This is a genomic window from Kitasatospora sp. NPDC085895, assembly GCF_040702125.1.
Classification (GTDB): domain Bacteria; phylum Actinomycetota; class Actinomycetes; order Streptomycetales; family Streptomycetaceae; genus Kitasatospora; species Kitasatospora arboriphila.
The window spans coordinates 1-57,671 of record NZ_JBFBJY010000013.1; the positions used below are offsets into that span (position 1 = coordinate 1).

Genomic DNA, 57,671 nt, shown 5'->3' on the forward strand with positions numbered 1-57,671 from the left:
GACGTCGGCCGGACGGTGAAGAAGGGCTGGGAGGAGGGCAAGTCCTCCGCGGAGAACTGGAAGCAGACGTTCGGGGAGTCGCTGCGCGACGGGCTGGGTTCGCGGGCCGGTGGCGCCGCCCGACACCACCTGGACAACGCGGCCGGGCACGGCAGCAGCCACGGTGAGGGCGGCAGCAGCCACGAGAGCGGCGGCAGCGAGAGCGGGAACGGCGGGGACTCCGGGTCGTCGAACTCCTCCAACTCCTCGGGTTCATCAGGCAGTTCTGGGTCGTCCCACTCACCTGAATCCGGCGGCTCCTCCGGTTCCTCGGGCGACAGCGGATCGTCCGGCGGCTCGAACTCCTCCGGCTCGTCCGGGTCTTCGAGCCCGACCGGCAGCGGCTCGTCCAGTGGTGGGTCGTCGGGGAGCGGTTCGTCCGGGAGTGGGCGGCCGAGCGGCGTGGACGCGAGCACCGGCACCGACCACACCTCCTCGGGCGCTCCGTCCGGGACGAGCGACGACTCCGGGTCCCACAACAGCAGCAGTGACGGCGGGTCCTCGACCCAGCACGGCAACGACGGCCGTGACAACCGGAGTTCGACACCGCTCGACCCGTTCGGCACCCGGCTGAGCTCCGACCCGGCGCCCGCTCCGGCAGCCCATCACACCCCGTCCGGCAGTGACGGCACCCCGCCGTCCGGCTCGCACACCCCCTCCTCCGGCCCCGACACCGGCTCTCCCACGCACACGGGTACGGACGGGCGGTCGACGCCGGCCTCGGACGGGCCTGTTCCCGCGCGGCACGACGGTGCGGACACGCCTCCGGCGCACACGGGTACGGACGGGCGGTCGACGCCGGCCTCGGACGGGCCTGCGCCGAGTCATCACGAGTCCTCGGACGGGCTGGCGCGTGCCGGTGACGGCCATGCGGACCGGTCCGGTGCGGACACCTCCCGGCCCGGGCCCGTTCCGGGGCATCCCACCCCCGACGCCGCCCCCGCTCCGGCACCGTCCCACGGCGGACCGCAGCACACCGGGGAAGGGCAGTCGTCGCACGGCACGCCGGACTCCCGTCCGGGGCCGGCCTCGGCCCACCCGACCCCCGACTCCGCTCCGGCTCCCGCGCACTCCGGTGACTCCCGTCCCGCGTACGGGCCGGTGCGCGGTGACGACGGCGCGTCCACGCCCTCGCGCGGCGGGGGCGACCACGGCACGCCCTCGTACGGCCCGGTGCGCGGCGGGGACGCCACTCCGGCGCCCGCGCACGCCTCTGACGGCGGCCCGTCCCGGCCGGGCGGCGACATCCCGTCCCAGCAGGACCGCTCCGGCCCGGCGCCGGACTCCGCGCCCGACCATCGCACGCCCGGTAACACGCCGGCCCCCGATCCGACGTCCGGTTCGCACGGCACGGGCGAGGGCAGGGGAGTGCCCTCGGCCGGCGGTGTGCCGCACGTGCCGTCGGCGGGCATCCCGTCGGGTGGCGTGCCGTCCGCGGGTCCGGACCACTCGCGCCCGACCCCCTCCTCCTCGGACGGGCCGCACCGCGCCACGGTGGAGACCGCCTCCACGGCGGTCGCCGACGCCCCGCCGACCCACACCCCGACCGCCGGTCCGGACGCGACCTCCGGTCAGCCCGGCCCGTCCGGCCAGAACGCGGGCACTCCCACGGCCACCGGTCCGATCGCGACCGGGCCCGTGCCGGGGGCCGGCGTGCCCGGCTCGGGCTCGCCGTCCGGCGGCACCCCGCCGCGCCAGGGCGGTCCCGTGCCCCACCCGGGTCATGGTGGTGACGGGCCGTCGACCAACCGTCCGACCACCGTGCCCGGCCAGTCCACCGGCCGCCCGGATCACGGTGACCGTCCGACCGGCCTCGGCCGCCGGCCCGGAACGGAGCGCCCCGGTACGGACCGGCCGGCCGCCATTCCGCGCCCCGACGCCGACCGGCCCTCGCGTCCGGACCCCCGGACGGCCGACCCGCGCAGCGCGGACCCGCGTACCGCCGACCAGCGGCCCTCCACCGACCGTCCGACCGGTGCCGCGCCGCGCCCGGCCGCCGATCGTCCGGCCGCCGATCGTCCGGGCGACGACGGCCCGGCACGAACGCCGGACACCGCCCGCCCCGACCACGGCTCGGACACCCGCCCGGAGGACCACGGCAAGTCGGAAGACCACGGCAAGGCCGACGAGCGGCAGGACCACGACCGGCCCGAGGGCGGGGACTCCCACACCGACCAGGACGGTCGCCCCGACGCCGACACGCCCCCGCACGAGCGCCCGCTCTCCGACAGCCGCCCGTACGACACGCCCGGTGGCCTGGCCCGGGTGGAGGAGCACCACCAGCAGGAGCTGGAGCGGCGCATCCCGCGCAACCCGGACGGCACCCCGCAGCGCCACCCGGACCCGTACGGGGACTGGCCGGGGGCGGTCAACGGGGACGGGCACCGCGAGCCCGGCCGCGACAACAACTGCCTGGACGTGGCGCTGTCCAGCGCCGACACCTACAGCGGCAACCCGAGCGCCGCCGCGGCCCGCACGGACGACGGCAGCCCGGACGGCGAGCGGGGCGGCCGGGACCGCGCCGAGCGCCAACTCGGTGCGCCGTTCCGGGACCTGGGCAACGGCGACCAGGCGTTCCACCGGCTGGAGGACACCCTCCGCCAGTCGGGCCACGGTTCGCAGGCGGTCATCGTCACCCAGGACGCGCACGGCCGTGCCCACGCCTGGAACGTGGTCAACCACAACGGCAAGATCGTCTACCTCGACAACCAGACCGGCGCGCGCAGCGACAAGCCGATCCACAACGGCGACCACGGCGTCTTCGCGATCCCGCTCGACGCCGACCGCCGCCCGATCACGTCCGATCACCGTCCCTCCGACGACGGCTCCCACGCCGGCCCCGACTCCCACGCCGGCTCCACCGGTCCGGGCCGGGACGGCAACTCCACGACCCGTTCCGACCACTCGGACCGCCCGGACCGCGCCGACAGGGCCGGTGACCCCGATCGGGACGGCGACTCCGCGGACCGCCGCCCTGCGGACCCGGCCGGCAAGACCAAGCACGACGCCGACGGGACGGAGTCGGACGCCGAGGCCGGGCCGCCCAAGAAGAAGCAGAAGCCGAGCCCCGACAACATGGAGGTGGACTCCGGGCACGGCCACACGCCGGGGGCCGGTACCTCGCACGACGGCACCACGCCGCACGACGAGACGATGGCGGACGCCGGCACCCCGGACGCCGGCACGCCGGACGACCGCCAGGGCTCGACGCCGTACCACGACGCCCAGCCCAAGGACCACACGCACTACAACATGCTCGGCGACGACGAGCAGCAGACGTTCCGCGGGCGCGAGAACGCCAAGGTGCGGCAGTCGGACCTGGACATCGCCCACGACTTCCTGCGGGACCGGTTCAACGACAAGTCGCTCGGCGACCTCCTGCAGGACACCGCCGACCAGGCGCGGCACAACAAGGACACCAAGGACGACCCGAACGCGGACTTCCAGCTCGCCTTTGACAAGGATGAGTTGGAGCGCAGGCTGCCCGGCTTCAAGGACCTGCACCAGAGCGAGCAGGGCGCCGTGGTGGCGGGCCTCGGCCGGCTGAGCCTGTCGTACCACCAGCAGTACGCGGTCGGTTCGAGCCCTGAGCACGCCTCCGACCCGTACCACTACCGCGACGACCACGACCGGTCGGACATGTCGGAGACAGAGGCCGAGAAGCAGCAGAACGACAAGCACCACGAGGACGACCAGTCCCGCGGTGTGGCCACCCACCAGAACCACGACTTCTGGCAGGGACCCCGGGGCAACGAGCACCGCCCGCTGAAGGAGGGGGAGACGCCCCAGGGGCCGAGCCCGGCCCGGTTGGTCCGCGAGCACATGGTCGAGCGGTACCGGGAGCTGCACCCGGACAAGGCGCACCTGACCGACCGCCAGGTGGAGCTCGCGATCCGCCGGGAGACCATCGCGCACGTCAAGGGCGACCACCGGCCCGACTTCACCGGAAAGAACTACGCCGCGATCGAGGTGGTCGACGGCGACGGCAAGGTCCGGTACGTCGTGGACAGCTCGCTGCCGCCGGGCAAGGCCGGCATGCAGCCGGAGCACTCCGAGCCGCACCTGGGCCGCTGGATCGAACGGCTCAACCAGCGTGCGGAGGCGGGCGACTACACGGTGGCCAGCCTCTGGACGGAGCGTGAGCCCTGCGGCCAGGGCGCGGGCCACGGGCACTGCTCGCGCTACCTGACCGAGTCGCTGCCCGACACGGAGGTCGGCTACGGCGTCGGCTACCGCAAGGGCGACATGGCGGACGGCCACGACACCGACGCCGAACGGGAGACGGCGGCCGCCAAGATGGAGCAGGACATGCAGGACCACCTCAACCGCCTCGGCGACCTGTGGTACGACATGGCCGTCAGCGGCGAGCTGAACCGGGACCGGACCCCGAACCAGCACGTCCCGCAGCAGCAGTGACAATCGACCGCAGTGACATCGACGCAGTGACCACCGCCGACCAGTCCCACCCGTGGAGGCGCCATGACCCCCGGCCCTGACCAGACCCCCGGCCCCGCCGGTGGCTTCGACGTGCGCGAGCTGCCCGTGCTGATCGAGCAGCCGCAGTTCCTGGCACGGGTCGGCCGGGCGGAGCTGCTGGCGGCGATCGCCGAGTGCTGGCCCGACGGGGTGCCCGCCGGGACCCTTGCGGAGGACATCCACCACCTCGACCGGCTGGGCGTGCGGCCGGGCGCCGACCAGGGCGCGGAGTGGCTCGCCTGGCTGCACCTGCTGCTCGTCAGCCACGGCAGGTCCGAGGACGCCGCTGCCCTGGTGGCGGCCGCGCCGCGGCTGCCCTGGCGCACGGTCTGGTCGCGCTGGGTCCCGCCGGGCGCCCGTGCCGCCTGTTCGGCCCCCGGCGGCCGGGTGACCGGACTGCAGCTGGTGGAGCGCGACGGGCAGCAGCTGGTCCTCGCCCACGAGGCGTTCGTACTGGCGCGGATGGAGCGGATGGAGCCCGACGACGAGGAGGGCTTCTACGAGTACGCGGTGGACCTGCGCACCGGCGAGCCGGTCGCCGGGCCGAAGCTCTACCGGCCGTACGCGCACGACGAGTTCCCCGAGGACTACGTCCCGCTGCTGCCCGCGGACCTGCCGCGGCGGGGCGAGGGGGCGACCAACGGGCCGGACGGCTGGGAGGGCGCGGCGAAGGCGCTCCCGGTCTGCCACGAGCAGGTCGCCCACGCCGTCCGGACGGGCGCGCTCGCGGTGCTCGGCGGCGGCTGGGGGTACTACGCCGTCGAGATCGACGAGGCCGCGGCCGTGCTCGACGACGCGGCGACCCCGGTCTGGCCGATGCCCGCCGAGGACGACGTGACGACCCGGGTCGCCCCGGCGGAGCTGCCCGGCGCAGCCCGGACGGTGACCCGCGGCTGGCTGGCCGACCGGTTCGGAGCCGACCGCCTGTGGTCCGCCGACCCGGCCGAACTCCCCGAGGGCCTGGAGCACGGCCCGACCCGCCGCTTCCTGACCGAGGTCGGCCTGCCCGCCGGCCGGATCCCGCTGCTGGACCTCAGCGGCGAGGTGCTCGCGCAGGAGGGCCTCGGCGAACTTCGCACCGAGGACTTCCGGGACACCGACGAGGACGGCGACGACCGCGGCGAGTTCTGCTACCTGATCGCCAAGGACCTGGAGCGGCTGATCGTCGTGGACGGTGCCACCGGCCGGGTCGGCCTGTACGACCCCGACCGGTACGAGGGCGACTACGACAGCGGCCCGGTCGCCTCCTCCGTCGAACAGTTCGCCGCCCTGTTGCGGCTGTACGCGTCGTTCTACTACGGCGCCACCGCGGCCGAACTGGCCGACGCCGAGCGGGCGCTGCGGGTGTGGGCCGAGGAGCTCGACCCGGTGACGGCCTCCTCCACGTTCTGGCAGGAGGTCTTCCAGGACCGCGAGGACTTCGAGTGACCCCGCCCCGGTACGGCACGAGCCCGGAGACGACCAGGTGAACGATCCGACGACCCACCAGCCGCACCCCCACGTGGGCGGACGCGGCGAGGCGCTGCGCGCACTCGCGGCCTGGCACGCCGCCGGGCCGTCGGCCCCGCGGGTGGTGCTGCTGACCGGCCGTCCGGGCTCCGGCCGGTCCCGGCTGCTCACCGGCTTCCTGATGCTGTGCGACCCCGTGTCCCGCGAGCGGATCGACCTCGGCGCGCTCGACCCGGCCACCGTGCCCGCAGCCGAACTGCCGCCGCCGGCGGTCTGCGACCCGGACGGACTCACCGCGGCCCAGCTGCTGTGGACGGCCGCCGACGTCCTCGGCCTCGACGTCGACCGCACCGAGGACCTGCTCCACCGGCTCGCCGAGGAGCGCACCACCGCCACGGCTCTCGTCGTCCCGGACGTCGACCGGGCCGGGCCGCTGCGCGCCCTGCGCGAACCCGGGCGGGTCGCCGCCGAGGTCCTGCTGCCGCTGGCGCTCTCGCCGTGGGTGCGGATGCTCGCCGACGTGCCGAAGGAACAGGCCGCCTGGCTCGCCGAGCGGATCCCCGCCGGGCAGCTGCAGGTGATCGACCTGGACGAGGCACCCTGGGCGGACCCGCAGGCACTGGTCCGGCAGGCCGAGTACATGCTGGACCGGCCCGCCCTCGCCGCTGACCTGGCCGCCCGGGCCGCCGGCCCGCTGGTGGTGCGGCTCGCCGCCTGGTCGCTGCGCGCCGCCCCGGACGACGGCCCGGTGGAGCTCCCGGCCGGCATCGGTGACGTCCTCGACCAGCACGCCGGGCGCTGCGGCGCCGACGAGCTGACGCTGCGCCGGCTGCTCGCCCCGCTCGCCCTGGCCGGGGACGGCGCGGCCGTGCCGTTCCTGCTCTGGGCGCCGCTCGCCTCCGCGGTCGCCGGCCGCGACCTGTCCAAGGCCTTCGCCGACAGTCAGGCCCTGCTGCTGCCGTTCTTCGAACTGGTCGGGGAGCGCGACGACCCCGCGGTGCGCCTGGTGCATCCGGAGATCGGCGCCGAGCTCCGCGAACGCTTCGGCTCGACCGTCCGCGAGGCGCAGCGCCGGATCGCCGCCGTCCTGGCCAACGGCCTGCCGGCCGGCCCCGGCAGGTGGGAGCACGCCGCGCCGTACGTGCGCGAGCACCTCACCGGGCACGCCCTGGAGGCCGGGACGCTGCCCGAACTGCTCGCCGACCCGGGCTTCCTGGTGCACGCCGGGCAGGTCCGGCTGCGGGCCGCCGTCGAGCACTTGGCGGCCGCCGGTACCGAGCTGCCGCCACTCGCCCGCACCTGGCTGCGGCTGGCACCGCTGTTCACCCGCACCGAGGCCGGTCCGCTGCTGCGCGCCGCGCTGCTGGAGCACGCCTGCCGCCAGGACGGCCTGCCCGCCCCCGACCTCGGGCCCGGCCTGCCCTGGCGGACGCTGTGGGCCCGCCCGCTGCCGGGCGTCACCGCGCTGACCGCGGCGACCGCACCCGACGGCACGACCGTCGTGGCGGCCCGCGTCGCCGGCGCGGAGCCCGGACTCGCCGTCCACGCGGTGCCGACCGGCGAGCCGGTCGGTGTCCCCGCCGAGCAGCTGACGCCGCTGACCGAGGAGCAGCGGGCTGCCTGTCCGGTGCGGCTCGGCATCGGCGGCGACTACGTGCGGCTGTGGCCGCGGGAGGAGGGCGACCCGGTCGGGGTCTTCCTCTCCGCGGGCCCGCTCGGCGGTGCCGACGTCACCCCGGACGGTGTGCTGCTGCTCGCCGACGCCGCCGGGCTGAGCGCCCTGCGGCTCACCCCGTCCGCCCCGGTGTGAGCCGGGCCGCGGCAGCAGTGCGTACCCCCAACCACCGGGCCCCCGGGCCCAGGTCCTGAAGGAGAACGACCGCGTGACGACCCGCGCGCAGGCCGTCGAGGCGGCCCACCAGTGGATCAACGGCGACCGGCCCGAGGAGCAGTGGCGCACCGTCGGCGTCCACGAGTTCGACCTGGGCTGGGTGGTCTGGGCGGAGGCCGAGGAGGCCTGGGCCGGTGCGTCCGAGGGCGAGCGGCGGGCGCCCGCCGACATCGGCTCCGCCAGTGCCGTGGTCGACCGGGAGACCGGCAGGCTCACCACCTGGCCGTCGGTGCCGGTCGAGGAGGTCGTCCAGCTCTACCGCGACAGCCTCGGCGCCGGCAGCTACGACCCCGACCGGCCGCTCGCGACCGGTCCCGGGGCCACCGCCGTGCTCACCTACCGGGACGCGGACGGCAAGGAGCAGACGCTGTTCCGGATGTCCTCCCCGGGCGGCGCGCACCCCGAACTGGAGGCCTGGCGCACCCTGCAGCAGCAGGGCGTGCGGCCCGAGGACGTCCTCGCCGTCCACTCCGACCTGCGGCCCTGCGAGCTGCCGGGCGGCTACTGCGCCGCCGCCCTGCTCGCCGAACTGCCGGTCGCGGCCTTCTCCTACGGCCACGACTACGGTCCGCGGTTCAACCGCCGCGCCGCCGCGGTCCGTGCCCTGACGGGCGCCACCGAGCAGCTCTTCCGCGAGGCCGGGCGGCCGCTGCCGCCGCACCCCAACCGGGCGCCGTTCCCGCGGGGGGCCGAGGCCGCCGGGCCGGAGCGGGACGCCGCCCTCGGCCGCCGCCTCGCCGAGCAGTTCGGTGCCGAAGGCGTGCACCGCTTCGACGCGGACGACACCGCTGCCACCGCGCTCCCGGAGGCCGCCCGCGCCAGCCTGGTCTGGGCCGGCCTGCCGGCCCGGGTCGAGGGCTTCTTCACGCTGCTGCCGGGCCTGCCCGACGTCGCCGCCCACCTCGACGCGTCCGGCCGCGGCAGCCGCGTCCCGGACGCCGCCCGTGCGGTGCTCGCCGAGTACGTGCTGATCGGCACCGACGGGCACGCCCTCGTCGCCGTGCAGTGCGGCGACGGCGGGACCGGCACCGGCGAGGGCGTGGGCCGCATCTGGGCGGTCGACCCCGACAACGGGACGGGCCGCTACGTCAACCGCGACCTCTCGGCGTACGTGCGCTGCCTCGCCCTCCTCGCGGCCCACCGCCCGGCCCGTCGCGGCCTCGACCCGCACGCCGCCGCCGATGCCACCGACGGTTTCCAGCAGCAGCTGGCGGCGCTCGACCCCACCGTCTTCCAGGACCCGGAGAACTGGTGGGCCGTCGTCGTCGAGCAGATGTGGGACGGCCTGCTCTGAGCGGACGCGCCGGACGAACCCGGCAGCTCGCCGGGACGACCCCGGAGTCCTTCCCCACCGCGGGCGCCCTCCCGGCCCGCCGTCCGGACGCCCGCCGCACCGGCGGCCCCGACCGCCGCGGACTCCCGGACGGACTCCGGCCGCGGCACGCTCTGGACCGCAGGGCTCCCGGCGGAGGGCCTGGAGGAGTGGGACGCGGAGACCGCCGGGGACGGCCGCCCGCGGCACCCGTACCGGATCGGCGGGTGGCTCGGCGGCGACCTGCTGCTGGACGGCTCCGGCGGCGAGGTCCTGCTGGAGGACCCCGACGGCGACACCGCGCACGCCGCCGACCCGCTGCCGGTCTCCTTCGCCGTGCTGCGCCCGCTCTGCGACCCCGGCCGTACCGTCCGCCGGGTCAACCGCCGCTACGCGGCCGCACAGACGGACCGCCGGCTGCACGCCCTGGACCCGGAGGCGGCGGAGGGCTGCTGGTACCCGCTCCTGCACGAGCAGCACGAACCGGACCCCGCACTGCGGGGGACGAACGCTGAACCCGCACAAGGAACTGCACCGACCCGAACCCCCGCGGCAGACTGGCCCGATGGACGACACACTCACCCGACTGCCGCCCGCCGTCGCCGCGTTGCGGGCCGCCGGGGCCGCCCACGGCTTCACGCTCTCCTGCGAGGAGCGGACGGGCGCCCTGCTCGCCGTCCTCGCCGCCGCCCGGCCCGGCGGACGGATCCTGGAACTCGGCACCGGCGTCGGCGAGGGCACGGCCTGGCTGCTCAGCGGCATGGACGCCGACGCCCGGCTGGTCAGCGTCGAGCTGGACGGCGCCGTGCAGGACCTCGCCCGCGCCGAGCTCGGCGGGGACGGGCGCTGCGCGTTCGTCGCCGCGGACGGCGGGGCCTGGCTGGAGGCGTACCGCGGCGAGCCCTTCGACCTGGTCTTCGCCGACACCTGGCCGGGCAAGTTCACCCACCTGGAACGGGCCCTGGACCTGGTCGCCCCCGGCGGCACCTACCTGATCGACGACCTGCTGCCGCTGCCCGCTTGGCCCGCCGAGCACACCGCCGCCGTCCACCGGCTCGTCGGCCACCTGACCGGCCGCCCGGACTTCCGCACCGTCCGGCTCGCCTGGTCGACCGGCCTGCTCATGGCGGTGAGGACCGCCTGACTCCCGACCGCACCGCACCCGAACGACCGGCGCGGATGACGTGATCGCGCCCTTTACGGGCTCCCTACCCCGAACGGGGTTAGGGTCGGTGGCCATGGGGTTCGGGTGGGCCCGGCGCCTCCGCCGGCTGGGACGGCGTGCGCTGGTGGCATGGGTGGTTGCGGCGGTGCTGGTCGTCGTGGGGGCGATCGGCACCGCCGCCGGCGGTTCCGGGCCCGAGGTGCGCCAGGAGGACCGCTTCCTCGCCATGCCCGAGACACCGGGCAGCAGCGCGACCGTCCGCATCGACACCTCGTTCTTCACCACCGGCACCTCGCCGCGCCCGGCGATCCTGCTCGCGCACGGCTTCGGCGGCTCCAAGGAGGGCGAACGCGACCGGGCCCGGCAGCTCGCCCGTGCCGGGTACGCCGTCCTCACCTGGTCCGCCCGCGGCTTCGGCCACTCCGGCGGCCGGATCGGCCTGGACGCGCCGGACCGCGAGATCCAGGACGTCACCCGGCTCGTCGACTGGCTCGCGAAGCGGCCCGAGGTGCAGCTCGACAAGGCCGGCGACCCGCGGGTCGGCATCACCGGCGCCTCCTACGGCGGCGGGGCCGCCCTGCTCGGCGCCGCCTACGACCCGCGGATCGACGCGGTCGCCGCCGGCATCACCTGGTGGAACCTCGCCGACGCGCTCTTCCCGCAGGCCGCCCAGGGCTCGACCGCCGCCGACGGCGTCTTCAAGAAGCTCTGGGCCGGCCTGTTCTTCACCACCGGCTCGGCCGGCGCCGCCACCGGCGGGCTCGCCGGCGCGCCCCGCGACGGACAGCAGGACGGGCAGCCCGGCGGACCGCAGGGCGCGGTCGGCTGCGGCCGCTTCCTCGACGAGCTGTGCACCATGTACGACCGGGTCGCCGCGGCCGGCCGCCCCGACGCCGAGGCGGTCGCGGTGCTGGAGAGGTCCAGCCCGTCCTCGGTCGCCGACCGGATCAAGGTGCCCACCCTCGTCGTCCAGGGCCAGCAGGACTCGCTCTTCCCGCTCGACCAGGGCGACCGGATCGCCAAGGCCGTCGCCGCCAACGGCGCGCCCGTCGCCGTCGACTGGTTCGCCGGCGGGCACGACGGCGGCACCGAGGGCAGCGAACGCACCGACGCCCGGGTCACCGCCTGGTTCGACCACCACCTGGCCGGCAAGTCCACCGGCACCGGCCCCGCCTTCCGGGTCACCCGCACCGGCGGCGTCGACTCCACCGGCTTCCAGGCCGTGCTGCGCGGTGCCGACGCCGACGCGTACCCGGGCCTCGGCGGCACCGCCACCCGCAGCGTCGAACTCGCCGGCCGCGAGCAGACCGTCGCCAACCCGCCCGGCGGCGCCCCGCCGAACATCTCCACCGTCCCCGGCATCGGCGCGCTCTCCCAGGCCGCCGCCCTCGGCAGCGGCCTCGCCCTCGACTTCCCCGGCCAGTACGCCGCGTTCGACTCCGACCCGCTGACGACCGCGCTCGACCTCACCGGCCAGGCCCGCGCCTCGATCACCGTGCACGCAGACCGGCCCGACGCGGTGCTCTTCGCCAAGCTCTACGACCTCGGCCCGGACGGCAAGCAGACCCTGCCGCAGCAACTCGTCGCCCCGCTGCGGGTCACCGGCGCCGACGCCCCCGGCGGCCGCACCGTGCAGATCGCGCTGCCCGCCGTCGACCACTCCTTCCCGGCCGGGCACCGGCTGCGGCTCGTCCTCGCCTCCACCGACCTGGCCTACGCCTCCCCGGCACAGCCCGCCACCTACACCGTCTCCGCCGCCGGGCCGCTCGCCCTCCCGACCGTGGCCGGCCTGCACACCGAGGCCGCCCCGCTGCCCGCCCGGGTCTGGGTGCTGCCGCTGCTCGCCGTCGCCGCCGCGGCCGGGCTGCTCCTGCTGCGCCGCCGGCGCCGCCCGCAGCTGCCCGCCGACCCGGCGCTCGCCGGTGTCCCGCTGCAGATCACCGGCCTCAGCAAGCGCTACAAGGGCGCCGCCGACCGGTACGCGGTGCGCGAGCTGTCCTTCCGCGCCGAACAGGGCCAAGTGCTCGGCCTGCTCGGCCCGAACGGCGCCGGGAAGACCACCACCCTGCGCATGCTGATGGGGCTGATCCGCCCCGACGAGGGCGAGATCCGGATCTTCGGGCACGCGGTGCGGGCCGGTGCGCCCGTGCTGTCGCGGGTCGGCGCCTTCGTCGAGGGCGCCGGCTTCCTGCCGCACCTCACCGGCCGCGCCAACCTGGAGCTGTACTGGCAGGCCACCGGCCGCCCCGCCGAGGACGCCCACCTGGAGGAGGCGCTCGCCATCGCCGACCTCGGCGAGGCCCTCGACCGCGCCGTCCGCACCTACTCCCAGGGCATGCGACAGCGCCTCGCCATCGCCCAGGCCATGCTCGGCATGCCCGACCTGCTGATCCTCGACGAGCCGACCAACGGCCTCGACCCGCCGCAGATCCGCGAGATGCGCGAGGTGATGATCCGGTACGCCGCCGGCGGCCGCACCGTCATCGTCTCCAGCCACCTGCTGTCCGAGGTCGAGCAGAGCTGCACCCACCTCGTCGTCATGGACCGCGGCCGCCTGGTCACCGCCGGGGCCGTCGGCGAGATCGTCGGCGGCGGCGAGCAACTGCTCGTCTCCACCGCGCCCGGGTACGGCTCCGAGGAGCTCGCCGCGGCCGCCGACAAGCTCGCCGCGCTCGACGGCGTCGTCTCGGCGGAGCCGGCCGACGGCGGCCTGCTCGTCCGCCTCGACGACGGCGGCAGCGCCGCACGGCTGGTCGTCGAACTCGTCCGCCTGGAGGTGCCCGTGACGGGCGTCGGCCCGCAGCGCCGCCTGGAGGACGCCTTCCTGTCCCTGATCGGAGGCCCGGCATGAGCAGCACCGCACCCGCTCCTGCCGCGGAGCAGGCGGCGGCCGGCTACTCGGCCCGCCGCACCCTGCCGCTGCGCGTCGAGGCGGTGCGCCAACTCCGGCGCCGCCGCACCCTGGTGATCGGCGGGCTGCTCGCCGCGCTGCCGTTCGTCATCCTCGCGGCCTTCCAGATCGGCGGCACCCCCGACCGGCCGGACCGCACCACCTTCATCGAACTCGCCACCTCCTCCGGGCCGAACTTCGCCGCCACCCTGCTCTTCATGGGCACCGGCTTCCTGCTGGTCATCCCGGTCGCGCTGTTCTGCGGCGACACGGTGGCCTCGGAGGCCGGCTGGTCCTCGCTGCGCTACCTGCTGGCCGCGCCGGTGCCCCGGGCCCGGCTGCTGGCCCGCAAGTTCACCGTCGGGCTGGCCTTCTCCGCCGCCGCGATCGTGCTGCTGCCGCTGGTCGGCCTCGCCGTCGGCACCGCCGCCTACGGCTGGGGCGACCTGAAGCTGCCCACCGGCACCAGCCTGCCCGCCGCCACCGCCCTGCCCCGGCTCGGCCTCGCCGTCTGCTACGTGATCCTCGCCGAACTCGTCATCGCGGCGCTGGCGTTCTGGCTCTCCACCGCCACCGACGCCCCGCTCGGCGCGGTCGGCGGCGCCGTCTTCCTCTCCATCATCACCGGCGTCCTGGACGCCGTCACCGCCCTCGGCGACCTCCGCGAGTGGCTGCCCGCCCACTGGCAGTACGCCTGGGCCGACGCCCTCCAGCCCCACCTCGAATGGGGCGGGATGATCCAGGGCGTCTCGCTCTCCGTGTCCTACGCGATCGTCCTGCTCGCGCTCGCCTTCCGCGGCTTCGCCCGCAAGGACGTGGTCTCCTGACGCACCGCAGGGCCGCGGTTTAATCGCTGGCGGCCCCGGGCGGGGCTGCACTAGGGTCGCGGATGCGGGCGGCTCCGCGGCGTGCTTCCTTCTCCTTCCTCCTCGAAAAGAACCAGCGCGCCCCCTCTCCGCCCCCCTTCTTCCTCTCCCGCCTTCGCATCCCCCGGGGGATTCTCCGTATGACCCGAGTCGCCTCGGCTGACGTCGACGTCGACCTCGATTCGTTCCTGCTCCGCCGCCGCGGAGCCGTCTGTGTCCCGACCGCGGGCCTGCTGCCCGCCGCGGACCCCTGGAGCACCGCCGGCCTGGTCGCGCTGGACGCCGACCTCGCCCAGCGAGGCCACCTGCTCACCGCCGGCCTGCGCGCCTCCCTGGCCCGGCTCACGCCCACCGCGCTGGCCGCCGTCGGAGGCGGACTGCTCGCCCGGATCGACCACCGGCTCGGCGCCGACCGCCGGCACCTCACCCTGTTCCACCGGTTCCCGGACGCGGTGCCCGACCACGCGCACGTCCTCTACTCGCGCAGCATCCGCGCCTTCCTGCTCAACCAGCCGCGCCAGCCCTGCGCGCACTGCGGCCGGACGGGCGCCGAGGCGGGCATCGCCGCCCTCGCCCCCTGCGCCCACCTGCTCTGCCCCGGCTGCCACGACGGCCTGACGGCCCAAGGACGCGGCGACCGCTGCCCGTTGTGCGCCACCCCGCTCGCCGACGAACCCTGGCTCGGCGAGGACAACCCGGCCGGCCGCAAGGCCGCCGAGGAGTTCGGCGGTGAGCAGACGCTCCGCCCGCTGCGCCTCGCCGAGGGCGAGACCCTCGACGTCGCACTGGCCGAACTGTCCCGGCTGCTCGCCCGCCGCACCCCGCTCGACCCGCAGGACCGCGAGGACCTCGCCGCACTGCTCGCCCTCGCCCCCGACGACCTGGCGATGCGCCTCCCCGCGCAGATCCCCGTCCGCGAGACCAAGGCCGTCGTCCTCACCGCCCTGCTGCGCCGCGACCCGGACGACGCCCTGCCGGTGCTCGCCGAACGGATCGACACCGCCACCGACGTGCTGCGGCTGCTCTGGTCCTGGTCCGGCGCCGAGCCCGACCTGCTGCCCGCCACCGCCCGGCGGCTGCGGCTGCGCAACCTGCCCCGCCCGCTGCGCCGCGGCCTGCTGGCGATCCTCGACGGCCTGCCGCTGCCCTCGCTCGCCGAGGACCTGCGCCGCCACCGCTCCGCCTGGCTGCGGGCCGGCGAACTCCTCCACCCGTACGAGTACCGGGACCGCTACCCGACGATCACCGCGGCCTTCGTGCTGCTGCGGGAGACCGACCTGCGGGAGCACCCGGTCGGCGCCGGGTTCGCCGAACCGCCGCACCCGCTGCGGGTGGTGGAGAGCGGCGGCCGCACCAGGCTCGGCTTCACCGGCTTCGCCGGCCGGGCCGAGTCCCGGCTCGCCGCCGGGGACGTCGCCGGCGCGGCCCGCACCCTGGCCGCCCGGCCCGGCGAACTCGCCCGCCGCCTGCACCACCTGCTCCGGGTGCAGGCCGCCACCGCCCCCGGCGAACCACTGCCCGCGGACGTGCTGCGCACCGTCACCGACGCCCTGCGCGGCGCCGCCCCCGGCCCGCTGCTCGGCGCCTACGGCCGGCTGCGCGGCCACCGCGAACAGGGCGAGCGCCGGCTGTACTTCCCGCGCGGCACCGTCTCCCTGGCGCACGCCCGGGAGGACCACGGCACCGTCGTCCCGGCCGAACTCGCCCGGCCCGTCGTGGCGGCCGTCGAGGCCGAACTGCTGCGGCGGTGCGCGGGGGAGCGCTACGACCTGGCCCTGATCGACGAGGGCCTCGCCGACCTGGTGGTGCCGTTCGCCGAGCGGGCCGCCGCCAAGACCCTGGTCGCCGTCCCGCGCGGCAGCCGGCAGCGCCTGCCCGCGGGCGAGCGCCTGCGGCTGTTCCTGCACTGGATGCAGCCCGAGCACCTGCGGGTGGACCTCGACCTCTCGGTCGCGCTGTACGACGCCGAGTGGCGGTTCACCGGGCTGTGCGACTACACCGAGCTGGTGCACGGCGACCGGGCGGCCGTCCACTCCGGGGACTTCGTCTCCGCGCCGCCGCCGCACGGCGCCACCGAGTTCGTCGACCTGGACCTCGGCCGGCTCGCCGCCGCCGGCAGCCGCTACGCGGTGATGATCGTCTTCAGCTACAACGACGTCGCCTTCGAGCAGCTCACCGACGCCTTCGCGGGCTTCATCCAGCTCTCCGCGGCCGACCGCGGTGCCGGTCACTACGACCCGAAGGCAGTCCGGCAGCGGCTCGACCTGATGGGCGACGCCAAGGTCTGCGTCCCGATGATCGTCGACCTGGCGGACCGCCGCTACACCTGGACGGACCTCAACACCGGGGCGGACGGCGGCTTCCACAGCGTCCGCCGGTACAGCGAGGAGGTCGGCCGGCTCTCCAAGGACGTCCTCGACCACTTCTCCCCGGGCAACCGGGCCACCCTGTGGGACCTCGCCGTCGCGCAGGCCGCCGCAGGCGCCGACGAGGTGCTCGTCCGCGGCCGGGACGGTGCGGGGTTGCGCAGCTGGCGCCGCCACGAGGACGAGCCGGTGGACGCCTTCGCCGCCCGTCTGCGGCAGCTCGCCGGCCCGGACGCGGCCGAGCGGGCCACCGCCACCGAACGCCTGGCCGGCACCCGGGCGTTCGTCGCCCTGGTGGACGGCGACGTCCCCGCCCCGGAGAAGCTGTCCGGCTCCGCCTACCGCCTCTACCCGGGCCCCTTCGACGCCGCCCCCGAAGAGGTCGAACGGCTCACCGCCGGAGACCTGCTCGCCCGCTTCGCGCCCGCCGATGGTGCTCGGACAGCCACGTAGGTGCCCCGCGCGCGCCCTGACGCGACCGGCCGGGCGCCGCGGTCGGTGCCGGGTGCCCGCCCGCGGCCTCTCCTGCCGCGGGCGGGCACGCCGACGTCACTTGACGGGGGACCAGACCCGTTCGACCTGCTGGGTACCGGTGCGGGTGCGGTAGGAGCGGGTCCACTTGGTGGTGGCGTCGCGCCGGGTGCGGTCGGAGAGGACGTAGTAGTCCATCTGCACGGCCTGCGGGGTGATGTCGAGGACGCCGTAGCCGTGCGAGTCGAGGTCGACCCACTTGATGTGGCGGTTGGCCGCCTGGATGGCGGCGGCCGCGACCAGCGAGAGGGTCTGCGGGGCGACCTTGAGGTAGTCGTCGATGTTGTCGGAGCTGACCGAGGTGACGACGAACTCGGTGGCGACGCTGCCCGAGGCCGGGTAGGTGGCGGCTTCGCTCGGGACGTCCGCGGCCCACGCGGAGTGGATGTCGCCGGTGAGGAAGACGGTGTTGCCGATGCCGTTGTTCTTCAGGTGGCCGAGGAGCTCGCGGCGGTCGTGGGTGTAGCCGTCCCACTGGTCCGGGTTGATCGCGAGGCCCTCGCCGGGCAGGCCGAGCAGCTTGGCGATCGGCCGCAGCAAGTAGTCCGGCAGCGAGAGGAAGGCGACGGGGGAGATCATCACCTCGTTGCCGATGAGCCGCCAGGTAGTGTCGGAGGCGGAGAGGCCGGACTTCAGCCAGTCGAGCTGGGCGCGGCCGGTCATGGTGCGGTCGGCGGAGTCGACGTCGCCGCTGCCGACCTTGACCTGCTGGGAGCGGAACGACCGCAGGTCGAGCAGGTGCAGGTCGGCGAGCTTGCCGTAGCGCAGCCGGCGGTAGGTGGTGCCGGCGACCGACGGGCGGACGGGCATCCACTCGAAGTAGGCCTGCTTGGCGGCGGCCATCCGCGCGGACCAGTCGCCCTCGGTGCCGGGGGTGTGGTTCTCGGCGCCGCCGGACCACGCGTCGTTGGCGAACTCGTGGTCGTCCCAGATGGCGACGGTCGGCACGATCGCGTGCAGGCCCTGCAGGTCCGGGTCGGTCTTGTACGTGCCGTGACGGGTGCGGTAGTCGGCGAGGGTGGTGATCTCGTGCGCGGGGTCGTGCGGGCGGACGACCTTGCCGGCGGCGCAGAACTCGCCGGTCTTGTACTCGTAGATGTAGTCGCCGAGGAAGAGGAAGACGTTGAGGTCGCCGCGGGCGGCGAGGTGGCGGTACGCGGAGAAGTAGCCGGCCTCCCAGTTGGCGCAGGAGGCGACGCCGAGCCGCAGCCGGTCGAGGGCGGCGTCGGCGGCGGGTGCGGTGCGGGTGCGGCCGACGGGGGAGGGGACCCCGCCCGCGGTGAACCGGTACCAGTAGACGGTGTCGGCGGTCAGACCGCGGACGTCCACCTTGACGGTGTGGTCGGTGGCGGCGGCGGTGGTGACCGTGCCGCTGGCGCGCACCGAGGTGAAGGACTTGTCGGTGGCGATCTGCCACACGACCTCGGTGGCCGGGCCGGCGCCGGAGCCGGGGACGGCGTCCGGGGTGGGCGTCACTCTCGTCCAGAGCACGACGCCGTCGGCGAGCGGGTCGCCTGAGGCGACGCCGTGCAGGAACTGCGGAGCGGTGGCGGCGGTGGCCGGCGCGGTGCCCGCGGCGATCGGCAGGACGGCGGCACCGGCGGTGAGGGCGGCGGCCTTCAGCACGCGGCGGCGGCGCGGCCGGGCGACGGCGGGGGACACGGAGTCGGTGGTCTCTGTCACAGCGTCAGAGGCTACTGGCTAGTAATCAGATGTCCATACTTTGGGACGACTATTCCCTGACTCTTCATGTCCACGCCGCTTCGCCGCAGCTCAGGCCCAACCGGGAGTCTGCGAAGCGAACTTGAGCCTGCGTGAGGACTTCCCATGCCATGTGACGCGTGCAATTGTACATGTCACACCTTCACGGACAGCGGAGCCGTGCGGACCGCTCCGCCCTGCCCGTCACCGTCAACGGCCGCCCCCACGCGGCCGATTCACCCGGCCCGGAGGCCCCCACGTGCACACCTCCCGGATACCCTCACCCCTGCGCGCCCTGCGACGGCTCGCCCTCGCCCTCGTCTGCTGCCTGACGCTCGGTCTGCTGCTCTCCACCCCGAGCCAGGCCGCCCCGAGCACCCCGCAGCACCCCGGCACCACCAACCGCACCGACACCACCGGCCGCACCGGCCCCGCCCCGAGCCCGGCCACCGTCCAGCAGCCCAGGACGGCGCTCGCCCCCGCCGAGGCCGCCCACACCCGTCCCGCCGAACGGGCCCCCCAGCCCGCCTACGACGCCGCCGCCACCCGGCGGGACAAGCCCCGCACCGCCGACTCCCGTGCCGCCGACTCCCGTGCCGTCGCGCCCCGCACCGCGGCCGCCGCCTGCTCGGTCGGCGACTTCACCGGCCGCACCGGCGCCGCCCTCGTCCAGGCCGTGAAGGCCGCCGACACCGGCTGCATCAACACCCTGTTCACCCTCACCGGCACGGACGCCCGCGGCGCCTTCCGCGAGGCCCAGATGGTCTCCGTCGCCGACGCCCTGCGGGACGTCTCCACCACCTACCCCGGCGACAACAGCACCTCCGCCGCCCAACTGGTGCTCTACCTGCGGGCCGGCTACTACGTGCAGTGGTACCACTCCGGCGACGTCGGCAGCTACGGCACCGCCCTGCAGGGCTCGATCCGCGCCGCCCTCGACGCCTTCTTCGCCGCCCCGCACTCCCGCGACGTCACCGACGCCAACGGCCAGACCCTCTCCGAGGCCGTCACCCTGATCGACAGCTCCGGCGAGAACGCCCGCTACCTCGCCGTCGTCCGGCGCCTGCTCACCGACTACGACACCCGCTACGACGCCTCCTGGTGGATGCTCAACGCCGTCAACAACACCTTCACGGTGCTCTGGCGCGGCCACCAGTCACCCGACTTCGTCGCCGCCGTCGCCGCCGACCACGGCGTCCTCGACACCCTCGGCGCCTTCGCGACCGCCCACCTCGGGATGCTCGGCGGCGACCGCGGCTACCTCGTCTCGAACGCCGGCCGGGAACTCGCCCGCTTCCTCCAGCACCCCGAACTCCAGACCGCCGTCCGCCCGCTGGTCAAGGACCTGCTCGGCCGCACCACGATGACCGGCCCCACCGCCCAACTCTGGGTCGGCCTCGCCGAGATGGCCGCCGAGTACGACGCCGCCCAGTGCGCCTACTACGGCACCTGCGACCTCGCGAACCGGCTGAAGGCCGCCGTCCTCACCGTCACCCGCACCTGCAGCCCGAGCATCCGCATCCTCGCCCAGCAGATGACGGCCGACCAGCTCACCGCCACCTGCACCAGCCTCGCCGGCCAGGACGCCTACGTGCACGGCATCGTCCGCGACAACGGCCCCGTCGCCGGCGACCGCAACACCACCATCGAGGTCGTCGTCTTCCACTCCAGCACCGACTACCGCACCTACGCCGGAGCCGTCTACGGCATCAGCACCGACAACGGCGGCATGTACCTGGAGGGCGACCCCTCCGCCGCCGGCAACCAGCCCCGGTTCATCGCCCACGAGGCCGAGTGGCTGCGCCCCGACTTCCAGATCTGGAACCTCAACCACGAGTACACCCACTACCTCGACGGCCGGTTCGACATGTACGGCGACTTCGCGGCCGGCACCGCCACCCCGACCATCTGGTGGGTGGAGGGCTTCGCCGAGTACGTCTCCTACTCCTACCGCGGGGCCACCTACACCGACGCCCTCACCCAGGCCGGCAAGCACACCTACCGGCTCAGCACCCTCTTCGACACCACCTACGACAACGCCGACTCCACCCGCGTCTACAACTGGGGCTACCTGGCCGTCCGCTACATGATCGAAACGCACCGCGCCGACGTCGACACCCTGCTCGCCCGCTACCGCACCGGCGACTGGGCCGGCGCCCGCACCCTGCTCACCGGCACCATCGGCACCCGCTACGACGCCGACTTCGACCGCTGGCTCGGCACCTGCACCCCCACCGGCTGCGGCCGCCCCGAGTGCACCGACCCCGACACCCGCCGCCTGGAGCCGGGCTGCCGCCGCAGCAACCTCGCCTCGCCCACCGGTGACCACCGCTACCTCTACCTGTGGGTCCCCGCCGGCACCGCCCGCCTCACCGTCACCAGCGGCGGCGGCACCGGCGACGCCGACCTCTACTACAGCACCACCAACTGGGCCACCAACACCGCCTACACCGTGAAGTCGGCCGGCACCGGCAACGCCGAGACGCTCACCGTGACCAATCCGCCCGCCGGTTGGAACTTCGTCAGCCTGTACGCCAAGCAGGGCTTCGACGGGGTCTGGGTCGAGACCTCCTGACACCCGCTGTTGCCGGCGCCCGCTCTCTCCGGCGCCCGGGCCCGGCCCGCCGCACCCCGGCGGGCCGGGCCCGCCCTTTGCCGGCGCCGTGGGGGATCATGGGAGATCGCACGTCCCGAGCACGCCTCCCAGCACGCAGGAGCACCCCGTGGCCCAGATCGTCCTCTTCCACTCCGCCTACGGACTCCGCCCGGCCGTCCACGCCGCGGCCGACCGGCTCCGCGCCGCCGGACACCAGGTGCACACCCCCGACCTGTACGACGGCCGGGTCTTCGACACCGTCGAGGACGGCATGGCGTACAAGGACGAGGTCACCACCGACGAACTGCTGCGCCGCGCCGTCCACGCCGCCGCCCCGCTGCTCGGCCAGGGCGGGCCCGGCCTGGTCTACGCCGGCCTCTCGCTCGGTGCGGCCCTGGCCCAGAACCTCGCCCTCGCCGACACCAACGCGGCCGGTCTGCTCCTGCTGCACGGCACCTCGGACATCCGCGACGACGCCGCCACCTCCGTCGCCGTCCAGCTGCACGTCGCCGAGCCCGACCCGTTCGAGCCGGAGGACTGGCTGAACGCCTGGTACCTGCGGATGACCAAGGCCGGCGCCGACGTCGAGGTCCACCGCTACCGCGGCGCCGGCCACATCTACACCGACCCCGAGCTCCCCGACTACGACGAGGAGGCCGCCGAACGCACCTGGGCGACGGTGCTGGCGTTCCTCGCGGAGCTGGACGGCTGACCGTGCCCGCCGCGGCCGGCCACTCGGGCACCCCGCTCGCCCGCAAGCTCGGCATCAGGGCGGGCCACATCCTGCTGCTCGCCGACGCCCCCGAGGGCTTCACGATCCCCGGTCTCCCGGACGGCCTGCTGGTCCAGCGCCGTCCGGACCGGGCGGCCCCCTTCGACACCGCCCTCTGGTTCCCCGCCGACCGGGCGGACCTCACCGCCCGCCTCGTCGAGCTGCGGGCCGCCATGCGCCCGGCCGCAGGGCTGTGGATCGCCTGGCCCAGGCGGGCCTCCGGCGTGCCCACGGATTTGACCGAGGACGTCCTGCGCGAGGTCGCCCTGCCGACCGGTCTGGTCGACACCAAGGTGTGCGCGGTCGACGGGACGTACTCGGGCCTGCGGTTCGTCGTCCGCAGGGAGCTGCGGACGGCCTGACAAGCAGCGCGCCGCTCAGAGCCCCGGGATGCGGCCGTTGCGGAAGAGGTCGACGAAGAGTTGGTGGTCGCGGCGGGGGTGGTCGCCGTACGCGTGGGTGAAGTGGACGAGCATCTCGGTGAGGCCGTCCTCGTCGGCGGCGATCGCCTTGTCGATGGCCTGCTCGGCGGAGAACGGGACGAGGCTGTGGCCGCCCTATGGGGGCGATTGCCAAGGTCTTGCTGTCGACCGCTCCCTAGTGCGCTCCGGGTGCCCGAAAGCGTTGACGGGCCCGCCAAGCGCAGAACCCGTCGGCTGACGTTGCCGTCGGCGCGGCCTTCAATGTAGCCAGAAGGCCCGCCGGATCCGATTCTGGCGGGCCTTCTTTGCGCCTGTCTATGCGCTCAGAAATTCGTCAATCCACTCCCACTCGCCTGGCCGCGAGCGAAGCTCGCTAATTCCGTACTCCAGGCAATCGTCGAGACTGTGAGAGTCGGTGTGAACGGTACCCTTCTCGCCCATTCCCGGGCCGGACATAACTATCGTCCAGGGCTTTCCGCCGCTCGCCATCCTCTCGTGGTCCACCTTGAGGATTATGGTAATGCCGACGCTTCCCAGGCGCTCCATGAATCGCTCGATGTTTATCCCGTAGTCACTCATTAGAATCCTCGCAACATCTTCGCGATCTCGCCGACGTCCATGGTGTGACCGGCTTCCCGTGAGTCCGCTACTCTGCCCACGACCACCCAAATCTGCTCGCTTGATGGCCCGCTCATGATGTTATTGCGGTCCATTAGCTTCTGCACAACTGTGACAGCGGTTCGCTTATTTCCATTGTTGAACATGTGGCTGCCGGCAATGTCTCTGATTAGAACGGCGGACTTCTCCCAGAAGCTGCCGTATCGATCTGCGTTAATTAGGGCATTCTCGGGAGATCCGTTCATTAGCCGATCCCCGCCGAAGCTTAGGTTGATTTCCGAAATTTCGTCTGGCGTCACCCCGACCTTGAAGCCGCCGAGGCCGCCACACGCATTATGCACGAGCACTGGCGTATTGCCTGCCAGCACATAGTACGTGTGGACGGAGTTTACCGTGAGGTTGTACGCCGGAGTGAGGGATTTCCAGTGTCGAACAGTCGATATCTTGACTGATTGACCCGAGGAGGTTTGGACTGAGTCGCCGGCCATGAGGTCGGCAGCGTCCATCCAAGCATGCCGGCTCGGGGCCCAGAAGGGGTGGTGGTCGGTAGAAGTGATCTTCTGCTGGGATCCGTCCAGGGATACAACGGTGATCTCAGTGAAATCTCGATCGTCTGGAGTGGAAATCGTGGCGTTGACTCGCCGGGCACTGTTCGCGCCGCTCTCAGGGTCTCCCGCCAGGACGAGATCGCCGACCTGTACCTTCTGGATGTCGAAAGCTGAGCCGTCCGCCATCAGCACTCGGGTGCCTGCCGGGAAGCTGTTCTTCGTGAGGCAGCCAGGGGCCAGGCTGCTGTATCGTCGGTCTCGGTTCAGCTGCTTAAGAAGGTCGAGACCCTTTTCGCCCCACTTCTCGAACTTGACAGCCGAGGCGAGATATCCCTCGAACGGGATAGCGCTGGCGCAGGAGAGGCCCGCATCGACATAGTTGCGCTCAAGGCCATAAATCGCACAGTTGACCAGGTCTGCGGGTTCGCCGACTCCCGGGACAAGTCCGATTACGTCGAGCAGCAGATGGATCCCATCGAGCCAGGAGAAACGGGTCTCCAACTCCCCGAGGGACTTTGCGCGCCACTCCGCGAGCATCTGGTCGAATTGCTTCTCCCACTCGAGATCGTCCATGTAGGCGTTGAATGCCTTGTCGCTGGCGATGAGCTCCTCTCGGGAGGCCTCCTGCTGGCTCTTGCCAGCGGCCTCTGCGGATGCCCTCGCCTCGATTGCCGCCTTGCCGGCCTGATCAGCGAAACTGCGTGCCGCCACCGCGAGGGTGGAAGCCCAGCTGGCAGAGGCGGTCGCCGACCGAGCGGCCCGCTGAGCCCGCCCCTCGGATTCCCGGGCGCTCTTGGCGTAGCCAGCTGCCTTGGCTGCGGAGTCTGCTGCCCGGACAGCTGCAGCCTTGGCATCGTTGGCGGCCTTCGTCGCCTCCGCGGCCGAGTTCTGGGCCTGGGTGGCCCAGTTGTTGGCTTCTGCCGCGGCGTTCCTGGCGAGGGCGGCGAGCCGAGCGGCTTCCGCTGCGTTCTGCTGGGCGGTGGCTGCAGTGCCGGTCGACTGGGCGATGATCTGATCGATCGCTGCATCGTGCCTGGCGGTCAGCTCGTCCTTCTGTCGCGCCTTCTGCTGGCCCGTGGTCAGGAACGCTCGCAGAGCCTCCTTCGGACCCTCGAACGCAATACGAGCCGCGGCCTTGACCTCGGCGGTGCCGCTGCTGACGGCCTGGGTGACGAGAACGCGGTCGTCAGTCTCCTGCGCCCGGCCGAGCCCCGTGGTCAGGAAGTCGACCAGAGCCGTGCTACTGCCATCGTTGATCGCGGCCTGACCTGCCTGCTTAACGCCGGGGCCGCCGTCGTTGATCGCCTGCACGACGCGCACGCGCAAGTCGGTTGCCTGAGCGTCGTACTGACCCTTGACGATGAAGGCATGCACCGTCGCACCGTCGCCCTGGAGCGCGGCCTTGGCGGCAGTGGCCAGGGGAGTGGGCTTGGCATCCGGGTCATCCTCGACCTCGCTGTCCCGGATCATCTGCTTGATCCGGGCACGCTCGTCGCGCTCGGCAGCGAGTGCCCAACCGGAACGGGCGTAGTCGACTACGGCAGCATCCGGCTGAGCGAGCGCGAACTCGGCAGCGGACTGGCTGAACGGGCCGCGGGTCTTCATCGCTGCCAGCGCCATCTGCCGGCCCTTCGGCGCGATCTGGGCTTCGGTGGCGCCGGGTGCCGCAGCTTCTGCCGCTAGCTTGGCAGCGTCGGCATCCAGTTGCTTGGCATCGGCGATCGCCTTCCGGACCGTGGCCTCTTTCTCCTCCGAGGCTGCGCGGAGGTCCCGGGCCTGTTCGATGCCCTCGTTGGTCCGGGCGTTCAGTTCCTCCTGCTCCATCTCGTCGGTGAGCTTGCGGATCGACTCCTGCTTCTTGACCGCTGCGGTCGCAGCGTCCGCCGCGACCTTGGCGGCGTCCGCCTGCGCCTTTGCGCGATCTGCTGCAGCAGAGGCCTCGCCGGCGTGCAACGCCGCCTCGTCGGCGGCCTTGGCCGCCGCCTTGAGATGGACCAGGGCGGAGTCCGCGAGGTCTGCTGCTTCGCCGGCGGCCGTCGCGGCCTGCGCGGCGAACCGCTGTGCGGCCGCGCACGCCTGGGACGCCGCCGCTGCGTGACGGCGTGCCGCAGCCGCCGCTGCACGGGCCTCGGCGGCGGTGCCGCTCGCCTGGTCGGCGTAGTTTGCTGACGCCTCCGCAGACGCTGCTGCCGCCTCTACCTGGTCCTTGGCGTCGTTCAGAGCGTGGAGGGCCACACCCGCAGCGTCCGAAGCCTCCTTGGCGTGTCGCGACCACGTGGTGCGGAAGTCACCGCCCTGTTCGAAGGTCGCTATCAGGGCATTGGCGCGCTTGGCGGCATCCTTGGCGGCATTCGCCTGCTTGGCGTCCGTCGCGGCGAACGCGGCCGCGTTCAGCGCCTTGACGGCTTCCTGCAGCGCACCGGCTGCTGCCACGTTGGTCTGCGACGCCGCGTTCGCCGCCACCCGGGCGGACGCCATGGCGGCCCGGGCTGCGCTCGCCGCCGTCTGGGCGGCCTGCCCGGCACGTCGCGTTGCCTCCGCGGCGCGGGCTGCGGCAGCCGTTGCCTTGACGGCGTCGCTCTTGGCTGCGGCGGTCTCCTCGGCAGCCTTGGCTGCGGCGGCCCTGGCCATGTTGGCCGCGTCGATCGCGCGGGCCGCCTCGTCCTTGGTCTTGGCGAGGGCGACGTCGACCTGGGTGTTGGCCTCGGCGACCTGGTCCGCGAGCTGTTGGATGCTCGCGTACTCCGCGTCCCGACCCTGCGCCACGTACTTGCCCACGTCGAGGAAGTCGCGGATGTCCTCCGGCGAGCCGTTGAAGGCTGCCTGGCCCGCCTCCCTGCTGGCGGGGCCGCCTGCGCTGATCGCCTGGACCACGGCCACGCGGTCGTCCTGCTCACGCAGGCGGTAGCGGTCCTCCTGAAGGAATTTCAGAACGGCGGCGGGATCGCCGTTGTTCAGAGCCTTCTGACCGGCCTCCCGCACACCTCGGCCGCCGGCCGTGACCTCCTGGACGACCGCGACGCGGTCGTCCTGCTCCTGCAGGGGTTTCCAACCGCCGTTCAGGAAGGCCGCCAGAGCGGTGTTATCGCCGTCCAGCGACTTCTGCACCGCGTTCTTCGCGGCCTCACGCACGGCACGGCCGCCGATGCTGACGATCTGGAGCGCGAGTTGGCGGTCGTCCACCTCTTGGGCTGCCGCCCTGCCCTTGGCGAGGAAGTCACTGACGGCATCGTTGTTGCCGAGCAGGGCGGCTTCGGCCGCGGACTTGACCGCGGGACCCCCCGACTTCCAATAGCCGATCACCTTGGCGCGATCGGTGGGCGGAAGACCCGCAGCGGCCTGAGGCGGCGCCTCGTCGGCAGCAGCCGGCACAGCGACCACCGAACCACTCAACAGCACCAGCGGAAGCAGGCCGCGACTCAGCAGCAGCAGGCCGCTTCGAAGTGTTCCCCCGCCGACACGTGTCCGAATTATGCCCGGACTCACCGACATCCCCTTTCCGGGACTCGTGCTCAACAAAACGGCGCGAGCCTACAGGGGAGTGGCGACGGAAAACCTACCGCAGGAGCTGCGGGTACGAGAAATGGAATGCCGCGCTCGATGTCCGTGACGTAGTGTCACCAGCGGTGCAGCGGGCGGACCCTGTCGGCAGGATGTCCGAGGACGCCACTAGAGTAGCCGCGGTCTCGTCCTGCTTCTGCCGTCGGGGCAGAAGGATTCGGCACGCCCCGACTTGAGTCCCGGATGCGTGTCCGCTTTGGCATGCATTTAGGCGAGATTAATGTGCCAGTCAATGTTTGAGAGGTTTTCCATGGCCTTCCGTAAAGGGCGGTGGGTGCTGGCCGCGGCTGCCGTAGTCGCATCGGCCGCAGCCGTGTTCGGCACGTCGGCGGTCGCGACCGCCGACACCGCGCCGCCGGCACCCGATAACGCCGCCGCTCCGTTCGCAGTCGAGGACTGGGCCTACCCGGGTGCTGACGAGGTCCTGCAGAGCAAGGGCATCACGCTCACGAAGGGTGACGGGCGGATCAACCTGGTGGAGTGCACCGCGGGCCACCAGATCGAGGTCTACACCCGTGAGACGCACGCGGACGGGCGTGACCGCTTCTGCTTCGCCGCGGCGGAGTCGACCGGATTCCTGACCATGTCGATCCCCGACGTCTACGCGGTGCAGACCACCAACGACCGTGCGCTCAACGCCAGTGTGACCGCGGACGGTGAGACCAAGACCGTGGCGGTTCCCAAGGGCTGGCTCGTCGGAGTGGGCGAGGGCAGCAAGGGCGGCGCGGCCGTCCTGCTCGAACTCCGCGTCACCGCGTAGCGGTCGCTTCCGCACCTGCCGCCGAGGCGGTGTGCGTGCCGGGTGGGCACATGGCCCGCAGATGTTCTCCTCCTACGTGAAACTGGTTAACCATCATGCTTTCAGAGCGCCTCAAGAAGGCGTGGCTGACCGGCGCCGTCACGACGGCCGTTGCCGCCGGCCTCCTGGCGGTGGGCGGCTCGACCGTCGCCACCGCCGACGACACGGATCCCAATCCGGTGATGTCTCCGTCGACCGAGTACTCCTTCACCGCGAGGCTCGACATCGGTGGCGGCAAGCGCAGTTGCTCGGGCGCGGTGATCGACAAGTCCTGGGTGCTCACGGCAGCCAGCTGCTTCGTCGACAACCCGGCCGCGGGCATCGACCTGGCGCCCGGTGCGCCGAAGGACACCACGGTCGTGACGATCCCGTCGCTGGCCTACAAGGCGGGCGAGCCGATACCGACGTACACGGTCGCCGAGCTCGTTCCCCGGACGGACCGCGACCTGGTCCTGGCCCGTCTCAACGCACCGGTCCAGGGCCTGTCCAAGGTCCTCGACATCGGTGCCGGCGTTCCGAAGAAGGGCGACGCGGTGACGGTGGCCGGATACGGCCGTACCCGCACCGAGTGGGCGGCCAAGCTGCACGCCAACACCTTCACGGTGGGTACGGTGGGCGCGACCGGCATCGACCTGGCCGCACCCTCGGGCAGCAATGCCGTCATCTGCAAGGGCGACACGGGCGGTCCGGCCGTGCGGAGCGTCGACCTGACCCCGGACGCCGCGGTCGGCCAGCACCGCTACCGCTACGAGTTGGTGGCCGTCAACAGCCGCTCCTGGCAGAACGGTTGCCTCGGCTCCAAGGAGACGGAGCACAGCGGCGCCTACGACACCCGCGTCGACGACCTCGCCACGTGGCTGCAGGACAAGGCCGGCATCTACCCGGCGTCCGGCTACACCCCCGTCACCCCCACCCGTGTGATGGACACCCGTTCGGCCGGCGGCCGCACCTGGGCCCCGGTGGCGGGGCAGGGCGGTAACGAGAAGGTGCTGAACCTCGGTCCGGACAGCACCGGCCCGTTCAAGCTGCCGCAGGGCGCCAGCGCGGTGGTCCTCAACGTGACGGTCGTGAACCCGTCGACCGCCGGCTTCGTCGCGGTCGAGCCGAACGACAAGGCCAAGCCCACCACCTCGTCGGTCAACTTCGCCGCGGGCCAGACCGTCGCGAACCTGGTGACCGCGCCGGTCGGCGCGGACGGCAAGGTCTACCTGTGGACGACCACCAGCGACTTCGACGCGATCGTCGACGTCGCCGGCTACTACAGCCCGACCTCGCCGAACAAGTACGCCCCGCAGACTCCGGTCCGCCTGCTGGACACCCGCTCGGCGGGCGGCCCGCTCGGTCCGGGTGCCACCAAGGACGTCCAGATCACGGGCCAGAACGGCATCCCGGCCGACGCCACCGCGGCCGTCGTGACGCTGACGGCCGTCCAGCCCACCGCGGGCGGCTTCTTCATCGCGCACCCGGCCGGCGCGGCCCGCCCGAGCACCTCGAACGTCAACTTCACGCCCGGCGCGATCATCTCCAACCAGGCCATCGTGCCGATCGGCGCCGGCGGCAGGATCAGCCTGTTCAACTCGGGTGGCAACACCAACGCGATCGTGGACCTCGTCGGCTACTACAGCCCCGGCGCCACCGAGCTGTTCCACCCGGTGAGCCCGAGCCGTCTGCTGGACACCCGGCAGAACAACGGTGCGCCGCTCGCCTACGGGCAGGTCACGACCATCGGCAACCTGCCGGCCACCGCGGACGCCGTGGTGGTGAACGCCACCACCACCGGCAGTGACGCCGACGGGTTCTTCACCCTCTTCGCGCACGGCACCACGCGCCCGACGTCCAGTTCGCTGAACTTCTCGGCGGGCCAGAACCTCTCGGTCCACGCCACGGTCGCCACCGGTGAGAAGCAGATCGACCTGTACAACCACGCCACGCACAGCCACGCCATCGTGGACCTGACGGGCTACTTCGCCAAGTACTGATCCGGCGGCGGAACACCGGAGGGCCCGGTGGCCCGGCACGGGAAACCGTGCCGGGCCCCGGGCCCTCGGCATGACGCGGGTGGGACCTACAGCCCCGGGATGCGGCCGTTGCGGAAGAGGTCGACGAAGAGCTGGTGGTCGCGGCGGGCGCGGTCGCCGTAGGCGTGGGCGAAGTCGACGAGCATCTCGGTGAAGCCGTCCTCGTCGGCGGCGATCGCCTTGTCGATGGCGTGCTCGGTGGAGAACGGGACGAGGCTGTGGCCGCTGGAGGACTCGTCGGCGGCGGCGTGCATGGTGGCGGTGGCCCGGCCGAGGTACTCGGTGACGGTGCGCAGGTCGTCCGGCTCGTTGAGGTCCGTCCAGTCGAGGTCGGCCGCGTACGGGGAGACCTCGGCGACGAGCTGGCCGCGGCCGTGCAGGGTGGTGTACCCGAGCCACGGGTCGCTGTGGTCCTGCAGGGCGCGCTGCGAGATGACGGTGCGGTGGCCCTCGTGCTCGAAGTAGCCGCGGATCGCGGGGTCGGTGACGTGCCGGGAGACGGCCGGCGTCTGCCCCTGCTTCATGTAGATGATCACGTCGTTCTCGAGGGCGTCGGTGTGGCCCTCCAGCAGCAGGTTGTACGAGGGCAGGCCGGCGCTGCCGATGCCGATGCCGCGGCGGCCGCAGACGTCCTTGACGCGCAGCGCGTCGGGGCGGGTGCGGGAGGCGGGCGGCAGGGTCTCCAGGTAGCGCTCGAAGGAGGCCAGCACCTCGGTGCGGGTGACCGCGTCCAGCTGGAAGGCGCCGCCGCCGATCCGGAACCGGCGGTCCCAGCCCTCGACGACGGTCTCCGCGTCGAGCAGTTCGACGCGGGTCTGCAGCCGGGCGCGGCGCAGCGTGTCGAGGATGGGGCCGTCCGCGGTGTCCAGGGTGAACTGGGCGGCGTCGCCGTTGCCGGCCAGCGCGGCGATCTGGCCGCGGTAGGCGGCGGCGAAGGCGCGCACCAGGCCGCTGATGGTGTCGTCGGAGAGCGCCTTGGCGTAGCCGATCAGGGCGAGGCTGGCGGCGAGCCGCTGGACGTCCCAGGTGAAGGCGCCGACGTAGGCCTCGTCGAAGTCGTTGACGTTGAAGACGAGCCTGCCCTCGGCGTTGAGGTAGGTGCCGAAGTTCTCGGCGTGCAGGTCGCCGTGGATCCAGACCCGGCCGGTGCGCTCGTCGAGGAAGCGGGCGCCGTACTCCCGGTACGGGTCGGTGGTGAGGTCGGCGTAGAAGAGCGCGGCGGTGCCCCGGTAGAAGGCGAAGGCCGAGGCGGCCATCTTGCGGAACTTCACCCGGAACGCGGCCGGGTCCTGCGCCAGCAGCTCCCCGAACGCGGAGTCGAAGACCCGCAGGACGGTTTCCGCGCGCTCCGGCTCGCGGTCGGCGACGGTGGGCTGGTCGGGCATGGGCCTTCCAATCGGTGCGGTCTGTCGGTGGTGCCGTCCGGTCCGCGGGGGAAGGACGCGCGGCGGGCGGCCGCGGTTCAGGCGTTCGGCGGCGCGGGCGGCGCCGACGGGGGACCGGGCGGCGTCGTCGGCGGTATCGGCGGGTGGGCCTGGCGCTGCGCGGGGACGTACGGGTGGAAGGCTACCGGGGCGGGGGCGGCCGGGGCGGCCGGGCGCGTCGCGCCGACGACCGCGGCGACGGCGATCGCGATGCCCACCGTGAGCAGCAGGGTCATGTTCAGCCACAGGTGGCTGACCGGCTCGGCGAAGGTCCGCCGCGAGGCCGAGTAGACCACCTGGTTCAGGATCTGGCCGAGGGCGGCGAAGCCGGTCACCGAGGTCAGCGCGACGGCCGCCGGGCGGACCCAGCGGCCGCCCATGAAGGCGCCGACCGCCAGGGCGGCCAGGGCCGCGCAGTAGCCGGTGTCGTAGGCGAAGAAGCCGACCGGCGCGTCGACGTAGTCCGCGTAGGAGATGCCCAGGGCGGTCAGCAGGTAGCCGGGGCCCTTCTGCGCGATGTCGTAGGCGAGCACGCCGAGCTCGGAGGCCAGCTGGACGAGCGCCAGCACGCCGATCGCGGTCAGCCCTCCGCCTCGCGCCCGCTGCTGCACCACCGGGCCGAATGCCATGGAACCCCTCCTCGCACGTCAGTGCGCCAGAGGCTATCGGCGTGAACGGCCGGGCCGGAACCCCGGGTCTCCTTCCGTGACCCGGTGACCGCCGAACGCGACCTGCCGGCGCCCGGGAAGTGAGGGGAACGAAGCGGGGAACCGAGGAGCATTCGTGCCGTGTCCCGGGGCGGGTGCGACGGGGGACTAGACTCGGTGCCGCGACGCGGAAGCCGTGGTCCGGGCCCTGAGGGTGGCTCGGGCCTTACCTGTTTCGCGCCCGGTTCCGATCATGCCGAGACTCCGGAGGCCCCGCCTTGAGCGACCAGCCGTACGCGCACCTGCACGTCCACACCGAGTACTCGATGCTGGACGGCGCCGCCCGGCTGAAGCAGCTCTTCAAGGAGGTCGAGCGGCTCGGGCAGACCCACGTCGCGATGACCGACCACGGCAACATGTACGGCGCCGCGGAGTTCCACAAGCAGGCCACCGCCGCCGGCATCACCCCGGTGATCGGCATCGAGGCGTACGTCGCCCCGGACTCCCGCTCCAACACCAAGCGCATCCTGTGGGGCCAGCCGCACCAGAAGAAGGACGACGTCTCGGCGTCCGGCGCCTACACCCACAAGACCATCTGGGCCCGCAACAAGGAGGGCCTGCACAACCTCTTCAAGCTGACCTCGCGCTCCTACGCCGAGGGCTGGCTGGTGAAGTGGCCCCGGATGGACAAGGAGATCATCGCCGAGCACGCGGCCGGCCTGATGGCCACCACCGGCTGCCCCTCCGGCGAGGTGCAGACCCGGCTGCGCCTCGGCCAGTTCGACGAGGCGGTGAAGTCCGCCGCGGACTACCAGGACATCTTCGGCAAGGAGAACTACTTCCTGGAGCTGATGGACCACGGACTCGACATCGAGCAGCGGGTCCGCGACGGCCTCCTGGAGATCTCCAAGAAGCTGAACATCCCGCCGGTGGTCACCAACGACTCGCACTACACCACCGAGGGCGACGCCGGCGCGCACGACCTACTGCTGTGCGTGCAGACCGGCAAGAACCTCTCCGACCCGGACCGCTTCCGCTTCGACGGCACCGGCTACTACATCAAGTCGGCCGCCGAGATGTACGGCCTGGACAGCTCCGACGCCTGGCAGGAGGGCTGCCGCAACAGCCAGCTGCTGGTCGCCTCCCGCGTCGACACCGCCGGCATGTTCGAGTTCAAGAACCTGATGCCGCGCTTCCCCATCCCGGAGGGCTTCGAGTCCGAGGCGGACTTCTTCAAGTCCAAGGTCTGGGAGGGCATGGACTGGCGCTTCCCGGGCGGCTACGACGAGGAGCACAAGAAGCTCGCCGAGTACGAGATGGACACCATCATCCAGATGGGGTTCCCGGCGTACTTCCTCGTGGTCGCCGACTTCATCATGTGGGCGAAGAGCCAGGGCATCGCGGTCGGCCCGGGCCGTGGTTCGGCCGCCGGCTCGCTGGTCGCCTACGCCATGGGCATCACCGACCTCGACCCGATCCCGCACGGCCTGATCTTCGAGCGCTTCCTCAACCCCGAGCGCATCTCCATGCCCGACGTCGACATCGACTTCGACGAGCGCCGGCGCGGCGACGTGATCCGCTACGTGACGGAGAAGTGGGGATCCGACAAGGTCGCCATGATCGTCACGTACGGCACCATCAAGGCGAAGGCCGCCATCAAGGACTCCTCGCGCGTCCTCGGCTACCCGTACGCGATGGGCGACCGGATCACCAAGGCGATGCCGCCGGACGTCATGGGCAAGGGCATCCCGCTCTCCGGCATCACCGACCCCTCGCACCCCCGCTACAGCGAGGCCGGCGAGATCCGCGGGCTGTACGAGACCGACCCGGACGTCCGCAAGGTCATCGACACCGCCCGCGGCATCGAGGGACTGATCCGCCAGCCCGGCGTGCACGCCGCAGGCGTCATCATGTCCGCCGAGCCGCTCACCGACCACATCCCGGTCTGGACCCGGCACACCGACGGCGTCACCATCACGCAGTTCGACTACCCCACCTGCGAGGGCCTCGGCCTTCTCAAGATGGACTTCCTCGGCCTGCGCAACCTGACGATCATGGACGACGCCGTCAAGGCGATCGAGAAGAACAAGGGCATCAAGATCAACCTGCTTGATCTGCCCCTCGACGACAAGCCGACCTACGAACTCCTCGCCCGCGGCGACACGCTCGGCGTCTTCCAGCTCGACGGCGGCCCCATGCGCTCGCTGCTGCGCCTGATGAAGCCCGACAACTTCGAGGACATCTCCGCCGTCCTCGCGCTGTACCGACCCGGTCCGATGGGCGTCAACTCGCACACCAACTACGCGCTGCGCAAGAACGGCCAGCAGGAGATCACCCCGATCCACCCGGAGCTGGAGGAGCCCCTCAAGGAGATCCTCGAGCCCACCTACGGCCTGATCGTCTACCAGGAGCAGGTCCAGAAGGCCGCGCAGATCCTCGCCGGCTACTCGCTCGGCCAGGCCGACCTGCTGCGCCGCGCCATGGGCAAGAAGAAGAAGGAGATCCTGGAGGCGGAGTTCGTCCCCTTCCAGAAGGGCTGCCGCGAGCACGGCTACTCCGACGCCGCGATCCAGGCCGTGTGGGACGTCCTCGTCCCCTTCTCCGGCTACGCGTTCAACAAGGCGCACACCGCCGGCTACGGGCTGGTCTCCTACTGGACGGCCTACCTCAAGGCCAACTACCCGGCCGAGTACATGTCCGGCCTGCTCACCTCGGTCAAGGACGACAAGGACAAGTCCGCGGTCTACCTCAACGAGGCCCGCAAGATGGGCATCAGCGTCCTGCCGCCGGACGTCAACGAGTCCGACGCCGACTTCACCCCGCACGGCAACGACACCGTCCGCTTCGGCCTCACCGCCATCCGCAACGTCGGCGGCCCGGTCGTCGAGTCGATGATCCGCACCCGTAAGTCCAAGGGGAAGTTCGCCTCCTTCCCGGACTTCCTGGACAAGGTCGAGTCGGTGGTCTGCAACAAGCGGACGGTCGAATCCCTCATCAAGGCCGGCGCGTTCGACTCCCTCGGGCACACCCGCAAGGGCCTCACCGCGCAGTTCGAGCCGATGATCGACAACGTGGTCGGCGTCAAGCGCAAGGAGGCCGAGGGCCAGTTCGACCTCTTCGGCGGCGACTCCGTCTCCGACGAACCGAGCTTCGGCCTCGACGTGGTCTTCTCCGAGGAGGAGTGGGACAAGTCCTTCCTGCTCACCCAGGAGCGGGAGATGCTCGGCCTCTACGTCTCCTCGCACCCGCTGCACGGCATCGAGCACGTCCTCGCCGACAAGGCCGACTGCGCCGTCGCCGACCTCGCCGAGCGCCCGGACGGTGCCATCGTCACCATCGGCGGCATCATCTCCGGCCTCCAGCGGAAGATGACCAAGCAGGGCAACGCCTGGGCGATCGCCACCGTCGAGGACCTCGCCGGTTCCATCGACTGCATGTTCTTCCCCGCCAGCTACCAGCTGGTCTCCTCGCAACTCGTCGAGGACGCCGTGGTGTTCGTCCGCGGCAAGCTCGACAAGCGGGAGGACGTGCCGCGGCTGATGGGCATGGAGCTGTCCGTCCCGGACCTCTCCAACGCGCACGCCGAGGCGCCGATCGTCATCAACATCCCCAGCGGCCGGATCACCCCGCCGCTGGTCGCCCGCCTCGGCGAGGTCCTCACCCACCACAAGGGCACCACCGAGGTCCGCCTGCGGCTGGAGGGACGGAACAAGACCACCGTCCTGCGGCTGGACCGGCACCGGGTGAAGTCCGACCCGGCCCTCTTCGGCGACCTCAAGCAACTCCTCGGCCCCAGCTGCCTGGCGGTCTGAGAGGCCCGCCCGGGGCGCGGGGAACTGCGCCCCCGGGCGGTGGTGGGCCCGTCAGCCCTCCTTGACCACCACGGTCCGCACGGCCTTGTCGTGCAGGCACTGCTGCAGCGGTCTGTCCCACAGCTGCCACGCCGCGTCGAGCATCTCGAACAGCCATCCGATGCAGTACACGGCGCCGGGCACGGTGGCGACGGCCGAGCGTCCCCAGAGGGCGCTGTCGGTCGGCCGGCCGCCGGTCGCGGCGTCCACCACGCGCAGCCTCATCGCCTTCTTGCCGACCGTCTGGCCGTGCTGGGTGACCATCAGCGCCGCTTCGTACGCGAAGGCCAGCAGGCCGACGAAGAGGTTCCCGAGCCACTCCCCGAGCAGGGCGTAGAGGATGACGGCCGGGATCAGCTGGATCGCGAGGTCGATCAGGCGGGCCACCAGGCGCTCCCCGGGCGGGGCCAGGACACGGCTCCCCGGCGCCTGCGGCACGCCGGGCGGGCCGGCCGGGGTGAGCCAGTGCGGCAGCACCTGCGGCGGCTGCCCGTACCCCGGCGCACCGTATCCGGGGGTGCCGTACCCCGGCGCACCGTATCCGGGGGTGCCGTACCCCGGCGCACCGTACCCGGGGGTGCCGTACCCCGGCGCACCGTACCCGGGGGTGCCGTACCCCGGCGCACCGTACCCGGGGGTGCCCTGTCCCGGGATGCCGTGGCCGGGTGCGCCGTACCCGGGGTCGGTGCTTCCGGGCTGCGCGTAACCGCCGGGCCCGTAGCCGGGCGGTCCGGGCGGGGGAGGGGGCGGCGCACCGTAGCCGGGGGCGGGCGGCGGCTGTTGGCCGGCCTGCTGCGCGTAGGGGTTCTGCTGAGGGTCCGTCGGATACCCGTATCCCGACGGGTGGTTGGTGCTCACGTGTGCGGGCTCCCGGTGATAGGTCGTACGCCTGTTGTACCGAGGACGACCGGGAGCGGGTGCGTGGATCGGTGAATCGTTACCGGTGGGGGCGGCACCCGGGCGCCCCCACCGGTGCGTGGTTCAGCGCCAGCGGTAGCGGCGGCGGAGGCTGTCGACGACCAGGTTGAAGCGGGCCCGGTCCAGGGCGCAGGCCTCGCGCCGCATGCCGCCGTCCCACACCCGCATCACGCGGTCCAGCGCCACCCAGGAGTCCCGGCCGGACTTGTCCCACGGGCCGGAGCCGATCGGCACCCAGTCCCGGTCCCCGTCGTGGCCCTTGCTGGAGAGCATGACGGCCAGCAGGCTGCCGCCCTCCTCGCGGGCCACCACCAGCACCGGCCGGTCCTTGCCGCGGCCGTCCCGCTCCTCGTAGGGCACCCACGTCCACACGATCTCGCCCGGGTCCGGGTCGCCGTCGTGCCGTGGGGAGTACTCGGTGCGGACGGGTCCCACCTCGTACGCCTCGACCTCGACCGTCGCCCCGGGGCCGTAGCGGCCGGGCACGTCCTCGTTGATCAGCTCTGCCATGCGCGAAGGGTAGCGTCCGCGGTGTGTCCGCCCGATAAGCAGTGGCACCGGCCGCCCCCTCCGCGCGAGGATCGGGGCATGGCACGCACCTTCGACGACCTGGTGGCCGAGGCAGCGGCGGCCCCCATGGACGGCTGGGACTTCTCCTGGCTCGACGGCCGCGCCACCGAACAGCGTCCCTCCTGGGGCTACCAGCGGTTGCTGCGCGAACGGCTCTCGCAGGTCGGCGCCGCGCTCGACCTGCAGACCGGCGGCGGCGAGGTGCTCGCCGGTGCCGCCCCCTTCCCGCCGCTGATGGCGGCCACCGAGGGCTGGCCGCCCAACCTGGCGAAGGCCACCGCACTGCTGCACCCGCTCGGCGCGGTGGTGGTCGCGGCCCCCGAGGACCCGCCGCTGCCCTTCGCGGACGCCTCCTTCGACCTGGTGACCAGCCGCCACCCCGTGGTGCCGCACTGGGCGGAGATCGCCCGGGTGCTGCGGCCGGGCGGCGGCTACTTCGCCCAGCACGTCGGCCCGGCGAGCGTCTTCGAGCTGGTCGAGTACTTCCTCGGCCCGCTGCCGGAGCCGGTCCTCCGCGGCCGCCACCCCGACGACGAGCGGGCGGCCGCCGAGGCCGCCGGGCTGGAGGTCGTCGACCTGCGCACCGAGCGGCTGCGGATCGAGTTCCACGACATCGGCGCGGTGGTCTGGTTCCTGCGCAAGGTGATCTGGATGGTCCCCGACTTCACCGTCGACCGGTACCGCGACCGGCTGCGCGAGCTGCACGAACTGATCGGGTCGGACGGCCCGTTCGTCACCCACTCGTCCCGCAGCCTGGTGGACGCCCGCAAGCCCCGCTGACGCCCGGCAGCCTTGTGCGGCCACCCGGTGCGGCTCAGACCTGCGGGACGCCGCCGCCCAGCTCCGCCGGCACGGCCGAGTGCAGGGCGGCGGTGAACGCGGCGACCGCCGGGTGGGCGGCGGCTCCGGCGCGGAAGGCCGTCCGGGTCCGCCGGTACATCGGCAGCCGGGTGAGCACCACGCCCGGCGGTGGGGCGGGCACGGTGCCCAGGTGCGGGACCAGGGCGACGCCCTGGCCGACCGCCACCAGGGCGAGCACGGTGGTGAAGTCGTCCACGTGGTGCCGCACCCGCGGGGTGAACCCGGCGCTCTGGCAGGCCCGCAGCGTCATCGCGTGGCAGAGCGTGCCCGCCGGGGCCATGATCCAGGGCGAACTGCGGTGTTCGGCGACCGTGCCCGCGGCCGCCGCCGCCAGGTACATCGGCTCGGTGAACACCGGCTGGGTGAGCGCCAGTCCGGGCTCCGGCTCGGCCGGCACCAGGTCGTACTCGTGCACCAGGGCCACGTCCAGCTCGCCGGCCCGCAGCGCCGCCGCCACCGCGGCCGGGTCGACCTCGGTGACCATCGGCTCCAGCCCCGGGTGACGGGCCGCCAGCCCGGCCAGCGCGGCCGGGACGATCGCCCGCGCCGCCGACGGGTAGGTGCCGATCCGCAGCGGCCCGGCCAGCCCGCGGCGGGCGTGCGCCAGCTCGGCCGAAGCCTGCTCCAGCCGCTCCAGCACCGCCTCGGCGTGCCGCACCAGGTTCAGCCCGGCCGGGGTCAGCGCCACCCGCCGCCCGGTGCGCTCCAGCAGCGGCACCCCGGCCTCCCGCTCCAGTACGGACAGCTGCTGGGAGACGGCGGACGGGCTGAACGCGAGCGCCTCGGCGACCGCGGCGATCGTGCCGTGGTGGGCGAGTTCGCGCAGCAGGCGCAGGCGGCGGACGTCGAGCATCGGCTCAGCTTACGAGAAGCCTCGGAAATGTGAACTGGACCTGCACGATGCCGGCACGTCAGGCTCGACGGCATGGACCTGCACGGGATTCACGTACCCCTCGTCACCCCGTTCGCCGCGGACGGCTCCGTCGCCGCCGACGCCCTGGCCCGGCTCGCCGGCGACCTGCTCACCGCCGGCGCGGCCGGCCTGGTCGTGCTCGGCACCACCGGCGAGCCCGGCTCCCTGGACGACGCGGAGAAGCGCCTCGTCCTCGACGCCGTCGCCCCGGTCTGCCGGGCGCACGGCGCACCGCTGACGGTCGGCGTCGGCGGCGGCGACACCCGCCGCACCGCCGAGGCGCTGGCCGCCCTCGACGGGGTGGCCGACGCCGCCCTGGCGACGGTGCCCGCCTTCGTCCGCCCCGGCCCGGCCGGGGTGCTCGCGCACTTCCGGCACCTCGCCGCGCACAGCCCCGTCCCGCTGATCGTCTACCACATCCCGTACCGCACCGGGCAGCAGCTCGACACCGGGACGCTCGCCGAGGTGCTGCGGCTGCCCGGCGTGATCGGTGTGAAGTACGCCGCGGGCGGCATCGACGACACCGCGGTCGACCTGCTCGGACAGGGGCAGCGCGGCGTCATGGCCGGCGACGACACCCACCTCTCCGCACTGATGGCGATCGGCGCCGACGGCGGCATCCTGGCCTCCGCGCACCTGGCCACCGGGCAGTACGCCGACCTGGCCGACGCCTGGCGCAAGGGCGACGCCGACCGCGCCCGCGGCCTCGGCCACCGGCTGGCCGCACTCGCCCGCGCCGCCTTCGCCGAGCCCAACCCCGCGGTGGTCAAGGGCGTCCTGCACGCCCAGGGCCGCATCCCCACCCCGGACGTCCGCCTGCCCCTGCTCCCCGCCACCCCCACCGCCGTCGCCACCGCCCTCGACCGCCTCGCCGCCGTCACGGCCTGAAGGAACACCACCTCAGGGGCAGCACCCGAGGGGCGCGGGGGGCACCTCCCGGCCGAAGGCCGGGGGAGAACCGCGCAGTCCGGGGACGGTTGCCCGACACGTACCAGGGCCCGCCCCGGATGCTTCGGCGACGAATTGTTTTCGGACGAATCCCCGTCCGCGCCGACCGCACCCGCACATCTTGCGGAGCCCGTGCACCGAACCCGCAGGGGCTCCCGGCCGCGGGCCGCAGGCCCTCCCGCGGGGCCGCCCACAGCGTGGACGCCGCGACGGGCCGGGCCGGTGACAAGGCATGATGGCAGGGTGCGGACGGCGATCAAGCACAACCCGATCGAGCACGACATGGAGGAAACGCAATGAGGATCGGCATCGTTGGGGCCACCGGCCAGGTCGGCGGCGTCGTCCGCGAGATCCTGGCGGAACGGGACTTCCCGGTCGAGCAGCTGCGGCTGTTCGCCTCGGCACGGTCCGCCGGGCGCACGCTGCCGTGGCGGGACACCGAGGTGACGGTGGAGGACGCGGCCACCGCCGACTACAGCGGCCTCGACGTCGTGATCTTCTCCGCGGGCGGTTCCACCTCGAAGGCGCTGGCCCCGAAGGTCGCCGCCGCGGGCGCCGTCGTCATCGACAACTCCTCCGCCTGGCGCCGCGACCCCGAGGTGCCGCTGGTCGTCGCCGAGGTCAACCCGCAGGCGATCGCGGACCGCCCGAAGGGCATCATCGCCAACCCGAACTGCACCACCATGGCCGCCATGCCGGTGCTGCGCCCGCTGCACGAGGAGGCCGGCCTGGTCTCCCTGGTGGTCTCCACCTACCAGGCGGTGTCCGGCAGCGGCCTGGCCGGCGTGTCCGAGCTGCACGACCAGGCGTCGAAGGTGGTGGACGGCGCGACCGCGCTGGTCCACGACGGCTCCGCGGTCGAGTACCCGGCGCCCGGCGTCTACAAGCGCCCGATCGCCTTCAACGTCGTCCCGCTGGCGGGTTCGATCGTCGAGGACGGCTCCAACGAGACCGACGAGGAGCAGAAGCTCCGCCACGAGAGCCGCAAGATCCTCGGCATCCCGGAGCTCAAGGTCTCCGGCACCTGCGTGCGCGTCCCGGTGTTCACCGGCCACTCGCTGCAGATCAACGCCCGTTTCGCCGCCCCGATCGCCCCGGAGCGCGCGGTGGAGCTGCTGACCGGCGCGCCCGGCGTGGAGCTCACCGACATCCCGACCCCGCTGCAGGCGGCCGGCCAGGACCCGACCTACGTCGGCCGGATCCGGGTGGACGAGACGGTCGACAACGGCCTGTCGCTCTTCCTCTCCAACGACAACCTGCGCAAGGGCGCCGCCCTCAACGCGGTGCAGCTGGCCGAGCTGGTCGCCGCCGAGCTCCGCGGCTGACCCGCCGGCCCGCACGGCACGTCCGACGGCCCCGCCCCCGACACGACGGGGACGGGGCCGTCGGCGTCCGTGAACGGCCTAGCGGAGGGCGACCGCCATCTCCTGGGAGACCGCGTCGCCCGTCCACTTGTCGCCCGCCGAGTACCACTGGAAGTCGCCCGGTCCCGTCACCGGGACGGTGGCCCTCACCGTGCCGGAGGCGCTGGAGACGGCCTTGGCGACGGTCTTCCAGCGGTGCGAGCCCGCCGGGCGGAACTGCAGGTACGCCACGCCGTCCGCGTAGCCGTGGAAGCGGTTGTCCGTCCAGAACGATCGGGCCAGCCAGCCCTGCACGGTGATCCGCTGCCCCTTCGCGGCCTTCGCCGGGACGCCCGAGCCGGACAGCTTGGCCGCCCGCTTCAGCGAGAAGCCGCCGGCCGTCTTGGCCACGTAGCGGTCGCCGTCGTTGGCCTTCACCTGCAGGTCGACGAACCAGGTGCCGGCCTCGTCGTTGAAGATCTGCTTCTTCACCGGGTCGACCGTCACCGTGCCCCGGCACACCGACGCGGTCGCCGAGGACGGGGTGCAGCGCATCGGGCCCACCCGGAGCACGCCGTAGTTCGGCCCCCAGACACCGACCGGGTCGACCGCGCGGATCCCGGAGTCGTCGCGGGCCTCCACCACCAGCGGGAAGGTCGTCGCCTTCTGCGGCCCGAGCAGCACGGGCCGCCCGTCGTTGACGCTGATCGAGGTGATCGCGGTGTCGCCGTGGGACCGGTCGGTGGTGATCGTGGGTACGGCCAGCACCGCCACCGCCGCACCGGCCGCGGCCGCGCACAGGGCCCAGGAAGTCTTCCGCATGATCCCCCCAGTATCGCCGCAGGCCGGGGGTGCTCCGGCACGTCCCGGTCGGTCGGCGGCGGTTCGACGCCGGATCCGAGGGTAAGCACTGCCCAATCCCCCGCCCCGCCAGGGGTGGCCCGCCCCCGCCCCACCGGGGGTCACCGGAGGAGAGGAGCGGACGTGGACCGCTGCGTAGTCCTCGTCGACGCCGGCTACCTGCTCGGAGCCGCCGCCAGCCTGCTGGTCGGCGAGCCCGCCCGGTCCCGGGTGACGGTCGACCACACCGTGCTGATCACCGCGCTGCGCGAGCGCGCCGAGGCGGAGACCGGCCTGCCGCTGCTCCGGGTCTACTGGTTCGACGCCGCGCCCGAACGCCGCCCCCTGCCCGAGCACCGGCGGCTGCGCGTGCTGCCCCGGGTCACCGTCCGGCTGGGGGCGCTCACCCGGGCCGAGGGCCGCTGGGTGCAGAAGGGCGTCGACGCGGCGATGCACGCCGAGCTCACCGAGCTCGCCCGCAACCACGCCTGCACCGACATCGTGCTGGTCACCGGCGACGGCGACCTGCTGCCGGGTGTGATGTCCGCCAAGGAGCACGGGGTGGCCGTCCACCTGTGGGCGCTGCAGGCCGCGGACGGCGACTTCAACCAGTCCGAGGACCTCGTCGCGGAGGCCGACGAGCGCCGCGTCCTGGACCGGGCCTGGATGGAGCAGTGGGTACGGCTGCGCGAGGTGCCCGCGTCCTTCCCGGCGCCCGGTGCGGCGCCGCGGATCGCGGGCCTGCTCGCCGCCCCCGCGCAGCCGGAGGCACCGGCCGCGGCCGGCCGGCCGCAGCCCGCCGCCGCGCTCAAGGTGGTCCCCACGCCGAAGGACCTCGCGGTGCGGTCGGCCGCCGAGCGGATCCCGGCCGACCGGGCGGCCGCCGTCGCGCACGGCGGCCCGGTGCTGCGCTGGACCTCCGACCGCGGCTGGGTCGACCGGCCGCCCGCGGACACCTCGGCCACCGCCGGGGACGGGCTGCCGATCCTGGCCCAGCTCACCACCTCCGCGCAGCGCTGGGCGGACCGCGAGGAGGACATCACCAGCGTCGGCGGCGACGCCCACGAGGTCGGCCAGGTCTTCGCCCGCCGCTGGATCGACCGGTTCGGTGCGGCGGACCGGCTCGCCGTGCTGTGGACGGACTACCCGCGGATCCCGCACCGCCTCGACGGCGAGCTGCTGCGCTACGCCGCCCGCTTCGGCCTGCTCGCCCACAAGGACGACCAGATAGACGAGGCGGACCGCTACGCGATCCGGGACGGCTTCTGGAAGGAGCTCGCCGCCCGTGTCCCCGGCGGCCGCGCGGCGATGGCCGACGACTGACGGCGCACCCGCACGCCCGCCCCACCCGCATGTCCGCACACCCGTCGCCCCGCCCGGCCCCGCCCCGGCGGCGCACCGCCACGGCCCGGAGCCGTACCGGCCGGAACCGGCCCCGACCGGCCCCCGTGCCCGGTCCGGGCGCCGCGGAGCGTAAAGTTCTCTCGCGTGAGCGACACCGACCGGCAGGCACCCCTGGCCCCGCCGCGGGCCCGGGAGGACCTTCCGGGTCCGGCCTGCTGCACCGTCCGCGGCCTTGCCAAGACCTACCGCACCGGCAGCGGCGCCAAGGCCGCCGAGGTCCCCGCGAACGCCGGGATCGACCTGACCGTGCGGCGCGGCGAGATCTTCGGCCTGCTCGGCCCGAACGGTGCCGGCAAGTCCACGCTGGTGCGCCAGCTGACCGGTCTGCTGCGCCCGGACGCCGGCAGCATCGACATCCTCGGCCACGACATCGTCCGCCACCCCGAGCGGGCCGCCCGGCTGCTGGCCTATCTCGGCCAGGAGTCCACCGCGCTGGACGAGCTCACCGTCTCGCTCGCCGCCGAGACCACCGGACGGCTGCGCGGCCTCGGCCGTGCCCGGGCCCGCGCCGAGACGGCCGGGGTGCTCGCCGAACTCGGCCTCGAACCGCTGGCCGGCCGTCCGCTGGCCAAGCTCTCCGGCGGCCAGCGCCGCCTCGCCTGCTTCGCCGCCGCGCTGGTCGGCGAGCGTCCGCTGCTCGTCCTGGACGAGCCCACCACCGGCATGGACCCGGTCGCCCGGCGCGCCGTCTGGTCCGCCGTGGACCGCCGCCGGGCCGAGCGCGGCACCACCGTGCTGCTGGTCACCCACAACGTGATCGAGGCCGAGACGGTGCTCGACCGGGTCGCCGTCGTCGACGAGGGCCGGGTCATCGCCTGCGACACCCCCGGCGGCCTCAAGGCGCTGGTCGACGGCGACGTCCGGCTCGACCTGGTCTGGCGCACCGACGCCCCGCTCGACGTGCCCGCCGTCGCCGAGCTCGCCGCCCGGGCCGAGCGCACCGGCCGCCGCTGGACCGTCCGCACCACCCCCGAGCAGGCCCGCGAACTGGTCGCCGCGGTCACCGGCGGCGCCGCCTTCGCCGCGCTCGACGACTTCACCCTGGCCACCCCCAGCCTGGAGGACGCCTACCTCAAGCTCGGCGGCCGGCACAAAGGACTCGCCAAGTGACGCTCCTCGACACCCCGGTGCCCGCCGTCGCCGCCCCCGCCGAGCTGGCCCCCGCCGCCCGGCTGCTGCCCTCGCTCGCCGCGGTCTACCGCGCCCAGCTCGCCCGGGCCAAGGTCGCCCGGATCCCGCTGCTGTTCGTCGCCACCTTCCAGTCGCTGGGCATCCTGGTGATGATGCGCGGCGTCGTGGACGGCGGCGGCAACCCGGCCGCGCACGCCGTGGTGGCCGGTTCGGCGGTGCTGGTGGTCGCCTTCGTCGCGCTCAACCTGCTCGCCCAGTACTTCGGCAGGCTGCGCGCCACCGGCGGCCTCGACCACTACGCGACGCTGCCGGTGCCGCCGGCCGCGGTGGTGCTCGGCGCGGCCGGCGCCTACGCCTCGTTCACGCTGCCCGGCACCCTGGTCACCGCCGCGGTCGGCGCCTGGCTGTTCGACCTGCCGGCCCGCAACCTCTGGGTGCTGCTGGCGGTGGTGCCGCTCGCCGGGGCGGCGCTGTCCGGTCTGGGGGCCGCCTGCGGCCTGCTCGCCCGGCGCCAGGAGATCGCCACCCTGCTGGGCCAGCTCGGCATGTCCGCCGCGCTGCTGCTCGGCGTCCTGCCGGCCGGCAACCTGCCGCAGCCCGTGCAGTGGCTGCGCGACCTGCTGCCCTCCACCTACGGCGTGGAGGCCTTCGCCCGGACTTTCGAACCCGCCCCGGACTGGGCCGCCGTCCTCGGTGACCTGGGCGTCTGCGCGGCCGTCGGGCTCTGCTCGCTCACCGTGGCGACCTGGGCGTACCGGCGGGCCACCCGCTGACCCGGCCGGCCCCGGACCGGCCGGCGCAGCCCGGACCGGCCGGGAGCAGCCCGCCCCGGACCGGCCGGGAGCAGCCCGCCCCGGGCCGCACCGGAGCCGCCCGCCCCGACCGGACCGGGGCCGGTCGTGAAACGATGACCGGGTGACCGCACCGAACACACCGACGGGCCCGGGCGCCGACCCGTACGCCCCGCACGACCCGTTCGCACCGCCGCCGGCGCCGGTCGGCCCGAAGCGGCCGAAGCGCGCCCTGCTGCCGGAGGTGCGGATCGGTGTGCTGATCGCGGCCGGCGGTGCGCTGCTCGGTGTGGTGCTCGGGCTGCTCTGGCTGTGGCTGGCGCCCCGGGTCGGCCTGGTCGTCAAGGGCGACCAGCTGCTGTACGCGGACCCGGAGGGCGAGCAGCGGGCCGGTGCCGACAGCGTCTTCGCGCTGCTCGGCCTCGGCGCGGGCCTGGTCACCGCGCTGACCGCCTTCCTGTTCACCCGCGGCCGGGGCGGCGGTGTCGCGGTCGCGGCGGGCCTCGCGGTCGGCGGCCTGGCCGGATCGGTGATCGGCTGGCAGCTGGGCATGAAGCTCGGTCCCGCCTCCGACCTGGTCGCGCACGCCCGGCAGGTCGGCGACGGCGGCCGGTTCAGCGCCCCGCTGGAGCTCGGCGCGCACGGCGCGCTGCTGGTCTGGCCGATGACGGCGATGGTGGTGCTGCTGGTGCTGTCCGCCGCCTTCGGCAAGCGCGAGGAGGACCCGCCGCCGTACTGGGCCTGGCCCCACCCGGAGGCCGGTCACCCCGAGGCCGCTCACGCGTCCGACGGCCACGCCCATGACGGCCACGCCCACGAGGGCCGCGCCGCGGGCGGCCCGGAGCACCCGCACGCCGACTGACCCCGGGGGTTCAGCGGCCGATCGGTGCCGTCCGGGCGCCGGTCAGCGAGACCAGGTCGGCGGGGGCGAGTTCGACCTCCAGGCCGCGGCGGCCGGCCGAGACGAAGACCGTGGAGTGACCGAGCGCGCTGTCGTCCAGCACGGTGCGCAGCGGCCGCCGCTGCCCGAGCGGGGAGATGCCGCCCAGCACGTAGCCGCTGCTGCGCTCGGCCGCCGCCGGGTCGGCCATCGCCGCCCGCTTGCCGCCCACCGCGGCGGCGAGCGCCTTCAGGTCGAGCTGCCCGGAGACCGGGACGATGCCCACGGTCAGCGTGCCGTCCACGTCGGCGACCAGCGTCTTGAAGACCCGGCCGGCCGGGATTCCGAGCACCTCGGCGGCCTCGCCGCCGTAGGACGCCGCGGCCGGGTCGTGGTCGTAGGCGTGCACGGTGTACGCCACGCCCGCGGCCTCCAGGGCGACCGTGGCGGGTGTGCCCTGGCCGCCCTTCTTCGTCTTCTTCGCCATCGGCGGCCCTTCTCGGGGGTGCGGTCGGGTGCGGTCGGGGTCCGGGCCGGCGTCAGTTGGGGCTGAAGGCCTGGCGGGTGAGGTCCGCGGCGGGCAGCGACGGCAGCCAGGCCAGCAGGGCGGTCTCCCGGCGCAGCAGCTCCAGCTCGGCGGTGAGCCGCTGGGCGGTGTCCGGGCAGGCCAGCAGCTCCTGCTTGACGGGGGCGGGCAGCACGGTGGCCGCCGCGACCAGGTAGGAGAGCGCCTGCGGGTCGAGCGGCAGCTCGACGTCGCCGGCCAGGGTGGCCTCCTTCGCGCCCGCGAGGCGCTTGCGGTACTCGTGGAAGGCCCGCTCCACCACCGCGCCGAGCGCCCCGGAGCCCTGGCCGGACGGCTCGTCCAGCGGCCGGGTCTCGGCGACGAGGTAGGGGCCGCTCGCGTCGACGGACTCCACGGTGAACCGGGTGGTGCCGGTGACCAGCAGCTCGTACCGGCCGTCGGCGCGGCTCCGCACGGAGGTGACGTCCGCGACGCAACCGACCCGGTACAGCGCCTCCCGTGGGTCGCCGGTGACCGTGCCGAGCCCGTCGAGCGGCCCGGCCGGGCCCTCGTTCTCCCGGACGGGCGCGACCTCGCGGCCGTCCCTGATGGCGACCACGCCGAAGCGACGCGGTTCGTCCTCGGGCAGTTCCTGCAGGTCGGCGACGAGTCGGCGGTAGCGCTCCTCGAAGACGTGCAGGGGCATCACCAGGCCCGGGTAGAGGACCGTGTTGAGCGGGAAGAGCGGCAGCCGTTCTGTCACGGCGCACAGCGTAGTTGCCGCGGGCCCCGGCGACCTCGCCCTTTTGCCGCAGAGCCGGCCTCAGCCGCGCTGCAGCAGCCGGGTCGCGCCGGTGACGGCGGTGGTCGCCAGGATCCAGCCGGTCAGCACCAGGCCGGCGGTCACCCACTGGCCCTGCCGGTCCGGGTTCCATCCGCCCTGCCCGAGGTCGACCACCGGCAGCAGCCAGCCGAGCGTGTACAGCGCGGCGTCCCAGGTGGGCACCTCGTCGGCCTTCAGCGGCTGCGGCGGGTGCTCGGCGAAGTACGCGGTGCCGAGCAGCCAGGCCAGCAGCAGCCACAGCGCGGCCCGGCCGGGCCGGTAGCCGTAGCCGACGGCGACGTCCTGCAGCAGCCCCCACAGCCGGGCGTGGACCGGCAGGGCGGCGCGGCGGCGGCGTTGCTTGGCGTGCAGCACCTCGCGGGCGTCCTCGTCCCGGCCGTCCCGGCGCAGCGCCGAGGCGAGCTGTTCGTACGGCTCCGGCTGGTACTCGCCGAGCGAGTTCTCCAGCCAGGCGATCCGCTCGGCGACGCCGAACGGCTCCGCGGGCCGCAGCGACTCGTAGGTGAAGCCGGTGAGCCGCACCAGGCCGGCGCCGGGCCAGGACCGCGGGGCGTCGACCAGGTTGCCGATCTGGGCCCGGGAGAGCGACACGGTGCCGTCGGGGGCCTTCTTGCAGGCGAACCGCAGCTCGGGCGTCCGGATCCGGCGCAGCGACAGCTCCTGCCCCTCGGAGAGGTGGAACTCGGCCTCGTGGATCAGGCAGGCCTGTTCGAAGCGGGCGTCGACCAGCCGCACCCCGCCCCAGGCGCGGAACGGGGTGACGGCGGCCCCGGGCTCGTGCGGCGGCCCGTAGCCGTAGGCGTACTCGCTGGGCGAGGTCGTCCAGCGGTTGTCGGCCGAGCCGGTCAGGTACAGCGTGTTGCCGACGGTGGTGCGGGCCAGGTTCAGGCAGTTGCGGCCGGGGTCGCGCATCCGCAGCCGGGCGCCGCGCAGCGAGAGCCGGCCGCCGATCCGGCCGGTGCGGATGCCGAACTCGCCGTGCACCTCGATCCGCTCGGCCTCCAGGTCCTGGTGGACGGTGAGCCCGTCCGCGGAGAGCGCCCGGTGGTGCGGGTCGGCGCCGAGGACGGCCTGGTTGAGCAGCAGGTCGGTGCCGATCCGGGCGTCGGTGAGCCGGATGCCCTGCGGCACCACGCAGCGCGCCAGGTGCACGTCGCCGTCGGCGGCGAGCCGGGAGGCGTCCAGCCGCGGTATCAGGCAGCCGATCAGCCGGATCGTGCCGGCCCGGGCCTCGGAGAGCAGCACCCGGGTGTCGAAGCGGCAGCCGTGCAGCTCGACGTAGTGGGTGAGGGACGCGCCGGCCAGTGACAGCGGGCCGGTGACGTACGCGCCGTTGAGCTTCAGCGCCGCGACCCGCCCGGGTGCGGGGGCGGGGCCGGAGAGCAGCAGCCGGGCGAGCACCTCGGCGCGGACGGTCCGCTCCGCGCCCCAGTCGCCGGAGCCCGCCGGGTCGTCGTCCTCGGCCTTGCCGGCGCGCAGGTCGAGCACCTCGCCGTGCCGGAACGCGTCCCACAGGCGCTGCTCCGTGTCCGTCCAGCCGTCCGGTGCCCCGTCCGCCATCGTCCCCCCTGGTGATCCCCGGCCGTCTCGGCCTTCGTATCACGGACTGAAATGCGCGGCCGCCGTTTCCGGCCACTCCTTACACTGGGCCCTGTGATCTCTCGAATCGACCTGCGCGGCTCCGTCTCGGACCCGCGCGACCTGCTGCCCCGTGCCGAGTTCGACGTCGAGGCCGCCCTGGAGACGGTGCGGCCGATCTGCGAGGACGTACGCCATCGCGGGGTCGCGGCGCTGATCGAGATCACCGAGCGCTTCGACGGCGTGAAGCTGGAGTCCACCCGGGTGCCCGAGGAGCGGATCACCGCCGCCCTGGAGACCCTCGACCCGAAGGTGCGCGCCGCACTGGAGGAGTCGATCCGCCGCGCCCGTCTCGTCCACCGCGAGCAGCGCCGCACCGACCACACCACCGAGGTGGTTCCGGGCGGCTCGGTCACCGAGCGCTGGGTGCCGGTCGACCGGGTCGGCCTGTACGTGCCGGGCGGCCTCGCGGTCTACCCGTCCTCCGTGGTGATGAACGTGGTGCCCGCGCAGGAGGCCGGCGTGCCCGGCATCGCGGTCTCCTCCCCGCCGCAGAAGGAGTTCGGCGGCAGCGTCCACCCGACGATCCTGGCCGCCTGCGCCCTGCTCGGCGTCACCGAGGTCTACGCGGCCGGCGGCGCCCAGGCGGTCGCCATGTTCGCCTACGGCACCGAGGAGTGCCGCCCGGTCAACCTGGTCACCGGCCCCGGCAACATCTACGTCGCCGCCGCCAAGCGCCTGCTCAAGGGCCGGATCGGCATCGACGCCGAGGCCGGGCCGACCGAGATCGCGATCCTCGCCGACGACTCCGCCTCGCCGCGGGACGTCGCCGCCGACCTGATCAGCCAGGCCGAGCACGACCCGATGGCCGCCTCCGTGCTGGTCACCGACTCGCCGGAGCTCGCCGCCGCGGTCGAGGCCGAGCTGGAGACCCAGGTCGCGAGCACCAAGCACCGCGAGCGGGTCACCACCGCGCTCGGCGGCCGGCAGTCCGGCATCGTCCTGGTCGACGACCTGGAGCAGGGCCTGGAGGTGGTCAACGCCTACGCCGCGGAGCACCTGGAGATCCAGACCCGGGACGCCCGCGCCGTCGCCGCCCGGATCCGCAACGCGGGCGCCGTGTTCATCGGCCCGTACGCGCCCGTCTCGCTCGGCGACTACGCGGCCGGCTCCAACCACGTGCTGCCCACCGGCGGCTGCGCCTGCCACTCCTCGGGCCTGTCCGTGCAGTCCTTCCTGCGCGGCATCCACGTCGTGGACTACTCCCGCGAGGCGCTGGCCGACGTCGCCGCGCACGTGGTCAACCTGGCCGAGGCCGAGGACCTGCCCGGCCACGGCGACGCCATCCGCGCCCGCTTCGACTGGACGGTGCCGAACTCTTGAGGATCGACGACCTCCCCATCCGCGACGAACTGCGCGGACAGTCCCCGTACGGTGCCCCCCAGCTCGACGTGCCCGTCCAGCTGAACACCAACGAGAACCCGTACCCGCTGCCCGAGCCGCTGGTCGCCCGGATCGCCGAGCGGGTCGCCGAGGCCGCCCGGCACCTCAACCGCTACCCCGACCGGGACGCCGTCGAGCTGCGCGAGGGCCTCGCCGGCTACCTCACCCGCACCACCGGCCACGCCGTCACCCGGCAGCAGGTCTGGGCGGCGAACGGCTCCAACGAGGTCCTCCAGCAGCTGCTGCAGACCTTCGGCGGCCCCGGCCGCACCGCGCTCGGCTTCGAGCCCTCGTACTCGATGCACGCGCTGATCTCCCGCGGCACCGGCACCGGCTGGATCTCCGGCCCGCGCAACGAGGACTTCACGATCGACCTCGACGCCGCCCGCGCCGCGATCGCCGAGAGGCGGCCGCACGTGGTGTTCGTCTGCTCGCCGAACAACCCGACCGGCACCGCCGTCGCCGCCGACACCGTCCTCGCCCTGTACGAGGCCGCGCAGGCCGCCCGGCCGAGCCTGGTGGTCGTCGACGAGGCGTACGTCGAGTTCTCGCACCGCGAGTCGCTGCTGCCGCTGATCGAGGGCCGCCCGAACCTGGTGGTCTCCCGCACCATGTCGAAGGCGTTCGGCGCGGCGGGCCTGCGGCTCGGCTACCTCGCCGCCGACCCGGCCGTGGTCGACGCCGTGCAGCTCGTCCGGCTGCCGTACCACCTGTCGGCCGTCACCCAGGCCACCGCGCTGGCCTGCCTGGAGCACACCGACACCCTGCTGGGCTACGTCGCCCAGCTCAAGGCCGAACGGGACCGCCTGGTCGAGGCCCTGCGCGGGCTCGGCCTGGAGGTCACCGACTCCGACGCCAACTTCGTCCAGTTCGGCCGCTTCGCCGACACCCACGCCGTGTGGCAGGCGATCCTCGACCACGGCGTGCTCGTCCGCGACAACGGCGTCCCCGGGTGGCTGCGGGTCACCGCCGGCACCCCCGCCGAGAACGACGCCTTCCTGGACGCCGTCCGACTCGTGATCAAGGAGCTGTAACCCCGAATGTCCCGTATCGGCCGCGTCGAACGCACCACCAAGGAGACTTCGGTCCTCGTCGAGATCGACCTCGACGGCACCGGGAAGACCGAGATCTCGACGGGCGTCGGGTTCTACGACCACATGCTCGACCAGCTCGGCCGCCACGGCCTCTTCGACCTCACGGTCAAGACCGACGGCGACCTGCACATCGACACCCACCACACCATCGAGGACACCGCCCTCGCGCTCGGCGCCGCCTTCAAGCAGGCGCTCGGCGACAAGGTGGGCATCTACCGCTTCGGCAACTGCACCGTCCCGCTGGACGAGTCGCTCGCCCAGGTCACCGTCGACCTCTCCGGCCGCCCGTACCTGGTGCACACCGAGCCGGAGACCATGGCGCCGATGATCGGCACCTACGACACCACCATGACCCGGCACATCCTGGAGTCCTTCGTGGCGCAGGCGCAGATAGCGCTGCACGTCCACGTGCCGTACGGGCGCAACGCCCACCACATCGTCGAGTGCCAGTTCAAGGCGCTCGCCCGCGCGCTGCGCTACGCCTCCGAGCGCGACCCGCGCGCGGCCGGAATCCTCCCCTCGACCAAGGGCGCACTGTGAGCAAGTCCGCGATCGCACTGATCTTCGTCGGCCTCTTCCTGACCGGCGGCGTGATCTCGTTCTGGAAGCAGAAGCTGCCCAAGGGCGTCGTCGCGGTGCTCGCGATCGGCGCCGTCCTGTGCCTGGCCGCCGGCGCCATGCGCCTGTAGCCGGCCTCGAGAGACTGGATCCCCACCCCCATGGCCAAGAACGTCGTCGTCCTCGACTACGGCTCCGGCAACCTCCGCTCCGCCCAGCGCGCCGTCGAGCGCACCGGCGCGAACGTCACCGTCACCTCGGACTTCCAGACCGCCCTGGACGCCGACGGGCTGCTCGTCCCCGGCGTCGGTGCCTTCGAGGCCTGCATGCGCGGCCTCAAGGCCGTCCGCGGCGAGCAGGTCATCGGCCGCCGCCTGGCCGGCGGCCGCCCCGTCCTCGGCATCTGCGTCGGCATGCAGATCCTGTTCGCCCGCGGCGTCGAGCACGGCGTCGAGACGGAGGGCTGCGACGAGTGGCCCGGCACCGTCGAACCGCTGGACGCCCCGATCGTCCCGCACATGGGCTGGAACACCGTCGACGCCCCGGAGGGCAGCCGGATGTTCGCCGGCCTCGACGACGACACCCGCTTCTACTTCGTCCACTCCTACGGCGTCCGCCGGTGGGAACTGGAGGTCCACAGCGCCCGGCTGCACGCCCCGCTGGTCACCTGGGCCACCCACGGCCACCCCTTCGTCGCCGCCGTGGAGAACGGCCCGCTCTGGGCCACCCAGTTCCACCCCGAGAAGTCCGGCGACGCCGGCGCCGCCCTGCTGACCAACTGGGTCTCCACCCTCTGAAGCCGAAGGTCGAACACATGAGCCGCCTCGAACTGCTCCCCGCCGTCGACGTCCGCGACGGCCAGGCCGTCCGCCTGGTCAAGGGCGCCTCCGGCACCGAGACCTCCTTCGGCGAGCCCCTCGCCGCCGCCCTGGCCTGGCAGAACGCCGGCGCCGAGTGGCTGCACCTGGTCGACCTCGACGCCGCCTTCGGCACCGGTAGCAACCGCGCCCTGCTCGCCGAGGTCACCGGCCGCCTCGACATCAAGGTCGAGCTGTCCGGCGGCATCCGCGACGACGAGTCGCTCGCCGCCGCCCTCGCCACCGGCTGCACCCGGGTCAACCTCGGCACCGCCGCCCTGGAGGCCCCCGAGTGGGTCGCCAAGGTCATCGCCGAGCACGGCGACAAGATCGCCGTCGGCCTGGACGTCGTCGGCACCACCCTGCGCGGCCGCGGCTGGACCCGCGACGGCGGCGACCTCTACGAGGTCCTCGCCCGCCTCGACTCCGAGGGCTGCGCCCGCTACGTCGTCACCGACGTCAACCGCGACGGCACCCTCACCGGCCCCAACCTGGAGCTGCTGCGCAACGTCTGCGCCGCCACCGACAAGCCCGTGGTCGCCTCCGGCGGCGTCTCCTCGCTGGACGACCTGCGCGCCATCGCCACCCTCACCGGCGAGGGTGTCGAGGGCGCGATTGTGGGCAAGGCCCTCTACGAGCAGAAGTTCACCCTCGAAGAGGCCCTGGAGGCGGTGTCCCGATGACCGAGGTCCCGGCCGCGAAACGCCCGCAGCGTGTGTCCGGATTCTCCCCCTGGGAGGACCAGTTCGGCTACTCCCGGGCGGTCGCGGTCGGGGACACCGTCCTCGTGGCCGGCACCACCGCGTTCGAGGGCGGAATGGTCCAGCACGAGGGCGACCCGTACACCCAGACCCTCGCGGCGTTCGAGGTCGCCTTCAAGGCCCTCGCGGAGTTCGGACTCTCCGCGGACGACGTCGTCCGCACCCGGATGTTCATCACCCACATCCGGGACTGCGACGAGGTCGGCCGGGCGCACAAGAAGCTCTTCGACGCGATCCGCCCGGTGGCGACCATGGTCGTCGTCCAGGGCCTGATCGACTCCCGGATGATGGTCGAGGTCGAGGTCGAGGCCCACCGTCCCGGACTCGCAACCTCCTTGGAAGGCAAGCAGTGAGCCTCGCAGTACGTGTCATCCCCTGCCTGGACGTCGACGCCGGGCGGGTCGTCAAGGGCGTCAACTTCCAGAACCTGCGCGACGCCGGCGACCCGGTGGAACTCGCCAAGGCCTACGACGCCCAGGGCGCCGACGAGTTGACCTTCCTGGACATCACCGCCTCCTCCGGCGACCGGGAGACCACCTACGACGTGGTGCGCCGCACCGCCGAGCAGGTCTTCATCCCGCTCACCGTCGGCGGCGGCGTCCGCACCGCCGACGACGTCGACAAGCTGCTGCGGGCCGGCGCGGACAAGGTCGGCGTCAACACCGCCGCCATCGCCCGCCCCGAGCTGATCCGCGAGATCGCCGAGCGCTTCGGCCGCCAGGTGCTCGTCCTCTCGGTGGACGCCCGGCGCGCCCCCGAAGGCACCGTGACGCCCTCCGGGTTCGAGGTCACCACCCACGGCGGCCGCCGCGGCACCGGCCTCGACGCCGTCGAATGGGCCGTCCGCGCCGCCGAGTTGGGTGCCGGCGAGATCCTGCTCAACTCGATGGACGCCGACGGCACCAAGGACGGCTACGACCTGGAGATGATCCGCGCCGTCCGCAAGAACGTGGCCGTCCCGGTGATCGCCTCCGGCGGGGCCGGCAAGCTCGCCGACTTCGCCCCGGCCGTCGACGCCGGCGCCGACGCGGTGCTCGCCGCCTCCGTCTTCCACTTCGGTGACCTGACCATCGGCCAGGTCAAGGACGCCCTGAGGGAGTCCGGCCACCCCGTCCGCTGAACCCCTCCTCCGGGGCCGGACGCGCCGCCGTCGGCGCGCCCGGCCCCGGAGGACGTGGGCCCGGTGCTACGGCATCTCGCTCTTGATGACGGCGAAGACCGCGCCGTGCGGGTCCGTCGCCCAGCCCAGCCGGCCGACGCCCGGCACGTCCATGCCCGGCATCACCACCCGGCCGCCCGCGTGCTCCGCCCGGGCCAGCACCGCGTCCACCTCGGTGACCTCGAAGTAGGGCACCCAGCGCACCGGCTCGTCGGGGCTCTGCAGCGGTGCGACACCGCCGAACGACGTCTCCCGCGCGGTGCCGCCCTCCGCCGTGGAGCACACCGTGTACGCCGTCCCCGGCATCTCCACCGTCTCCGTGCGCCAGCCGAACAGCGCCTGGTAGAACGCCGTCGCCGCGGCCGGGTCCGCGGTGTGCAGCTCGGCCCAGCAGAAGGTGACGGCGTCCAGGCCCTGCGTCTCGCCCGGCTGCCAGATCGCGAACTGCACGCCCGCCGGGTCGGACAGCTGCGCCATCCGCCCGTCGGACATCACGTCGAACGGCTCGGCGCGGACGGTGCCGCCGTGCTGCTCGGCCGCCTTCGCCGTGGCGTCCGCGTCCGGCGTGCGGAAGTACAGCGTCCACGCCGGGGACGAACCCTCCTCCGTCAGCGGGCCGACGGCCGCGACCGTCCTGCCCGCCTGCTGGAAGAAGCCGTAGCCGCCGGCCTCCTCGCCCAGCGACCGGAACGTCCAGCCGAAGACCGTGCCGTAGAACGCGGCGGTCGCGGGGATGTCCGGGCTCCCGAGGTCGAGCCAACAGGGAGAGCCCGTCCGGAACTCCGTGGTGAGCATCGTGGTGCGCCCCTTCGAGGGTCGTGGCCGGGCCGCTCCGCCGGGCGCGGAGACGCTTCGCCGCGGTCACCGGCCAGTGTGACCGGCGCCACTGACAATCGCGCGACGCTCACCGAACCGGCCGCGACGCCGCAGGTCAGCGCGGCCCCGGTAGCGGAAGCACGCGTCGCAGTGCGGCCACCGCGGTCTCCGCCCCGCGCACCGACAGCGAGGTGCGCGCCCCGCGCCCGAACGCGAAGAGCACCAGCTCGCCCGGCTCGCCGGTCAGGTGCACCGTCGGCCCCGTCCGGTGCGCCACCGTGCAGCTCCGCCCGTCCGGCCGCTCCAGCACCAGCCGCACCGGGGTCCTGCGCCCCGCCTCCAGCCGGGCCAGCATCGGCAGCCGCTGCCACAGCGCGTCCGCCAGCGGCGCCGCGACCTCCTCCCGCCGCCAGCCCTCGCCCGCCCGCCGGACGTCCTCCGCGTGCACGAAGTACTCGACCACGTTGGCCGCCTCGTCCGCGCCCGGCAACGCGAACGGCGACAGCGCCGGCGGGCCGGACCGGAACAGGGCGACCAGTTCCTCGTACGGGCGCCGGGCGTAGCCGCGCTGCACCCGCTCCGTCCACCCCGCCAGCGGGCCGATCCTGATCCCCGCCGCCGCGTCCGGCCGCCGCTCCCGGAGCACCAGGTGCGCCGCCAGGTCCGCGGTCGTCCACCCCGCACAGAGCGTCGGCGCCTGCGGCCCGGCCGCCGCCAGCAGGTCCGCCAGCCGCTCCCGTTCCCCCCGCGCATGCTTCGTCATGCCCACCACCCTAGGCGGCGGCCCCGGCGCGCCTTGCCCGCGGGGCGGACCCGGAGGATCGTAAGAGATCCGAGGGTGCGGCGGTCGGCGGACGATCATGGCCAAGGGGCGGAGCCACCCGGAGGTGCATCATGACGTTCGTCCAGCTCATCGAGTGCAGGACCGACAAGGTCGACGACCTGAACCGGCTGATGGACAGCTGGATCGAGCAGACCCGCGGCCGCCGCACGGCCACCCACTCCATGGTCGGCGCCGACCGCTCGGACGCCCGGCACGTCGTCGAGATCGTCGAGTTCCCCTCCTACGAGGAGGCGATGCAGAACTCGAAGCTCCCCGAGACCGACCGGATCTTCCACGAGATGGTCGCGCTCTGCGACGAGCCGCCCACCTTCACCGACCTCGACATCGTCCGCGACGACCAGCTCAACAAGGCCGCCGTCCGACAGCTGATGCAGCGAATGCCCGCCGGCGACCTCAGCGTCATCGACGAACTCCTCACCGAGGACTACCACGACCACGACATCGCCGACGAGACGGACGCGATGGGGCGGGAGGCCATCCGGGCGAAGTGCGCCGGCTACCTGGAGGCCTTCGACATGAACTTCACCATCGACGGTCAGATGGCAGACGGCGACCGGGTCGCCACCATGTGGAGCTTCAGCGGCATGCACAAGGGCGACTTCATGGGCCTGCCCGCCACCCACAAGCGGGTCGAGATGACGGGCATGACCGTCTTCCGCTTCCGCGAGGGG

The 57,671-nt window shown here is 73.5% G+C and carries 44 protein-coding genes and 2 pseudogenes (1 of these 46 running past the window's edge); 30 read left to right on the forward strand and 16 right to left on the reverse strand.

The genetic code is table 11. The features are described from left to right. Positions 1-605: pseudogene (locus AB0442_RS10960) on the reverse strand (hypothetical protein); the annotation flags it as partial. Between the two features lie 928 nt (positions 606-1,533). Between AB0442_RS10960 and AB0442_RS10965 the strand changes: the two are divergent. From AB0442_RS10965 to AB0442_RS11000, 8 genes are all read left to right on the forward strand, one after another. After that, entirely contained in the window at positions 1,534-4,455 is a 2,922-nt protein-coding gene (locus tag AB0442_RS10965; RefSeq protein ID WP_366162137.1) for a toxin glutamine deamidase domain-containing protein, read from the forward strand. A gap of 63 nt (positions 4,456-4,518) precedes the next feature. Beyond that, positions 4,519-5,943, forward strand: coding sequence for an SUKH-4 family immunity protein (locus AB0442_RS10970; RefSeq protein ID WP_366162139.1), 1,425 nt, complete (start codon positions 4,519-4,521; stop codon positions 5,941-5,943). 37 nt (positions 5,944-5,980) lie between these two features. Next, positions 5,981-7,774 carry an ATP-binding protein gene (locus tag AB0442_RS10975; protein WP_366162141.1) on the forward strand — a complete coding sequence of 598 codons (1,794 nt, stop codon included), beginning with the start codon at positions 5,981-5,983 and terminating at the stop codon, positions 7,772-7,774. A 73-nt stretch (positions 7,775-7,847) separates the two neighbouring features. Beyond that, positions 7,848-9,149 (forward strand): SUKH-4 family immunity protein, encoded by a 1,302-nt coding sequence (locus AB0442_RS10980; protein ID WP_366162143.1) that lies wholly within the window; start codon positions 7,848-7,850, stop codon positions 9,147-9,149. A gap of 583 nt (positions 9,150-9,732) precedes the next feature. Then, a complete protein-coding gene (locus AB0442_RS10985) occupies positions 9,733-10,311 on the forward strand; it encodes a class I SAM-dependent methyltransferase (RefSeq protein WP_366162145.1) in 579 nt (192 codons plus the stop codon). A gap of 94 nt (positions 10,312-10,405) precedes the next feature. Further along, complete coding sequence (locus AB0442_RS10990) at positions 10,406-13,183, forward strand: alpha/beta fold hydrolase (protein WP_366162147.1); 2,778 nt, start codon at positions 10,406-10,408, stop codon at positions 13,181-13,183. Beyond that, a complete protein-coding gene (locus AB0442_RS10995) occupies positions 13,180-14,049 on the forward strand; it encodes an ABC transporter permease (RefSeq protein WP_344628112.1) in 870 nt (289 codons plus the stop codon). Before AB0442_RS10990 ends, AB0442_RS10995 begins: the two co-directional genes overlap by 4 nt. 179 nt (positions 14,050-14,228) lie before the next feature. Continuing rightward, the gene (locus AB0442_RS11000; RefSeq protein ID WP_366162148.1) at positions 14,229-16,907 is read left to right on the forward strand and encodes an MXAN_6230/SCO0854 family RING domain-containing protein; all 2,679 of its coding nucleotides are present in this window, start codon (positions 14,229-14,231) and stop codon (positions 16,905-16,907) included. 96 nt (positions 16,908-17,003) lie between these two features. Here AB0442_RS11000 and AB0442_RS11005 read toward each other — a convergent pair whose 3' ends face one another. Further along, entirely contained in the window at positions 17,004-18,668 is a 1,665-nt protein-coding gene (locus AB0442_RS11005) for an alkaline phosphatase D family protein (RefSeq protein WP_366162149.1), read from the reverse strand. Between the two features lie 277 nt (positions 18,669-18,945). On the opposite strand from AB0442_RS11005, the gene AB0442_RS11010 reads away from it, so the two are divergent. The 3 genes from AB0442_RS11010 (at position 18,946) to AB0442_RS11020 (ending at position 22,416) form a co-directional block, all read left to right on the forward strand. Further along, positions 18,946-21,261 carry a collagenase gene (locus AB0442_RS11010; protein ID WP_366162151.1) on the forward strand — a complete coding sequence of 772 codons (2,316 nt, stop codon included), beginning with the start codon at positions 18,946-18,948 and terminating at the stop codon, positions 21,259-21,261. A gap of 148 nt (positions 21,262-21,409) precedes the next feature. Next, the gene (locus tag AB0442_RS11015) at positions 21,410-21,994 is read left to right on the forward strand and encodes a dienelactone hydrolase family protein (protein ID WP_366162152.1); all 585 of its coding nucleotides are present in this window, start codon (positions 21,410-21,412) and stop codon (positions 21,992-21,994) included. Positions 21,995-21,996: 2 nt separating this feature from the next. Beyond that, positions 21,997-22,416: a DUF3052 domain-containing protein gene (locus AB0442_RS11020; protein ID WP_366162153.1), complete on the forward strand. Its 420-nt coding sequence runs from the start codon at positions 21,997-21,999 to the stop codon at positions 22,414-22,416. Positions 22,417-22,431: 15 nt separating this feature from the next. Here the strand turns inward: AB0442_RS11020 and AB0442_RS11025 are convergent. The 3 genes and pseudogenes from AB0442_RS11025 to AB0442_RS11035 all read right to left on the reverse strand — a co-directional run. Beyond that, a pseudogene (locus AB0442_RS11025) lies at positions 22,432-22,608 on the reverse strand (DUF2252 domain-containing protein); the annotation flags it as partial. Positions 22,609-22,791: 183 nt separating this feature from the next. Further along, positions 22,792-23,055: a hypothetical protein gene (locus tag AB0442_RS11030; protein WP_366162155.1), complete on the reverse strand. Its 264-nt coding sequence runs from the start codon at positions 23,053-23,055 to the stop codon at positions 22,792-22,794. Then, positions 23,055-27,128 (reverse strand): polymorphic toxin-type HINT domain-containing protein, encoded by a 4,074-nt coding sequence (locus tag AB0442_RS11035; RefSeq protein ID WP_366162157.1) that lies wholly within the window; start codon positions 27,126-27,128, stop codon positions 23,055-23,057. Before AB0442_RS11035 ends, AB0442_RS11030 begins: the two co-directional genes overlap by 1 nt. 307 nt (positions 27,129-27,435) lie before the next feature. Here AB0442_RS11035 and AB0442_RS11040 point away from each other — a divergent pair, with 307 nt between their 5' ends. Then, the gene (locus AB0442_RS11040) at positions 27,436-27,963 is read left to right on the forward strand and encodes a hypothetical protein (protein WP_366162159.1); all 528 of its coding nucleotides are present in this window, start codon (positions 27,436-27,438) and stop codon (positions 27,961-27,963) included. 95 nt (positions 27,964-28,058) lie between these two features. Next, positions 28,059-29,981 carry a trypsin-like serine protease gene (locus AB0442_RS11045; RefSeq protein WP_366162161.1) on the forward strand — a complete coding sequence of 641 codons (1,923 nt, stop codon included), beginning with the start codon at positions 28,059-28,061 and terminating at the stop codon, positions 29,979-29,981. Positions 29,982-30,067: 86 nt separating this feature from the next. Here the strand turns inward: AB0442_RS11045 and AB0442_RS11050 are convergent, their stop codons facing one another. Further along, complete coding sequence (locus AB0442_RS11050) at positions 30,068-31,405, reverse strand: DUF2252 domain-containing protein (protein ID WP_366162163.1); 1,338 nt, start codon at positions 31,403-31,405, stop codon at positions 30,068-30,070. Between the two features lie 77 nt (positions 31,406-31,482). Then, on the reverse strand, positions 31,483-32,073 hold the full coding sequence (locus tag AB0442_RS11055) for a hypothetical protein (protein ID WP_366162164.1): 591 nt from the start codon (positions 32,071-32,073) through the stop codon (positions 31,483-31,485). A 296-nt stretch (positions 32,074-32,369) separates the two neighbouring features. On the opposite strand from AB0442_RS11055, the gene dnaE reads away from it, so the two are divergent. After that, complete coding sequence (gene dnaE / locus AB0442_RS11060) at positions 32,370-35,903, forward strand: DNA polymerase III subunit alpha (RefSeq protein WP_366162165.1); 3,534 nt, start codon at positions 32,370-32,372, stop codon at positions 35,901-35,903. Between the two features lie 51 nt (positions 35,904-35,954). On the opposite strand, the gene AB0442_RS11065 is transcribed toward dnaE, so the two are convergent. Both AB0442_RS11065 and AB0442_RS11070 read right to left on the reverse strand, forming a co-directional pair. Continuing rightward, positions 35,955-36,800 carry an RDD family protein gene (locus AB0442_RS11065; protein ID WP_366162167.1) on the reverse strand — a complete coding sequence of 282 codons (846 nt, stop codon included), beginning with the start codon at positions 36,798-36,800 and terminating at the stop codon, positions 35,955-35,957. Between the two features lie 123 nt (positions 36,801-36,923). Further along, positions 36,924-37,370 (reverse strand): type II toxin-antitoxin system PemK/MazF family toxin, encoded by a 447-nt coding sequence (locus tag AB0442_RS11070; protein ID WP_344623974.1) that lies wholly within the window; start codon positions 37,368-37,370, stop codon positions 36,924-36,926. A 78-nt stretch (positions 37,371-37,448) separates the two neighbouring features. On the opposite strand from AB0442_RS11070, the gene AB0442_RS11075 reads away from it, so the two are divergent. After that, positions 37,449-38,210 carry a class I SAM-dependent methyltransferase gene (locus tag AB0442_RS11075; RefSeq protein ID WP_366162170.1) on the forward strand — a complete coding sequence of 254 codons (762 nt, stop codon included), beginning with the start codon at positions 37,449-37,451 and terminating at the stop codon, positions 38,208-38,210. A 34-nt stretch (positions 38,211-38,244) separates the two neighbouring features. Here AB0442_RS11075 and AB0442_RS11080 read toward each other — a convergent pair whose 3' ends face one another. Further along, positions 38,245-39,144, reverse strand: coding sequence for a LysR substrate-binding domain-containing protein (locus tag AB0442_RS11080; RefSeq protein WP_366162172.1), 900 nt, complete (start codon positions 39,142-39,144; stop codon positions 38,245-38,247). Between the two features lie 72 nt (positions 39,145-39,216). Here AB0442_RS11080 and AB0442_RS11085 point away from each other — a divergent pair, with 72 nt between their 5' ends. Together AB0442_RS11085 and AB0442_RS11090 are read left to right on the forward strand one after the other, a co-directional pair. Then, a complete protein-coding gene (locus tag AB0442_RS11085; RefSeq protein ID WP_366162174.1) occupies positions 39,217-40,092 on the forward strand; it encodes a dihydrodipicolinate synthase family protein in 876 nt (291 codons plus the stop codon). A 356-nt stretch (positions 40,093-40,448) separates the two neighbouring features. Next, entirely contained in the window at positions 40,449-41,477 is a 1,029-nt protein-coding gene (locus AB0442_RS11090; protein WP_344623978.1) for an aspartate-semialdehyde dehydrogenase, read from the forward strand. Between the two features lie 78 nt (positions 41,478-41,555). Here the strand turns inward: AB0442_RS11090 and AB0442_RS11095 are convergent, their stop codons facing one another. Beyond that, positions 41,556-42,317, reverse strand: coding sequence for a hypothetical protein (locus AB0442_RS11095; RefSeq protein WP_366162175.1), 762 nt, complete (start codon positions 42,315-42,317; stop codon positions 41,556-41,558). 162 nt (positions 42,318-42,479) lie between these two features. Between AB0442_RS11095 and AB0442_RS11100 the strand changes: the two genes are divergently transcribed. The 4 genes from AB0442_RS11100 (at position 42,480) to AB0442_RS11115 (ending at position 46,523) form a co-directional block, all read left to right on the forward strand. Further along, positions 42,480-43,658 (forward strand): NYN domain-containing protein, encoded by a 1,179-nt coding sequence (locus AB0442_RS11100; RefSeq protein WP_363544600.1) that lies wholly within the window; start codon positions 42,480-42,482, stop codon positions 43,656-43,658. A 192-nt stretch (positions 43,659-43,850) separates the two neighbouring features. Beyond that, the gene (locus AB0442_RS11105; RefSeq protein WP_366162300.1) at positions 43,851-44,849 is read left to right on the forward strand and encodes an ABC transporter ATP-binding protein; all 999 of its coding nucleotides are present in this window, start codon (positions 43,851-43,853) and stop codon (positions 44,847-44,849) included. Next, positions 44,846-45,643, forward strand: coding sequence for an ABC transporter permease (locus AB0442_RS11110; RefSeq protein ID WP_366162177.1), 798 nt, complete (start codon positions 44,846-44,848; stop codon positions 45,641-45,643). The genes AB0442_RS11105 and AB0442_RS11110 overlap by 4 nt, the downstream gene beginning before the upstream one ends. Before the next feature lie 142 nt (positions 45,644-45,785). Then, a complete protein-coding gene (locus AB0442_RS11115) occupies positions 45,786-46,523 on the forward strand; it encodes a hypothetical protein (RefSeq protein WP_366162179.1) in 738 nt (245 codons plus the stop codon). A 10-nt stretch (positions 46,524-46,533) separates the two neighbouring features. On the opposite strand, the gene ybaK is transcribed toward AB0442_RS11115, so the two are convergent. Genes ybaK through AB0442_RS11130 form a run of 3 tightly spaced genes read right to left on the reverse strand, consistent with a single transcriptional unit; the run spans position 46,534 to position 49,450 of the window. Next, entirely contained in the window at positions 46,534-47,028 is a 495-nt protein-coding gene (gene ybaK / locus AB0442_RS11120) for a Cys-tRNA(Pro) deacylase (protein WP_366162181.1), read from the reverse strand. Between the two features lie 52 nt (positions 47,029-47,080). Next, entirely contained in the window at positions 47,081-47,809 is a 729-nt protein-coding gene (locus tag AB0442_RS11125) for an LON peptidase substrate-binding domain-containing protein (RefSeq protein ID WP_363544593.1), read from the reverse strand. Between the two features lie 60 nt (positions 47,810-47,869). Continuing rightward, on the reverse strand, positions 47,870-49,450 hold the full coding sequence (locus AB0442_RS11130; RefSeq protein ID WP_366162183.1) for an oxidoreductase: 1,581 nt from the start codon (positions 49,448-49,450) through the stop codon (positions 47,870-47,872). Positions 49,451-49,543: 93 nt separating this feature from the next. On the opposite strand from AB0442_RS11130, the gene hisD reads away from it, so the two are divergent. From hisD to hisF, 8 genes are read left to right on the forward strand one after another with little or no spacing between them, the layout of a single operon-like run. Next, positions 49,544-50,851, forward strand: a complete 1,308-nt coding sequence (gene hisD, locus AB0442_RS11135) for a histidinol dehydrogenase (RefSeq protein ID WP_366162185.1) — start codon at positions 49,544-49,546, stop codon at positions 50,849-50,851. Next, positions 50,848-51,945 carry a histidinol-phosphate transaminase gene (locus tag AB0442_RS11140; RefSeq protein WP_366162187.1) on the forward strand — a complete coding sequence of 366 codons (1,098 nt, stop codon included), beginning with the start codon at positions 50,848-50,850 and terminating at the stop codon, positions 51,943-51,945. Before hisD ends, AB0442_RS11140 begins: the two co-directional genes overlap by 4 nt. A 6-nt stretch (positions 51,946-51,951) precedes the next feature. Then, entirely contained in the window at positions 51,952-52,545 is a 594-nt protein-coding gene (gene hisB / locus AB0442_RS11145; protein WP_030262644.1) for an imidazoleglycerol-phosphate dehydratase HisB, read from the forward strand. Continuing rightward, the gene (locus tag AB0442_RS11150) at positions 52,542-52,694 is read left to right on the forward strand and encodes a hypothetical protein (protein WP_030262641.1); all 153 of its coding nucleotides are present in this window, start codon (positions 52,542-52,544) and stop codon (positions 52,692-52,694) included. Before hisB ends, AB0442_RS11150 begins: the two co-directional genes overlap by 4 nt. A gap of 30 nt (positions 52,695-52,724) precedes the next feature. Continuing rightward, positions 52,725-53,360, forward strand: coding sequence for an imidazole glycerol phosphate synthase subunit HisH (hisH, locus tag AB0442_RS11155; RefSeq protein ID WP_366162189.1), 636 nt, complete (start codon positions 52,725-52,727; stop codon positions 53,358-53,360). Positions 53,361-53,377: 17 nt separating this feature from the next. Next, positions 53,378-54,103, forward strand: coding sequence for a bifunctional 1-(5-phosphoribosyl)-5-((5-phosphoribosylamino)methylideneamino)imidazole-4-carboxamide isomerase/phosphoribosylanthranilate isomerase PriA (priA, locus tag AB0442_RS11160; RefSeq protein ID WP_263105862.1), 726 nt, complete (start codon positions 53,378-53,380; stop codon positions 54,101-54,103). Then, complete coding sequence (locus AB0442_RS11165) at positions 54,100-54,534, forward strand: RidA family protein (RefSeq protein ID WP_030262633.1); 435 nt, start codon at positions 54,100-54,102, stop codon at positions 54,532-54,534. The genes priA and AB0442_RS11165 overlap by 4 nt, the downstream gene beginning before the upstream one ends. Continuing rightward, a complete protein-coding gene (gene hisF / locus AB0442_RS11170) occupies positions 54,531-55,301 on the forward strand; it encodes an imidazole glycerol phosphate synthase subunit HisF (protein WP_344623990.1) in 771 nt (256 codons plus the stop codon). Before AB0442_RS11165 ends, hisF begins: the two co-directional genes overlap by 4 nt. A 66-nt stretch (positions 55,302-55,367) precedes the next feature. Here hisF and AB0442_RS11175 read toward each other — a convergent pair whose 3' ends face one another. Together AB0442_RS11175 and AB0442_RS11180 are read right to left on the reverse strand one after the other, a co-directional pair. Then, positions 55,368-56,135: a VOC family protein gene (locus tag AB0442_RS11175; RefSeq protein ID WP_366162191.1), complete on the reverse strand. Its 768-nt coding sequence runs from the start codon at positions 56,133-56,135 to the stop codon at positions 55,368-55,370. 136 nt (positions 56,136-56,271) lie between these two features. Beyond that, the gene (locus tag AB0442_RS11180; RefSeq protein ID WP_366162193.1) at positions 56,272-56,919 is read right to left on the reverse strand and encodes a TIGR03085 family metal-binding protein; all 648 of its coding nucleotides are present in this window, start codon (positions 56,917-56,919) and stop codon (positions 56,272-56,274) included. A gap of 131 nt (positions 56,920-57,050) precedes the next feature. On the opposite strand from AB0442_RS11180, the gene AB0442_RS11185 reads away from it, so the two are divergent. Continuing rightward, on the forward strand, positions 57,051-57,671 hold the 5' portion of the coding sequence (locus tag AB0442_RS11185) for an ester cyclase (protein WP_366162195.1). 72 nt of this gene lie beyond the right edge of the window; the window shows 621 of its 693 coding nt (coding positions 1-621); it begins with the start codon at positions 57,051-57,053; the stop codon falls past the right edge of the window.

Excerpts from the sequence above, each read along its gene's own strand:
- AB0442_RS11040 (WP_366162159.1), top strand. The coding sequence starts at position 27,436 with ATGTTTGAGAGGTTTTCCATGGCCTTCCGTAAAGGGCGGTGGGTGCTG.
- AB0442_RS10970 (WP_366162139.1), top strand. The coding sequence starts at position 4,519 with ATGACCCCCGGCCCTGACCAGACCCCCGGCCCCGCCGGTGGCTTCGAC.
- hisB (WP_030262644.1), top strand. The coding sequence starts at position 51,952 with ATGTCCCGTATCGGCCGCGTCGAACGCACCACCAAGGAGACTTCGGTC.
- AB0442_RS11175 (WP_366162191.1), bottom strand. The coding sequence starts at position 56,135 with ATGCTCACCACGGAGTTCCGGACGGGCTCTCCCTGTTGGCTCGACCTC.
- AB0442_RS11030 (WP_366162155.1), bottom strand. The coding sequence starts at position 23,055 with ATGAGTGACTACGGGATAAACATCGAGCGATTCATGGAGCGCCTGGGA.
- AB0442_RS10995 (WP_344628112.1), top strand. The coding sequence starts at position 13,180 with ATGAGCAGCACCGCACCCGCTCCTGCCGCGGAGCAGGCGGCGGCCGGC.
- AB0442_RS11090 (WP_344623978.1), top strand. The coding sequence starts at position 40,449 with ATGAGGATCGGCATCGTTGGGGCCACCGGCCAGGTCGGCGGCGTCGTC.
- AB0442_RS11075 (WP_366162170.1), top strand. The coding sequence starts at position 37,449 with ATGGCACGCACCTTCGACGACCTGGTGGCCGAGGCAGCGGCGGCCCCC.
- ybaK (WP_366162181.1), bottom strand. The coding sequence starts at position 47,028 with ATGGCGAAGAAGACGAAGAAGGGCGGCCAGGGCACACCCGCCACGGTC.
- AB0442_RS11085 (WP_366162174.1), top strand. The coding sequence starts at position 39,217 with ATGGACCTGCACGGGATTCACGTACCCCTCGTCACCCCGTTCGCCGCG.
- AB0442_RS11050 (WP_366162163.1), bottom strand. The coding sequence starts at position 31,405 with ATGCCCGACCAGCCCACCGTCGCCGACCGCGAGCCGGAGCGCGCGGAA.
- AB0442_RS11070 (WP_344623974.1), bottom strand. The coding sequence starts at position 37,370 with ATGGCAGAGCTGATCAACGAGGACGTGCCCGGCCGCTACGGCCCCGGG.
- AB0442_RS10990 (WP_366162147.1), top strand. The coding sequence starts at position 10,406 with ATGGGGTTCGGGTGGGCCCGGCGCCTCCGCCGGCTGGGACGGCGTGCG.
- hisH (WP_366162189.1), top strand. The coding sequence starts at position 52,725 with ATGGCCAAGAACGTCGTCGTCCTCGACTACGGCTCCGGCAACCTCCGC.
- AB0442_RS11095 (WP_366162175.1), bottom strand. The coding sequence starts at position 42,317 with ATGCGGAAGACTTCCTGGGCCCTGTGCGCGGCCGCGGCCGGTGCGGCG.
- AB0442_RS11180 (WP_366162193.1), bottom strand. The coding sequence starts at position 56,919 with ATGACGAAGCATGCGCGGGGGGAACGGGAGCGGCTGGCGGACCTGCTG.
- AB0442_RS11045 (WP_366162161.1), top strand. The coding sequence starts at position 28,059 with ATGCTTTCAGAGCGCCTCAAGAAGGCGTGGCTGACCGGCGCCGTCACG.
- AB0442_RS11130 (WP_366162183.1), bottom strand. The coding sequence starts at position 49,450 with ATGGCGGACGGGGCACCGGACGGCTGGACGGACACGGAGCAGCGCCTG.
- AB0442_RS11000 (WP_366162148.1), top strand. The coding sequence starts at position 14,229 with ATGACCCGAGTCGCCTCGGCTGACGTCGACGTCGACCTCGATTCGTTC.
- AB0442_RS11165 (WP_030262633.1), top strand. The coding sequence starts at position 54,100 with ATGACCGAGGTCCCGGCCGCGAAACGCCCGCAGCGTGTGTCCGGATTC.
- AB0442_RS11080 (WP_366162172.1), bottom strand. The coding sequence starts at position 39,144 with ATGCTCGACGTCCGCCGCCTGCGCCTGCTGCGCGAACTCGCCCACCAC.
- AB0442_RS10985 (WP_366162145.1), top strand. The coding sequence starts at position 9,733 with ATGGACGACACACTCACCCGACTGCCGCCCGCCGTCGCCGCGTTGCGG.
- priA (WP_263105862.1), top strand. The coding sequence starts at position 53,378 with ATGAGCCGCCTCGAACTGCTCCCCGCCGTCGACGTCCGCGACGGCCAG.
- AB0442_RS11055 (WP_366162164.1), bottom strand. The coding sequence starts at position 32,073 with ATGGCATTCGGCCCGGTGGTGCAGCAGCGGGCGCGAGGCGGAGGGCTG.